Below are 57,671 nucleotides of genomic sequence, written 5' to 3' on the forward strand. Positions count from 1 at the left end.
GCCCTGGACGGCGCCCGCAAGCATTTCATTTTCGGCATCGACGCCCGCGGGCTCGTTCAGAAGCTCGACGCTGAGACCCTCATCCTTGAAATAGCCGAGCCCCTCGGCAAGCTTGGCCGGCAGGTAGATCTGCTTCTCGTAGCCGCCCACCATGATGGAAATCTTGCCGGCCGCCTGTGCAGCCGTCGTCGCAAACGACGCCGCAGTCATCGCGAGGGAAAGTGCCACCGAATATTTGAGAACGTTTGATGCACGCATGAAGTCCTCCTCTCCATTGATGTGCCTGTGCCGTTCGACGCAACACGGCACCGCTTCTTCTTGAAGCGGGAAAGACATGCACATCCAACCTTTCATTGAGCTGAAAGGAGCTCGCCCCGCCGTTCTGAAATTTGTGAACGGCGGTAGCCGCCGTCCTCATCACCGAAACACTGTGAAGCCGGATTACTTTGCAACGAGAAGCGTTGCCCGATCTTGGCAACTCCCGCAGCGCGACTATTTAAGATCTATCGCTTTCGCCAGGGGGACGATCCATGAGAAGCGCAGCCTTAGCCTCTATTCTGACAGCACTCATGATCGCCGGTCCGGCATCGGCAATCTCTCGCTACGAGTCGCTGAGCAAGACTTGCGCCGCCGTACAGCAGCTCATCGCCAGCGAGCGTGCTGTCATATTGCGCTATCCTGCAAAAGGCGGCGCCTCTCTCGTCCTGTATGATCGCTTTGTCTCCGGCAACGGGCAATGCAGCGTATCCGATTACGCGGCGCGCACCTACGTCCCCACCAGGGACAGTCCGCTATGCCCGGTCTACAACTGCAAGCCGTCCTCGGTTTTCAATCCACATTGACGCGAATCGTCTTTTCTGTGGTTTATTCCGCCGTCTTGGCAAAAGACCTAACAGAAAAAGACTTTTGGTTGAATTTTACCCATATTTCACACACATTTTGCGGGCAGCTTGAACGCATGCCGCTTACGCCATTATGTCGTAGGCAGAGCGGCGTCCACTGGAGCGCCCTATATTGCTAAGGAGATTGCGCAGTGAGTGCAAAAGTACCGAATCCGATTGATGCCTATGTCGGCTCCCGTGTGCGCACGCGGCGGCTTATGCTTGGCATGAGCCAGGAGCGGCTTGCCGAACAAATCGGCGTCACCTTTCAACAGGTGCAGAAATACGAAAAAGGCACTAACCGCATAGGAGCGAGCCGGCTGCAGGCCATAGCCGGCGTTCTGGCCATTCCGGTCGCGTTCTTCTTCCAGCAAGACAGCTCGCAGCCGCTGAATACGGACGGTTTGGGCATGATCAACGGCCTCGAAGACCTGTCGGAGTTTCTGACCTCCAAGGAGGGCCTGAGCCTCAACAAGGCCTTCATGAAGATCAACGATCCGGGCATACGCCAGTCCGTGCTAACCTTGGTCAAGTCTCTGGCAAACGCCTCCGAGCCGCATACAGGCCATGCGTCACGCGCAGGCGATGCACCGGTCGGCCTTCACAGCTGACACTCGGATCGCCGCATCGAATAAGAGGTCGAGGCACGCACCAAGTTCGGTGGGTGCCTCGATGTCCAATGACGGTTGCTGATCGCCCTCTTGGCGAATCGTTTGGCTGACATGCATGCCGGAAGGCATCCGCCCTAGCGGGGCGCGCTCATCTCTTACGCTTTAGGTTTTTGGCTTTGCAGATGTCATTATCGCAAAACCGCAGTACACTTTTGCGCGACTTGCTTTAACGCTCGTTCGAGTGCGGCTGCACGCCTGCCACGAAGATTTTGATGCATTGACGCAAATGCCGCAGCCGCGTTTCCCGATCGGGCCAGTCGTTCGGGTGGCCGGGCTTGGAGATCATCGCGCCGAAAATCATCGTCATCAGCATGCGTGCAGCGCTTGCGGTATCGGCAATCTCGATCAGGCCGCGCTGCTGTTGCTGGTTGAGCCAATCGGCGAGCATCTGCTGTGATTGTTTGGCACCATAGGTGTGCATCAGCGTCGCAACCTCCGGATATTGTCGGGATTCGCTCATGGCGAGATGAACGAAAGCCTCGCGCTCTCGCTCTTTGGCCTCATCGATGTCGATCATGAAGATCTGCTCGAGCGCCTCATCGAGCGGCAGGTTTTCATTGGCCTCGCGCGGCAGAGCCAGCATCGAGGCACGATGCTCGGCGATAATCGCCATGAATAGGTCGGTCTTGCCCGGAAACAGGCGATAAAGGGTCTGTTTCGAAATCTTGCAGCGGGCTGCCACCAGATCCATCGTCGTGCCGCCGTAACCAAGTTCGTAGAAAGTGACACGCGCCGCTTTGACGATCTCGGCTCGCCTTGCATCGTCGCTCGCGGTTTTGGGGCGGCCGCGCGGGCGGCGTGTTGCAGCCTGATCCTCTTTGCCTCCCCGCTCCTTTATCAGTGCCTCCACCTTAACCTCGACAAGCGAATGCGATTGACATTTCAACCAATACAAATATTTTCCGTACGACCTCGTACTGTAAATAAGGCAACAGGAAATAGCAACGTGCGAAAGCTTGCCTCTTCCACCTCTGCATCCGTATATCCCAAGGTATCCACCCGCCTTCTGTCCACCCGAACCGCGTTGATCGTCGCCGGTGCTGCCGCCACGATGCTACTCGCCGGCTGCAATGAACAGAAGGCCGCTCAGAACAATACACCAGCCGTGAAGACCGAGGTCAGCGCCATGGCGCTGCATCCGCAATCGGTCGCGATCACTGCCGAACTGCCCGGCCGCACCAGCGCCTATCTCGTCGCGGAAGTGCGGCCGCAGGTCGGCGGCATCATTCGCAACCGCAACTTCAAGGAAGGCAGTGAGGTCAAGGAGGGCGACGTCCTCTACGAAATCGATCCGGCCTCCTACCAGGCATCTTACGATAGCGCCGCCGCCGCCCTGCAGAAGGCGCAGGGCGCCGTGCCGAGCGCCCAATCGAAAGTGGATCGCTACAAGAGCCTCACCGCGCAGGACGCGGTCAGCAAGCAAAATCTGGATGATGCCATTTCCGCTTTGGCGCAAGCGAACGCCGACGTGGCTTCTGCGAGAGCGGCCCTGGAAACGGCACGCATCAATCTCGACTACACCAAGATGCGCGCGCCGATCGCCGGCCGTGTCGATGCATCGACCGTGACCGTCGGCGCCCTCGTCACCGCCGATCAGACGACGGCGCTGACCACGATCCGCAAGCTCGACCCCATCAATGTCGACGTCACGCAGTCGAGCACCAATCTGCTCGAGTTCCGCCGCGCCGTCGCCGACGGCCGGCTGAAGACCAGCGGCGACAACGTCTCCGTGCATCTGACGCTCGAAGACAGCAGCCAGTACAAGGAAACCGGCACGCTGCAATTTGCCGAATCCTCCGTCGCCGAAACCGTCGGCACCATCACCGTGCGCGCCGTTTTCCCCAATCCCGATCGCGTGCTGCTGCCCGGCATGTATGTGCGCGCCACCATTCAGGAAGGCATCGCCGAAAACAGTTTCCTCGTGCCCCAGCGTGCGGTTTTCCGCAACACGAAGGGCGAGCCGACCGCCATGTTCGTGAGTGCCGAAAACAAGGTCCAGCAGCGCGTCATCAAGGTGCGACGCAGCATCGGCAACAGCTGGCTTGTCAACGAAGGCATAAAGGATGGCGACCGCGTCATCGTCGAAGGCAGCCAGCGCGTTCGCGACGGCCAGGAAGTCACCGTATCGCCCGTCACCATCGACGACGCGACCGGCGAGGTGAAGCAGGCCGCAGCAGCCGAGGGTAAATCCACCGAGCAGGCCGAGCTGGAAAAGACCGATGGCAAGGCCGCCTCCGGCGCCCAGAAGTGAGGTTAGACGATGTCTCGTTTTTTCATCGACCGGCCGATCTTTGCCTGGGTCATCGCCATCGTCATCATGCTGGCGGGTGCGCTGTCCATTTTGACGCTGTCGATCTCGCAATATCCGCAGATCGCGCCGACCACGGTCAGCATCAGCGCCAATTATCCCGGCGCTGACGCCGCAACCGTCGAAAACTCGGTGACCAAGGTCATCGAGCAGGGCATGACCGGTATCGACAACCTCGACTACATGACGTCGACCTCGACCTCGACAGGCCAGGCCTCGATCTCGGTGACCTTCAACAACAAGGCCAACCCCGACGTCGCGCAGATGCAGGTGCAGAACAAGCTGCAGCTCGTCACCGCCCAGCTGCCGCAGACCGTCCAGTCCACCGGTATTGTCGTTTCCAAGTCGACGTCGAACTTCCTCATGGTCGTCGGCTTCGTCTCCACCGACAACAAGCTGAACTCCAACGACCTCGCCGACTATGTTGCCAGCACGCTCAACGATACGCTGAAGCGCATCGACGGCGTCGGCAACACCCAGATTTTCGGCGCAGGCTATGCCATGCGCATCTGGGTCAATCCTGACAAGCTGGCCAAATACCAGTTGATGGTGAGCGACGTCACCGCCGCGATCCAGGCGCAGAACTCGCAGGTCTCGGCCGGCCAGCTCGGCGCGCTGCCACAGCGCAAGGGGCAGCAGCTCAACGCCACCGTTACGGCCAAGAGCCGCCTGCAGACGCCGGAGCAGTTCGAAAACATCATCCTGAAGAGCCAGCCCGATGGCTCGCTGGTGCGCATCAACGATGTCGCGACCGTCGAACTCGGCGCGTCGTCCTACACGACGTCGAGCACCTATAACGGCCATCCTTCAGCAGGTCTCGCCGTGATGCTCGCCTCCGGCGCCAACGCCATCAGCACGGCCGAAGCGGTGAGATCGGTCATCGGCAATCTGAGCCAGACCCTGCCGCCGAATGTCGAGATCGTCTATCCCTACGACACGACGCCCTTCGTGAAGCTGTCGATCGAAGACGTAGTCAAGACGCTGTTCGAAGCCATCGTGCTCGTCTTCATCGTCATGTTCGTCTTCCTGCAGAACATTCGCGCGACCTTGATCCCGACGCTCGCCGTCCCCGTCGTCCTGCTCGGCACCTTCGGCGTGCTCTCCGTCTTCGGCTATTCGATCAATACGCTCACTATGTTCGGCATGGTGCTAGCGATCGGTCTGCTCGTCGACGACGCCATCGTTGTGGTCGAGAACGTCGAGCGCGTGATGGAGGAAGAGGGATTGTCGCCACGCGAGGCGACGATCAAGTCGATGCAGGAAATCACCGGCGCTCTGATCGGTATCGCCACCGTTCTATCAGCCGTCTTTATTCCAATGGCCTTCTTCTCCGGTTCGGTCGGCATCATCTACCGCCAGTTCTCGGTGACGATCGTCTCGGCGATGGTCCTGTCGGTCATCGTCGCATTGATCCTGACGCCGGCGCTTTGCGCCACTCTTCTCAAGAAGCCCAAACACGGCGCGAAGGAAAAGGGCGTCTTCGGCTGGTTCAACCGCAATTTCGAGCGGGGAACAAGGGGTTACCAGCGAAGCATTCATGGCATGATCCGCCTGAGCGCCGTCTTCCTCATCGTATTCGTGCTGATCGGCGTCGCCGTCGGTTATCTGTTCAACCGTCTCCCGAGCTCGTTCCTGCCGGACGAAGACCAGGGCATCCTGCTGACGGCGATCCAGCTTCCTCCGGGCGCCACGGAGTCGCGCACCTGGGCCGTGCTCAATCATGTGAAGGACTATTATCTCAATAACGAAAAGGACTATGTCGAAGGCGCATTCGCCGTGGCAGGCTTCGGCTTCAGCGGTCAGGGCCAGAACGTCGGTATCGTCTTCGTCAGATTGAAGGACTTCGACAAGCGTTCGACGCCGCAATCGAAGGCGCAGGCGATCGCCGGTCGCGCCATGGGCGCGTTCTCGAAGATCAAGGACGGCAGCGTCTTTGCGCTGGCGCCGCCGGCGATCCCCGGTTTCGGCAGCTCGAGCGGCTTCGATTTCTTCATCAAGGACATCAATGGCGCCGGCCATGCCGCGCTCATCCAGGCCCGCAACCAGCTGCTCGGCGCTGCGGCCAAGAGCCCGAAACTCTTCGGCACGCGTCCGAATGGTCAGGAAGATACGCCGCAATATTCTGTCAACATCGACCAGGAAAAAGCGAGTGCGCTCAACATCACCCTGTCGAACATCGACTCGACGCTGTCGACGGCCTGGGGCGGAACCTATGTCAACGACTTCATCGATCGCGGCCGCGTCAAGCCCGTCTACGTGCAGGCTGACAAGAACTTCCGCATGCAGCCGGAAGACTTCGGCCGCTGGTATGTGCGCAACTCCAGCGGCGACATGGTGCCGTTCTCGGCATTCTCGAGTGGCAACTGGACCTACGGTTCGCCGCGTCTGGAACGCTATAACGGCTCGTCGGCCGTCGAAATCCAGGGTGCCGCTGCACCAGGCGTTTCGTCGGGCGATGCCATGAACGAGATCGACAAGATCATGGCAACCCTGCCACCCGGCTTCAGCCATGAATGGACCAGCCTGTCGGCCCAGGAAAAGCTCTCCGGCAACCAGGCAAGCCAGCTCTATGCGATCTCGATCCTCGTCGTCTTCCTGGCGCTGGCCGCCCTCTACGAAAGCTGGTCGATCCCGCTTGCCGTGATGCTGTCGGTTCCGATCGGTATCTTCGGCGCGTTGCTGGCGGCCACCCTGTTCGGCCAGTCGAACGACGTCTACTTCAAGGTCGGTTTGCTGACGACCATCGGTTTGGCGGCCAAGAACGCCATCCTGATCGTCGAATTCGCCATCGAGCAGCAAAACCAGGGCAAGAACCTGGTCGATGCGACGCTGGAAGCGGCACGGCAGCGCTTGCGGCCGATCCTGATGACCTCGCTCGCCTTCATCCTCGGCGTTCTGCCGCTGGCGATCGCCAATGGTGCGGGATCGGGCAGCCAGAACTCGATCGGTATCGGCGTCATGGGCGGCATGATCTCGGCGACCGTGCTCGGCGTATTCTTCATCCCGCTGCTCTTCGTCTCGGTCCGCCGTGTCTTCAAAGGCAGGGTCAAATCGACGGCAACGACACCGCCCACCGACGCACCGACGACGGATGCCGCACATTAACGAACGAGACGCCCGCTTCCGCAGATTGGAGAGCGGGCGTCTCGACCTAGCTACAGGTCAAGCAAAGAGGCTCCTGCGACATCGCAGGAGCCTCTTTGTCATTGGTGTCATAGCTGACTTGAAAATGCTGTTGGCGGATAGCGCCCCACGCCGCCTTCGCGCCGCCGCTGCTCAGATCATGAAGCAGCGTGGCGGCATGCCTCTCGCAACCTTAAACGAGAGGCACGCCGGCTCGATATAAGAACCTGCCGCCCGAGTCCCGGACCTATGCCCCCGCACCTTTCGGCAAACAAGGTGTCGTTGCGATCGTGCCTACGGCTCGTTCAAGTGGATCAAGAAGCAGCAGGCGTTGCAGGCTGCGGCTTCGGCGACCACTTTGCGTGCAGCTTGGCGAGCATCAGATAGATGATCGGCGTGGTGTAGAGCGTCAGCACCTGCGAAACGACGAGGCCGCCGACGATGGTGATGCCCAGCGGGCGCCGCAGCTCGGAGCCAGGGCCGGTTGCCACGATCAGCGGAATGGCGCCCATCAGCGCCGCCAGCGTCGTCATCAGGATCGGACGGAAACGCTTGAGACAGGCCTGATAGATCGCTTCTTCCGAAGACAGGCCGAGAACGCGTTCGCCCTGCAGCGCGAAATCCACCATCATGATACCGTTCTTCTTGACGATGCCGATCAAGAGAATGATGCCAATGAAAGCGATGATGGTCAGCTCCGTGCCGCTGATGGCAAGCGCCAAGAGCGCGCCGAGACCGGCGGACGGCAACGTCGAAATGATCGTCAACGGATGCGCCAGGCTCTCATAGAGAATGCCGAGAACGATGTAGACCGTCAGCAATGCCGCCAGAAGCAGGAGCGGCTGGCTGCCGGACGACAGCCGGACACTCGCCGCATCGCCGGCGAAATCCGCATGCAGCGTATCGGGCAAATGCATCTCAAGCACCGCCTTCTCGATGGCTTGGTTCGCGACCTCCAAGGGCGTATTGAGCGCCAGATTGTAGGAAATGGTCACGGCCGGATATTGCCCCTGGTGATTGACCACCAGCGGCGCGAGCGTCCGATCGATGGAAGCGACGGCACTCAACGGCACCTGTTTCCCGCCGGTGGCCGGCACGTAGAGCTTGGAGATGTCATGCGGGTCGAGCGCATAGTTCGGATCCGCCTCTAGCACAACACGATACTGGTTGCGCTGCGTGTAGATCGTCGAGATCTGCCGCTGCGCGAAGGCGTTGTTCAGCGCGGCGTCGATGGATTGAATGCTGACGCCGAGCTGCGAGGCGAGACTGCGGTTGATATTGACGGTCGCCTGCAAGCCGTTTGGCTGCCTGTCGGTCGCGACATCGGTCAAGCCCGGAACAGCCTGCAATCGCTCCAATACCTTCGGCGCCCACTCCACCAGCTCGTCATAATTCGCACCCCAGACGGTGAACTGATACTGCGACTGCGACTGGCGCGCGCCGGCGCGAATATCGCCCGGCGAAAACAGGAACGTGCTGAGCCCGGGAACGGCCATCAGCTGCTTGCGAAGCCGGTCGATGATCTCGGCCGTCGGCGCCCGCTCCGATTCCGGCTTGAGCGAAATGAACAGCTGCCCTCGATTGATCGAGCTGGAAAAGCCGCCGCCGCCCACCGAGGAGCCGAGGCCCGACACCGCCGAGTCCTCGGCGACGATATCGGCGGCCTGCTGCTGCAATTTGACCATGGCCGGATAGGAGATATCGGTCGCGGCCTGCGTCCCGCCCTGGATGAAGCCGGTATCATCCTGCGGAATGAAACCCTTCGGCACCTTGACGTAGAGATAGGCCGACATGACCACGCAGGCGATGATCACCAAGACGGACATCAGGCGGTGATGCAGCACTGCTTTCAACGTCCGTCCGTAAAAGCCGATGATCGCGCTCATCGAGCCTTCGACCATGCGGCCGAACCGCCCGGGCTGGGCATGAATGTCGTGCGGCCGGAGGCGATGGCCGCAGATCATCGGCGTCAGCGTCAACGACACCAGCGTCGAAACGATGATGGTGAAGCCGAGTGTCAGCGAGAAAGTCTGGAAGAAGCGGCCGACGATACCTCCCATGAAAAATAGGGGAATGAAGGCGGCGAGCAGCGACAGGCTGATCGAAACGACCGTGAAGCCGATCTGCTTTGCGCCTTCGAGCGCCGCCCGCATCGGCTTCATGCCGGTTTCCAGATTGGCATAGATATTCTCGATCATGACGATGGCATCGTCGACGACGAAACCCACCGAAACGGCAAGCGCCATGAGAGAGAGATTGTCGATCGACAATCCGAAGAGCCACATCGCCGCCAGGGTTCCGGCGAGCGAAAGCGGCACGGTGACGCCTGCCGCGAAGGTCGGCGTTGCGCGCCGCAGGAAGACGAAGACCACCGCCATCACCAGGCAGATGGTGGCCAGCAGCGTCCATTGCATGTCGTTGACGCTGGCATGGATCGTCGTGGTGCGGTCGGAAAGGACATCAATCTTGACGCCGGCCGGGATGAGCCGCTGCAGCTCCGGAATCAACTGCTTGACGCCCTCGACCGTAGCGATGACGTTGGCATCCGCCTCCTTGGTGATGTTGAGCAGCACGGCGGGTTTGCCGCCATACCAGGCATCGGAGCGGCTATTGCGCACGCCCGGTTCGACGGTGGCTATATCGGACAGCCGGACGGCGGTGCCGTCACCGCTGCGTACAACGATCCTGCCATACGCTTCCGGCGTCCGCAGCTGTCCGTTGACGGCGATGGAGAAAGCTCCTCCAGCGCCGTCCATGGAGCCGGCAGGGCCGAGTACGTTGGCATTGACGATCGCGGTGCGAACGCTGTCGAGCGACATGCCCATGGCCGAGAGCCGATCGGGATTGAGCCTCACGCGTATCGCAGGCTGATCGGCGCCGCTGACCGTTACGCCACCGACGCCTTCCACCTGCGAGATACGCTGCACGACCACCGTATCGGCTGCATCATATATGGCGCTCGGCCCCACATTGTCCGATGTCAGCGCCAGAATCAGCACGGGCGCCGCGGCCGGATTGATCTTGCGGAAGGATGGTAGGGTCGGCAGATCGCCCGGCAGGTCGGTCGCCGATGCATTCAGCGCCGCCTGCACATCTTGCGCGGCGCCATCAACGCTGCGGGAGAGATCGAATTGCACCATGATGGTGCTTGAGCCGAGCGAGCTCACCGAGGTCAATTGCGTGACGCCGGCTATGGTGCCGAGATGCCGTTCCAGCGGAGCGGCGACACTCGCCGCCATGCTGGCGGGATCGGCGCCGGGACGGCTCGCCGAGACGACGATCGTCGGCAAGTCCACAGTCGGCAGGCTTGCCACCGGCAGGAAGCCATAGGCGACGATACCGAGAATCATCAGCCCGATCGCCAGAAGCGTCGTCCCGACAGGGCGTTTGACGAACGGCTCGGAGATGTTCATGTCTCGCCGCCCGCCAGTTCGTCCATTTCAGCGCTCGGCGTGCCGCTGGTGCGCCCGACGATCCGGGCGCGCAGGCGCTCGAAGGCCAGATAGATCACCGGCGTCGTATAGAGCGTCAGCAGCTGCGACAGCACGAGGCCGCCGATGATGGTGATGCCAAGAGGGATGCGCAGCTCGGCGCCTGTGCCCTGCGCCAGCGCCAGCGGCAGAGCGCCGAAAAGCGCCGCCAGCGTCGTCATCATGATCGGTCGGAAACGCAAGATCGAGGCCTTGAGAATGGCCTCGCGCGGCTCGAGGCCTTCCTTGCGCTCCGCCTCGAGCGCAAAGTCGATCATCATGATCGCGTTCTTCTTGACGATGCCCATCAGCAGCACGATGCCGATCAGGGCGATGACCGACAGATCCTGCCCGAACAGCATCAGCGCCAGCAGCGCGCCGACACCGGCCGAAGGCAGCGTCGAAAGGATCGTCACCGGGTGGACGGCGCTCTCGTAGAGCAGGCCGAGCACGATATAGATCGTCACGACGGCCGCCAGGATCAGCCAGGGCTCGCCGGCAAGCGAGGAGGCAAATTCTTCCGCGTCACCCGAATACTTGCGCTGGATGTTGTCGGGCATGCCGATATCCTGCTCGGCCGCCTTGATCTCGGCCACGGCTTCGCTGAGCGAAGCGCCTTTGGCAATATCGAAGCTGATCGTCACGGCCGGAAACTGCTCGTCATGGCTGATGACCAGCGGCGCCGTCGTGAAGGTCGCCGTCGTAAAGGCATTGAGCGGCACTTGCGTGTCGCTGGCGCCGGCGACGTAGAGCTTGTCAAGCGACTTCGGATCCGACTGATATTGGGGCGCAGCCTCCAGAATGACGCGATACTGGTTGGCCTGGCCGTAGATCGTCGCGATCTGGCGCTGGCCGAAAGCATCGTTCAGGGTGTCGCTGACGGCCTGCATCGATACGCCGAGCCGCGAGGCGGTTTCGCGATCGACATTCACAAAGATGCGGCCGCCTCCCATTTCCACCTCGGAGGCGACGTCCATAAGCTTCGGGCTTTCCTGCAGCCGCTGGGCCAGCTTCTGCGACCAGTCGACCACCGTGTTCGTATCCGTGCCCGTCAAAGTATATTGATAGGGCGCGCGGCTGGCCCTGGTGCTGATCGAGATGTCGCGCACGCTCTGAAAGGTGACATGGATGCCCGGCATACCCGCGACGTCATCGCGCATCCGCTCGATGATCTGATCGGCGGAAGCTGTGCGCTGGTTCCTCGGCTTTAGTATCAGGCTGAGATTGCCGGTGTTCAGCGTCAGATTGCTGGCGCTGGCACCGATGACGGAAACGACGCCATCGACATCCGGGTCCTTGCGCAGCCGATCGGTCACGGTCGCCTGTATCTGCTTCATGGTCTCGAAAGAGGTCGTCGGCTCGGCTTCGATCACAGCGGTGATCAGGCCGGTATCCTGCGCCGGCAGGAAGCCCTTCGGAATGACGACATAGAGCGCGATCGTCGCAGCCAGCGTCACCACGGTCACCACGAGCATGAGGCCGCTGCGATCCACGGCCCATACGAGGCTGCGCCGATAGCCTTCGATCATCCAATCGGTGAAACGATCGGCGCCGGCAAGCAAACCACCCGCACGCTCCTTGGGCTTGCGCAGGATGCGCGCGCACATCATCGGCGTCAGCGTCAGCGAAACCACGGCCGACACCACAACGGCGATGGTGAGCGTCAGCGCGAATTCGCGGAACATGCGGCCCACGATCCCGGTCATGAACAGCAGCGGAATGAACACCGCAACCAGCGAGACGGTCAGCGAAATGATGGTGAACCCGATCTCGCCGGCACCCTTCAGCGCCGCCTGCATCGGGTTTTCGCCCTCCTCGATATGGCGGGCGATGTTCTCGATCATCACGATGGCGTCGTCGACAACGAAGCCGGTGCCGATCGTCAGCGCCATCAGCGAGAGATTGTCGAGGCTGAAGCCGGCAAACCACATGACGCCGAAGGTCGCGATCAGCGACAAGGGCAGAGCGACACCGGCTATGAAGGTTGCCGTCATCGTCCGCAGAAAGAGCAGAACTACGAGGATGACGAGACCGATACTGATCACCAGCGTCCATTGCACGTCATGGATCGAGGCTCGGATGGTCTCGGTGCGGTCGTTGACGATATCGAGCGAGATGCCGGCCGGCATGGCCTGTTTCAGCTTCGGAAGCTGCTGCAGGACGTTTTCGACGGTCTGAATGACGTTGGCGCCCGGCTGGCGCATGATATCGATGATGACGGCGGGCTTTCCCTGATACCAGGCGCCGACGCGATTGTTCTCCAGCCCTTCGACGACATCAGCCACATCCTTCAACTGCACCGGGGCGTTGTTGCGATAGGCGACGATGACAGACTTGTAGACGTTCGGGTCTACGATCTGGTCGTTCGCGGCAAGCGTGAAGCTTTGCTGGGTGCCATCAAGCGCACCCTTGGCGCCGGCCACGCTGGCGCTGGTGATCGCCGTGCGGATATCCTCCAGAGCAAGGCCATAGGAGGCAAGGCGCGGCAGGTCCACCTGGACACGAATGGCAGGCTTGACGCCGCCCTGGATGCTGACATTGCCCACGCCGGACACTTCGCTGAGGCGCTGCGCCATCATCGTATCGGCGAAGTCGCTGAGCTCGCGGATCGAATAGCTGTCGGAGCGCAAGGCCAGCGTCACGATCGGCGTGTCGGCCGGGTTCACCTTCGAATAGGTCGGCGGATAGGGAAGCGTGCGCGGCAGCGTCGAGCCGGCCGCGTTGATCGCTGCCTGCACATCCTGCGCGGCGCCATCGATATCACGGCCGAGATCGAACTGCAGCGTGATCTGGCTGATACCGAAGGCACTTGACGACGTCATCGAGGTCAGTGACGGGATCTGACCGAGCGGCCGTTCCAGGGGAGCGGTCACCAGGGCCGCCATCGTATCGGGATCGGCGCCGGGAAGCTGCGTCGTCACCTGAATCGTCGGGAAATCCACCTGCGGCAGCGGCGCGACCGGCAGGAAGAGAAAGCCGAGAATACCGCCCAGGAGAACCGCGACCCCGAGAAGCGAGGTGGCGATGGGTCGGCCGATGAAGAGCGACGAGACGTTCATTGTTGCTGCGTCGGCGCTGCGGACGCGTTGTTCGGCGTGGTGCTGGCGCTGGTATTCGTATCCTGACCGGCGCCGCCGGCGTGCTGATCATCCCCGCTTTGACCATCCTGGCCGGCATTACCGCCATTACCACCCTTGCCGCCCTGACCGCCCTTGCCTCCCTGACCGTTGTGGCGATGATGCGGCTTCTCGCCGCCATTGGCGCCGGCATTACCTTGGCTGCTCTGTTGATCGTTCTGCGCAACCGGCTGCCCTTGATCATTGGCCGCCGGCACACTCGGTACCGCTTGATCGGAACTGGCCGAAATCTGCACTTTCGAACCGTCCTGAAGCCGCGCAAAGCCGGTCGTCACCACCTTGTCGCCCGGAGAAACGCCATCGGCGATCACGGCGAGCGTGTCGTCCTGCTGACGCACCTTCACCGGCTTCATCGCCACGGTCTGGCCTTCCTTGACGATATAGACGAACGTGCCGTTCGGCCCGCGCTGCACCGCCCCGCTCGGAATAACGGTAACGCCCTTCAGCGTCTCCACGAGCAGGCGGGCATTGATGAAGGCACCGGGCCACAGTGCCAGCTTCTCGTTCGGAAAGTTCGCCTTCAGCTTGACTGTGCCCGTCGTGGGATCGACCTGGTTGTCGACCACCGCCAGCGTGCCGTTGTCGATGACCGTCTGGCCATCATTCCCCATGGCCTGGACGGCGAGCGTACCGGCCGCACTTGCCGCGTTGACGCGAGCAAGCTGTTGCTGCGGAATGGAAAACAACACGGAGATCGGCCTGATCTGCGACAGCGTCACGATCCCTGTCGCATCCGACGAGCCGATGAGGTTGCCGACATCGACATTGCGGATACCGGTGCGCCCATCGATCGGCGCCTTGATCGTCGTATAGTCAAGCGTCGCCTGCGCGCTTTCTATAGCCGCCGCGTCGGCCTTAACCTGTGCCGTGTATTGCGCCACCAGCGAAGTCTGCGTATCGACCTGCTGCTGCGTACCCGAAGCGGTCTTCACCATGAGCTGATAGCGGTTGAGATCGCGCTGGGCCCCTGCGAGCAGAGCCTCGTCCTGCGCCTTCTTGGCAAGCGCCTGGTCGAGCTGCGCCTTGTAGACGGAATCGTCGATGCGGGCGATAACGTCGCCCTTCTTGATATCCTGGCCCTCGCCGAAATCGATCTCGACGATTCGTCCGCTGACCTGCGCGCGCACCGTCACCGTATTCAGGGCCTTCACCGAACCCACGCCATTGATATAGACGGGAACGTCGGCCGTCGTCACATCGGCCGCAAGCACTGGAACCGGGCCGCTGAATTGCGCCGCACCCCGCCGCCCTCCACCGCCGCCCTGACGCTGGCCGTTGCGGCGCTCGCCCTGGGCTTGTTGGGCAGGTGTCGAGGCGTTCTGATAGCCAAGCAGCCGCTCGGCGTTGGCAAGCCAGAGATCGCGAGTCGCATAGGCGCCGTAGCCCACCGCGCCAATCACCGCCAACGACATTACGACCCGAAACGCACGAGCCATCAACACACCTTCCTTCTAAGCCTTCGGTGATCTCTGACCCGCGGCTATCTTGTGCGCGACTCTAGCTTGCATCGTGTCGCTTAGGAATTTGGTATAGCCATTAAATTTTGTCCATTTTTGCGACGACTTAGCGAAATAAATTGTCACATTGGATAAAATCAGGGTTGTAGTCGCAAAGGCCTAGCGCTGGCGCAAGTTGCCATTGTCCTTGCGGATCAGAGTACACCCCAGCCGCGATAGCGGCCTCGGCCCGTCATCTCGCGCAAGCCAAGATCGCTGACCAGATTGAGCGCACCTCTTGGAGTGACGCCGACATGGCGGGCGATCATCTTCGTCGAAACGATCGGCCGCGACAGCACGATATCGATTACCTCGGGCAGGCTGCTGTTCGATCGCCGGTCCTTGAGACGCAACTCCATCTGCAGCTTGGCGAGCGAAAGACGATCAAGCTCCTTGAGGCCGGAATCGGCCGAAAGTACCATGGCCTCCAGAAATGCCGCCAGGCGCGTGTTGCGGTCCGAGGCCCGCCGTCGATCATGGCGGACGGCTTTCAGGCCGATGTTCAGACAGAAGAGATGCGAGGTGACTTTGCCGCGGCTGCGCAGATAGGCGCTGACCAGCAGGCCGCCGAGCCAATGCTGACGCCGCAGCGGCTCGAGCCGCTCCCAGGCGTCGAAAAGCACTGCCGCGCCCAGAACCGGCGGCAGCAGATCAGCCTCGCGAATGACGGCGCGCCAGCTCTCCAGGCGCTCGTCTTCATCCCAATCCTCGTCGCGCACCAGTGCGAGCGGATCGTCGATCGTCTCGGGTCTGCCGAGATCGGGAACACCGCCATTCAGGATCTTTTCGGATCGGGCGAGGATGGCGTCGATCTCGGCAAAGTCGACGCCGAAATCATCCTGATCCTCGTCTTCCTCTTGCGCGTCGGGCTCGGCGGACGCGGGGCGCCGCGGGACAATATCCTCGACTTCCCCGACATCGCCGCGCAAGGCGGCAAGGCCGGCCATTTCCAATCCCCAGGAAGGGTCCGCATTCCAGAGGCGCCGCCGGCTCCGCAGCACGGCGTGGGCGATGGTCAGCTCATGCGTCGGCGCGCGGGCATCCATGCGCGCATCGTGCAGTACCAGATCTTCCACATGCACCAGCTCGCCGCCAACCCAAAGCGCCCCCGCGGCATCGAAGAAATGCCCGCGCTCGCGAAAGCCGTCCGCCACGACATGCCGCAGAACACGCTCATCCAGCCGTGCCAACATGTCCTCAGCCTTGACGATGGCAGGCAGAAGCGTCGTCAGCGGAAGTGTGGTCAGATCGTATCGCATTGGAATCGCATCATTGAACCGATCTTACGGAACCTATCATCGCCACAAGCTGCAGGATACAAAGAGACCTCTGCGAACTGTGGACGACAATTCCTATTTTTAGCCTTGACCTTCCAGTAACAGGAAGGTTCATAACCTCATCCAACGCTCCTTTCGGGGCAATGGAGTCTGATATGGCATTGCACGACGAACACGATCACAGCCATCAAGGTCATGGTCACCACCATCATGACGGCCAGCCGCAGGAGACGGTGACGCGCGACCCGGTTTGCGGCATGATCGTTGATCCCGCCGGCAAGCCTTCGCTGGACTATCGAGGCCGCACTTTCCACTTCTGCAGCAATGGCTGCCGCACCAAGTTCGAGGCCGCGCCGGAGACCTACTTAACCGCCAAGGACCCCACCTGCGGCATGACGGTCGATCGCGCCACTGCGCGCCACTTAGCCAAGCACGAAGGCGAGACATTCTACTTCTGCTCCGCCGGCTGCAAGGCCAAATTCGAAGCGGATCCATCAGCCTATCTCAACGGCAATAGGCCGACACAGAAACCGGTACCGAAGGGTACGCTCTACACATGCCCGATGCATCCCGAAGTCGTCAGCGATCATCCCGGCGATTGCCCGAAATGCGGCATGGCACTGGAACCCATGGGCGTGCCCGCCGCCGACGAGGGCCCGAATCCTGAGCTGGTCAATTTCACGCGCCGGCTCTGGTTAAGCGCTGCCTTGTCGCTGCCCTTGCTTGTTATCAGCATGGGTCCGATGATCGGCCTGCCTATCCGCGGATGGCTCGGCGAACCCATCGCCACATGGCTCGAACTCGCGCTTGCGACACCAGTCGTGCTTTGGGCGGCCCTGCCCTTCTTCCGCCGCGCCTGGAGCTCGCTCGCCAATCGCAGCCCCAACATGTGGACGCTGATCGGCCTCGGCGTCGGCACCGCCTATCTCTACAGCATCATCGCCACACTCGCCCCCGGCCTCTTCCCGATGAGCTTCCGTGGCCATGGCGAGAGCGTACCCGCCTATTTCGAAGCGGCTTCGGTCATCGTCGCGCTGGTCTTCGTCGGCCAAGTGCTGGAACTGAAAGCCCGTGAACGCACTGGTTCGGCCATCCGTGCGCTTCTCGACCTTGCACCCAAGACGGCGCGGCGCATCGGCGCCGACGGCAGCGAAAACGACGTGCCCGTCGACGAGATCCAGGCCGGCGACCGGCTGCGCGTGCGCCCCGGCGAGCGCGTTCCGGTGGACGGCTCCGTCGTTGACGGACAATCCACTATCGATGAATCGATGATAACAGGCGAACCCCTGCCCGTCGAAAAGGACCGGGGTGATTCCCTGACCGGCGGCACGATCAACAAGAACGGCACGCTCATCATGCAGGCCGAAAAAGTCGGCGCCGACACCACGCTGTCGCGCATCGTCGAACTTGTCGCCAAGGCGCAGCGCTCGCGCGCGCCGATCCAGACGATGGTCGATCGCGTCTCCGCCATCTTCGTGCCCGCCGTCGTCGCAGCCGCCATCATCGCCTTTGCTGTTTGGGCCTTCATCGGGCCGGAACCGCGCCTGGCGCATGCGCTGCTCGCCGCCGTCGCCGTGCTGATCATCGCCTGCCCATGTGCGCTTGGACTGGCAACGCCCATGTCCATCATGATCGCCACGGGCCGGGGCGCGCAAGAGGGCGTGCTGGTGCGCGACGCCGAGGCGCTGGAGCGCTTCGCAAAGGTCGACACGCTGATCGTCGACAAGACAGGCACTTTGACCGAAGGCAAGCCGAATCTGACCGACATCGTCACCGCCAATGGCGTCGAGGAAGCCCGCCTTCTCTCACTCGTCGCCAGCCTCGAACGCGGCTCGGAGCATCCGCTCGCCGAAGCTATCGTTGCCGGCGCAGAGGAACGCGGAGCAAGCTTCGCCGACATCTCCGGCTTCTCGGCAATCACGGGCAAGGGCGTGGCGGGCCGCGCAGGTGAGATCGCAATCGCGCTCGGCAACGCGGCGATGATGGCCGACCTCGCCGTTTCGACCGAAGCCCTCGAGGCTGAGACCGAGCGCCTGCGCAGCGAAGGCAAGACCGTGATGTTCGTCGCCGTCGACGACAAGCTGGCAGGCCTCGTCGCCGTCGCCGACCGAATCAAGCCGACGACGGCAGCCGCGATCAAAGCGCTGCACGAGAGCGGCCTGAAGATCATCATGGCAACCGGCGACAACGGCAAGACCGCAGCTGCCGTCGCCAAACAGCTTGGCATCGATGAAGTGCGCGCCGATATGCTGCCGGAGAGCAAGAAGGCACTGATCGACGAGCTGCACGCCAAGGGTCGCATCGTTGCGATGGCCGGCGATGGCGTCAACGACGCTCCGGCACTTGCCTCCGCCGATGTCGGCATCGCCATGGGCACAGGCGCCGACGTCGCCATGGAAAGCGCCGGCATCACGCTGGTGAAAGGCGATCTCAACGGCATCGTGCGGGCGCGCCGCCTGTCGGAAGCGACCATCCGCAACATCAAGCAGAACCTCGCCTTCGCCTTCGGCTACAATGCGCTCGGCGTGCCGCTGGCAGCCGGCGTGCTCTACCCCGTCTTCGGTCTGCTTCTGTCGCCGATGATCGCGGCGGCTGCGATGAGCCTGTCTTCGGTCTCGGTCATCGGCAATGCGCTCCGGCTGCGGCTGGCGAGATAAGGAGATTTCTGATGAATATCGGCGAAGCATCCAGCCGCTCGGGCCTGCCGGCCAAGACGATCCGCTACTACGAAGATATCGGGCTGATCCGGCCCGATCGCGGCGACAACGGCTATCGCGATTATGGCCCTGACGACGTGCACAAGCTGCGCTTTCTGCATCGCTCGCGCAGCCTCGGCTTTTCGGTGGAGGAGTGCCGGCAATTACTGGCACTTTACGAGGACAAAAGCCGCGCCAGCGCCGACGTCAAGGACATCGCCGCCACGAAACTCACCGAGATCGACCGCAAGATCCGCGAACTCACGGAACTGCGCCGCACACTGGAGCATCTGGTACACGCCTGCCACGGCAACGAGCGGCCGGACTGTCCGATCCTGGAGGAATTGTCGGAGGGTTGAGAATTGGCGACGCGGCCATGCCCCTCACCCGCTCGCGGAAAGAGGGGGTCTTGATCCCATCTCCAGCAGCTTAACTCCATAGACTCTCTATTTCGCACAGTCGTCCCTTCTCCCCGCCTGCGGGGAGAAGGTTAGGATGAGAGGCATTCCCGCAGGAGGCCAGTGAACCAACCGCCCCCAAGAGGTACCTAACTCACCCGCTCCACAGCGATCGCCGTCGCCTCGCCACCGCCGATGCAGAGCGCTGCAACGCCGCGCCTCGCCCCTTGACGCTCAAGCGCATGCAGCAGGGTCACGATCAGCCGCGCGCCGGTGGCGCCGATCGGATGGCCAAGGGCGCAGGCACCGCCATTCACATTGAGCCGGTCGCGCGCAATGCCAAGCTCCTTGGCCGCGGCCATGGCAACGACGGCGAAGGCCTCGTTGATCTCGAAGAGATCGACATCGCCGATCTTCCAGCCCGTCTTGTCCAGCAGCTTGCGGATCGCCGGGATCGGCGCGGTGGTGTACCAGGCCGGCTCTTGGCTGTGCGTGGCATGGGCCTTGATCTCGGCGAGGATCGGCAACCCCTCTCGCTCGGCAACCGAGCGGCGCGTCAGGATGAGAGCCGCAGCACCATCGGCGTTTGCCGAGGCGCTGGCGGCCGTGATGGTGCCGTCCTTGCGGAAGGCGGGTTTCAGCGTCGGGATTTTTTCCGGCGAGACCTTCCGCGGATGCTCGTCCTTGGCAACAATGATTGAGCCACCCTTGGCAGCGACGGAAACCGGCGTGATCTCGGCTTCGAATGCGCCATTCTCACTTGCGGCGCGGGCGCGCGACAGGGTCTCGACCGAATAGGCATCCTGATCGTCGCGGCTGAACTGATAGGCTTCGACCGCCATCTCGCCAAAATCGCCCATGGAGCGGCCCTTCTCATAGGCATCTTCCAGCCCATCAAGCATCATATGGTCGAAGATGCGGTCATGGCCCATCCGGTAGCCTCCGCGCGCCTTGGCAAGCAGATAGGGCGCATTCGACATCGATTCCATGCCCCCGGCAACCGCGATGGTGGCGGAACCGGCGAGAAGCAGGTCGTGCGCCAGCATGGTCGCTTTCATGCCCGAACCGCAGACCTTGTTGATCGTCGTGGCGCCTACCGCATCCGGCAGACCGGCGCCACGCGCCGCTTGTCTCGCCGGCGCCTGGCCCTGCCCTGCCGGCAGCACGCAGCCGAACAGCACCTCATCCACCCTGTCAGCCGACAATCCGGCGCGCTCCAGCGCGGCGCGGATGACATGTGCCCCAAGCTCGGGCGCCTGCAAGGGCGATAGCTCTCCCTGGAAACGACCAAGGGGCGTACGGGTGGCCGAGACGATAACGATTGGATCGATAGCGGACATGACATCTCCTCAGAGTCTGCAAACGGCATTTTCAGCATCACCACTAGCACGTTAAATGATGATCGTCATCTAAATATGGCGGAAAGCAGGGCCTGATTGAATTTCTCACACTTGCTGCAGGCAAAGACGCAATTGCCTCGGCGCGAGACACAGCCTATGGATATCCAAATTTAGAGATGAGGATATTCAATGCCGCTTTACATCAAAGACGACGCCATCGACCGGCTGGCGCGACGCTACCAAGCATTGACGAAGGCGCCGACCAAAACCGAGGCCGTGAGGCTCGCATTGCAGAAGGCATTGGATGAAGAGTTGACCAAGCCCGCTCTTGCCGATGTCGCCGTCGCCTTCTGCCGCAATCTCAAGCAGAAGGCCATCGCGAAAGCCGGAAGCGACAGCGCGGAAGGGAACGCCTGATGTTTATCGATGCTTCGGTGCTATCGGCGATGATGACGGATGAGGAGGAAGCGCGCAGCTTCGCCAATCGCATGCAGCCGGCAACGGCGCGAATGACATCGCCGCTCGCAGCGGCGCATGCGGCAATCGAGATTGCGGCGATACTCGCTCTTTCGCCGACGGATGCAGGAGAAGCAGTGCGTATTTTCCTGCAGCTCATGAACATCCAGCTGCTTGCGGTGCCGCCGCGCGCCGCCTTTGTGGCCGCGGAGGCTTATGAACGTTATGGCCAAGGCGACCGCCCGGCCCGCCTCAGCCTCGACGACTGCATGACTTATGCCTGCGCTCGCTATTATCGCCAGCCGCTATTGTCGAAAAGCGACCGGTTCAACCAGACGGACATCGAGCTGGCTTAAGGCCACTCGATGCTTTCAAGACATTACGGGCAAAGTGACGACGGACCTGCCGCATACGTGTTCGAGCGAACGCCGACCGAGTTGGGAGCAGCTGCGCATTGCAGACGCGACATCGAGTCGCCGGCGCGGATCGGACCGGTTACGGACGGATCGGTATTGATCGTGCCGTCCGGAAGGATCGCATCCTTCGAATGATCGACATTGCCGACATCGGCCTGGAAAGCCTGGACGTTGACGCGCTTGGGATGATGCTTGTGCGCCTGCTCCGCCATGGCGGCGGCACTGGACATGCCGATGACGAGAGCGGAAATCGCAAGAGTTTTGAGCAGCATAAGACTGCCTCCTATAGGAGTTAAGGCCCCACACATATGGGAACTGACAAGTGAATTTACAGCGGCTTGCCTGTCAATATCGTTAAGAGTTTTAAGGTTTTGATGACGCTTTCACCTTGTGTCGCGACACCTCCGCACCCGCATCGTGCGGCAAGCTGACGAAGCGCAATGCGGAGACGGCTCCGATAAGGCCAACGACGAGGAAAGCCCAGCGGAAATCGACAAGCGAAAGCGTTTCCCCACCATGAATCGTGCGCGAGAGATTGAGCACGGCGGCGGCGACGGCAACGCCGAGCAGCAGCGACACCTGCTGCAGCATGCTCGACAATGTCGAGGCGGAACTGCGCTGCGCGGCATGGATATCGGCAAAGCCGAGCGTATTCAGCGCCGTGAAGTTCATAGAGCGTGAGAGGCCAGCAATGAATAGCAGGCAATATATCAGCAGATCCGGCGTCGACGGAGACAGAAACCCGCATCCGCCGATGCTTGCTGACGAAATCAGGCCATTAACGACGAGCACGCTGCGGAAGCCGAAGATCTTTAGCATCTGCGTCGTGATCGCCTTCATGCCGAGATTGCCGGCGAAGTAGAACAGCAGATAGGTGCCGGCATCGATCGCCGTGCGGCCGAAACCGACTTGGAAAAGCAGCGGGATCAGGAAGGGCGTGGCGTTGATCGCGACGCGGCTCGCCGTGCCGGCCGAAAGCGTCGACATAGCGAAGGTCTGCACCTTGAAAGCCGAGAGATCGAGCAAGGGCGCATCGACCTTCATGAAGTGCCGGGTGGCGATGACGGAGAAAATCACACCCCCGGCAATGAGCCCGATGCTAGGCGCCAATCCCGTTGTCCCCTGAACCACGAATTCCAGGCCGGCAAGCAGGAGGGTCAGCCCCGCTGCCGATTGCAGGAAGCCGATGAAATCGAGCCGCGCGACCTTCTCCTCGCGCTGATCCGGCACGAAGCGCAGGACGAGCCCAAGACCGATAATGCCGATCGGGATATTGATCAGGAAGTTCCAGTGCCAGTTGAGATAGGTGGTGATGAAACTGCCGAGCACCGGACCGATGACCGGGGCCGTCAGCGCCGGCCAGGTGATCATCGACATGGCATGCACCAGATCGGATTTGCGCGCGTTTTTCAGCACGATGATACGTCCCACAGGCGTCATCAGCGCGCTGCCGACACCCTGAACGGCGCGGGCAATGATGAATTCGGTGAGATTGCCTGAGAGACCGCAAAACAGCGAGGCCACGGTGAAGATGGTGATCGACGCCAGAAACACCCGCCGCGCGCCGTAGCGATCGCCCGCCCAGCCGGCAAGCGGCACGAAGGCGGCCATGGTGAGCAGATAGACGGTGATGCCGATGCTCATCGACACCGGCTCGACGCCAAAAGTCCGCGCCATTTGCGGTAGAGACGTGGTGACGATCGTGCCGTCCAGAATCTGCATGAAGAAGGAAACAGCGACGACGAAGGCGATGATGCGCGACTGCCGGCCGAAACTTGCTTCGGGAGGCTCTTCTGTGATCCGGGCAACGGTCATGACATGAAATTTCAGAGAATGGCGTTCAAAGGGAGCCGGACGCTCCCGGCAACAATCATACGATCATTGAATACGCCTATCGCTCTGGCTTGCAAAGCCGCAAACCCACGCCGGCACCATCAAAAATTGACAGGGTTACATAAGAACCGCGGTTCCCGGCGGGTTTGCTCCGGCCTTACCCTCGGCCCGCGGCGTTTTGCGGGCGTCAATCATCGGAGTAGCGCTGCTCCCGCCAGGGATCGCCATACATGTGATAACCGTTTTTCTCCCAGAAACCGGCCCGGTCGGCGCCGATGAGTTCGATGCGGCTCAGCCACTTGGCACTCTTCCAGAAATAGAGATGTGGCACGACGAGACGCATAGGGCCGCCATGCTCACGCGTCAGCGGCTGGCCTTCCCAGGCCGTGGCGAGGATCGCATCTTCGGCCGCAAAATCCGCAAGCGGAAGATTGGTGGTATAGCCGTCATAGCTCGTCAGCAGCACATGATGCGCCTCGGCCGTCGGCACGGCGAGATCGAGCAGATCGCGCGTCGAAATCCCTTCCCAGCGATTGTCGTAGCGCGACCACGTCGTCACGCAATGGATATCGCTGACGCGGGTGCTTTGCTCGATCGCCTGGAAAGCGGCCCAATCGAGGCTGAGCCGCTTTTCCACGAAGCCGAACACATCAAGCCGCCAGCTCGACAGCGAAACATGCGGCTGCACGCCGAGATCGAGCACCGGCCAGTTCTTCACGAGATGCTGTCCCGGCGGCAGCCGCTCGGTCTCCGGCCGGCTGACGCGTCCGGTCAGAAACTTACCCTCCGCGGCCCAGCGGCGCTTGGAGGTGGTGAGCTTGCTATCGGCGGGGATCTGATCGTCGCTCATGGGAACTCCCTCGGAAATGGCCGTCATTGGAGCCCCGGTGAGGCGCGGGTGTCAAGGAAATCAACCCAACTCAAAGAAGAAATGCGCTTGCCCGAAGCCCTTAGACTCTAACGTTGCATAGTGGTAATAGTAATGGCGCGTTTCAATCTTGGCGGTCAATTTTCCTTGCCTCGCGATGAATTTTTCTATGACGATGTAGCCGTTCATCGCATCCACGAGATCCGCTATTCGAAATTTGCGGCGATACGTGCAACCATATTGGTTTTCACAATAATGGCCCTCTTTGTCGGGCTATTGATTGTCACCCGTCATCAAAATTCCGACGCGCAAATTTGGCGACTTCGCATCAATGCAGTTGTGATTCTTGTCATATTTTGCGCGGCGACGATAAAACGCGTTCCGATCTATGTTCGCCGAAACTATGATGATCCGGTCATCATTATCGGCCCGGACGGCATTCAAGATACACGCGTCGCCACGGCTGTTATCCCTTGGACTAACATCGCAAATGCTGATCGCATATCGGCCGGCAAAATGTCCGGGTGCCTTACGCTTCACTTAATAGCGAATGACACGCCGCTCGCCGGGCCAGCGGTAAAAACCATGACCGATGCCTCGGGTATTCGAGAGACTGAAGTTCAGATCAAGGCAGACCTGTTCGACCGGCGCTATTCAGACATCTACAACATAGCGATGGCGTTCTATCGAGCACATCGTTTCGGCTGGTTATCTTCGCCTAGCGACGACGATTGGCCTGAATATCAATCTGAAACAGCTCCGCTTTTCCGGAAACGTCTACTTCCTGCCCACCCGCTTCCAGAAGCAGGCAATCCAATGCCGAAAGCGAAAGCCTGGCGACTTCGGCGTGGCCACGATGACAAACTATAAGGCTCACCCCACCGCGAGGGGAAAGTTTGGTGGCCCCATGAACGGAAACACGCCGCACCGAATGCGTGAAGCGTCCCCGCCGCGTCATGACATTGAGATCGGTGATTGTGCCGTCAATCAACGTCGCCGAGGTCGGCGCGTCGGCTGCAAAGGGCAGCGGCTCACTTGCCTGCGTCAGCCGTTCGGGCTCACGCCCCTCGATGAAGAGGGCCATGCCCTCGCCATCGAGAATGGATAGCGTGCGATCGATGCCCGGAAAGACCGAGAACGGTCCATCCGTGGCAACGGTCGCCATGCTGACGCGCCAGTCGAAGTCGGCAAGCCCGGCGCCATCGGGCGAAACGGCGATTTCCACCGTTTCCCCACCACCGTTTTTCCAGGGCATGCGCTTGTGGTCACTGGCGCGTAGCAGCTTCATCTCAGTTCCCCAGGATGGCCGGCAGGCGCAGGCCCTGCTTCTTGGCCCAATCAAGCGCAATGTCGTAGCCGGCATCGGCGTGACGCATGACGCCGGTTGCCGGGTCGTTCCAGAGAACGCGCTCCAGGCGCTTGGCGGCATCATCCGTGCCGTCGGCGCAGATGACCATGCCGGAGTGCTGGCTGAAGCCCATGCCGACGCCGCCGCCGTGATGCAGCGATACCCAGGTCGCGCCGGAGGCGGTGTTGAGCAGCGCGTTGAGCAGCGGCCAGTCGGAAACGGCATCCGAGCCGTCCTTCATGGCTTCGGTTTCGCGGTTCGGCGAAGCGACCGAGCCGGAGTCGAGATGGTCGCGGCCGATGACGACGGGAGCCTTCAGCTCGCCGTTCTTGACCATTTCGTTGAAGGCAAGGCCGAGGCGGTGGCGATCGCCGAGGCCGACCCAGCAAATGCGCGCCGGCAGACCCTGGAAGGCGATGCGCTCGCGCGCCATGTCCAGCCAGTTGTGCAGATGGGCGTTGCCAGGAGTGAGTTCCTTCACCTTGGCGTCGGTCTTGTAGATATCTTCCGGATCGCCCGAGAGAGCAGCCCAACGGAACGGGCCGATGCCGCGGCAGAAGAGCGGACGGATATAGGCCGGAACGAAGCCCGGGAAGGCGAAGGCATTTTCAAAGCCTTCGTCCTTGGCGACCTGGCGGATGTTGTTGCCGTAGTCGAGCGTCGGCACGCCGGCGTTCCAAAAGTCGACCATGGCTTCGACATGCACCTTCATCGAGGCGCGGGCCGCAGCTTCGACGGCTTTCGGATCGCTTTCGCGCTTGGCCCTGTGTTCGGCAACTGTCCAACCGGCCGGCAGATAGCCGTTCAGCGGGTCGTGTGCGGAGGTCTGATCGGTGACGATATCGGGGCGCGGACCGCCGGCCTTCATGCGCTTCACCAGCTCGGGGAAGATTTCGGCGGCATTGCCGAGCAGGCCTACGGACTTGGCTTCACCAGCCTTCGTCCACTTGTCGATCAGGGCAAGCGCTTCGTCGAGCGTCTTTGCCTTCTCGTCGACATAGCGGGTGCGCAGGCGGAAATCGATGCGGGTTTCGTCGGATTCGACGGCGAGGCAGCAGGCGCCCGCCATCACGGCTGCCAGCGGCTGTGCGCCGCCCATGCCGCCGAGACCGCCGGTCAGGATCCACTTGCCCTTGAGGTTGCCGTTGTAATGCTGACGACCGGCCTCGACGAAGGTCTCATAAGTGCCCTGCACGATGCCCTGCGTGCCGATATAGATCCACGAACCGGCCGTCATCTGGCCGTACATGGCAAGGCCCTTCTTATCCAGCTCGTTGAAGTGATCCCAGGTTGCCCAGTGCGGTACGAGGTTGGAGTTGGCGATCAGCACGCGCGGCGCGTCCTTGTGCGTGCGGAACACGGCGACCGGCTTGCCGGACTGCACCAGCAGCGTCTCGTCTTCGTTGAGCGTCTTCAGCGTCGCGGCGATGCGGTCGAAATCGTCCCAGGTGCGGGCCGCGCGGCCGATGCCGCCATAGACGACCAGCTCGTTCGGGTTTTCCGCAACGTCCGGGTCGAGGTTGTTCATCAGCATGCGCAGCGGCGCTTCGGTCATCCAGCTCTTGGCATTGAGCTCCGGACCGCGAGGTGCGCGAATTTCGCGGATATTATGGCGTGGGTTGGTCATGTCACATCTCCAAGGAGGGCAGGATGTCGGTTGAAATCGAGGCATTGAGCGCACCGGAGCCGATGAGCTCGCTGGCGGCCTTGAGGTCGTTTGCCATGTAGCGGTCTACCTCCAGCGAAGGTACGGCAGCGCGGATGGTAGCGATGGCAAGGGTCAGTTCCGGGCTGGTGATCAGCGGCGCGCGCAGTTCCACACCCTGGGCAGCCGTCAGCGCCTCGATGCCGATGATGCCGAAGAGGTTTTCGGTCATCTGCAGCAGGCGGCGCGCACCATGGCAGGCCATGGAGACATGATCTTCCTGGTTGGCCGAGGTCGGCGTCGAGTCGACGGAGGCCGGATGCGACATCTGCTTGTTTTCAGACATCAGCGCGGCCGAGGTCACTTCGGCAATCATCAGGCCGGAGTTTAGGCCCGGCTTCTTCGCCAGGAAGGCCGGCAGGCCGTAGCTGAGTGCGGGGTCGACCAGCAGTGCAATACGGCGCTGCGCGATCGCGCCGATCTCGCAAACGGCAATCGCGATCTGGTCGGCGGCGAAGGCAACCGGCTCGGCATGGAAATTACCGCCGGAAACGACGGAATTGTCCGACAGGACAAGCGGATTGTCGGTGACGGCGTTGGCTTCGATTTCGAGCGTGCGTCCAACCGAACGCAGGAGATCGAGGCAGGCGCCGTCCACCTGTGGCTGGCAGCGGATGCAATAGGGATCCTGTACGCGCTCATCGCCTTCGATATGGCTCTCACGGATCACGGAACCGGCAAGCAGACCGCGAAGGGCTGCAGCGGTATCGATCTGGCCCTTATGGCCGCGCAGTGTATGAATGTCGGGATGGAACGGGGCGGAAGAGCCCATGGCGGCATCGGTCGACATAGCGCCGGTGATGAGGGCTGCCTGAGCGGCACGATGGGCGCGGAAGAGGCCGGCAAGCGCAAGCCCGGTCGATACCTGTGTGCCGTTGATCAGCGCCAGCCCTTCCTTGGCGGCGAGCACGACCGGCTTCAGGCCGGCCTTTTCGAGCGCTGCTGCGCCGGAAAGCTGTTCGCCGGCATAAAAGGCTTCACCATGACCCATCATGACGGCGGTCATATGGGCGAGCGGTGCGAGATCGCCCGAGGCGCCGACCGAACCCTTTTCCGGAATGAGGGGTACGACACCCTTTTCAAGCATGCCCTCGATCAGCCGCACCAGTTCAAGCCGCACGCCGGAGGCGCCGCGGCCGAGCGAAACCAGCTTCAACGACATGATGAGGCGAACGACATTCTCCGGCAGCGGCTGGCCGATGCCGCAGCAATGCGAGAGAATGAGATTGCGCTGAAGCGTGGCGACATCGGCGCTGTCGATCTTGATGGATGCCAGTTTGCCGAAGCCGGTGTTGATGCCGTAAACAGGCGCATTGCCGGCTGCGATTTCAGCGATGCGGGCCGCCGCCTTGGCAATGCCGGCATCGAAGGAAGCATCGAGCCTCGCCGGCTCGCCGGTCCAGTAGATCGTCGCCAATTGCTGCAGCGACACGGAACCCGGATGGAGAACGATAGTCATCAGTTGAACCTTTTTCCCTTGAAGACATGGGCGTGAAGGGGATTGAAGCCGATGCGGTAGACAAGCTCCGCAAGGCTTTCGACATCCCATATGGCAAAATCGGCGGACTTTCCGGCTTCCAGCGTACCCGTCTCGGCCAGCAGGCCAAGGGCGCGCGCACCTTCGCGGGTGGCGCCGGCGATGCATTCCTCGACCGTCAGGCCGAAAAGCGTGGCAGCCATATTCATGGTCAGCAGCATCGAGGTCAGCGGCGAGGTGCCGGGATTGCAGTCGGTGGCAACGGCTATCGAAACGCCCGCTTCGCGGAGCGCCTTGACCGGCGGCTTCTGCTTCTCATTGATAGCATAGAACGCCCCCGGCAGCAGGACCGCAACGGTCCCGGCCGCAGCCATCGCCCTGACGCCGTCCTCGTCGAGATATTCGATATGATCGGCTGATAGCGCGCCATAGGAGGCGGCAAGCTTGGCGCCGCCGAGATTGGAGAGCTGTTCCGCATGCAGCTTCACCGGAATGCCGAGCGATTTGGCAAGATCGAAGACCCGGGCGATTTCCGCCGTCGAGAAGGCAATCCCTTCGCAGAAGCCGTCGACGGCATCGACGAGGCCTTCGGCATGTGCCTGCTTCAATCCGGGCAGGACGACATCGTCGATGTAATCGCCGTTGCGGCCCTTATAGTCTGCCGGGGTGGCATGGGCGGCCAGATAAGATGTGACGACGCGAACGGGGCGGACCGTCTCAAGCTTGCGAGCGGCCTGCAGCATCTTCAATTCGGATGGGATGTTGAGGCCGTAGCCCGACTTCACCTCGATGGTGGTGACGCCTTCGGCCAGCAGCGTGTCGAGGCGCGGCAGCGCAACGGCGACAAGCTCGTCGACCGACAGTGCGCGGGTCGCGTTCACGGACGAGACGATGCCGCCGCCGGCGCGGGCGATTTCTTCGTAGCTTGCACCCTCCAGCCGCATTTCGAATTCACGGGCTCGATTGCCGCCATAGACGATATGCGTGTGGCAATCGACGAGGCCGGGCGTAACCCAGCGGCCATCGAGATCGATGCTTTCAGCACCGGAAGTATCGGGAAGGTCGGCTTCATGGCCGGCAAAGACGATACGGCCGTCCTTCGTCAGGATGGCACCCTTCTCGATCACGCCGAGCCGGGCCTCGCCCTCTACCATGGTTGCAAGACGCGCATTGCGCCATACGCGGCTTGTCGCCCCGTTTTCCTTGCTATCTTCGGAAAAATTGTTCCCACCCATCAGCTTTACGCCTTTCCTCGTTGGCCCATAATGTATATACATATTAAAAAGCTGGCAAGAGGGATTTTGGACTCTCTGCTCAAAAGGAAAGGGTGAGACCATGACGACACTTCATGCACGCACGGCATTGCTTGGCGACGGATGGCACGAGAATGTGCGATTGACCCTTAAGGACGGCCGCATCGCCGACATCGCGATGGGCGTCGCGCCCGAAGCCGGCGACGACAGGCAGGATATGCTCGTGCCCGCGGTGCCGAACCTGCACAGCCACGCCTTCCAGCGCGCCATGGCCGGCCTTGCCGAAGTTCGAGGCCCGGCGAACGACAGCTTCTGGAGCTGGCGCACCGTCATGTACAAGTTCGCCCTGTCGATGACCCCCGACCATATCGAGGCGGTCGCCGCGCAGCTCTATATGGAGATGCTCGAGGCCGGCTTCTCGCGCGTCGGCGAATTTCATTATTTGCACCACGACAAGGACGGCAGTCCCTATGCCAATATCGCCGAACTGGCCGAGCGCATCGGCGCGGCCAGCGCCGAAACCGGCATTGCATTGACGCTCCTGCCCGTCTTCTACGCCCATTCCGGCTTCGGCGGTGCAGCGCCGATCGATGGCCAGCGCCGCTTCATCAACTCGCTCGAAAGCTTCGAGGCACTAATGGCCGGCTGCCGCACGGTGACGAGCCGCCTACCCGGCGCCGAGCTTGGCATTGCGCCGCACAGCCTGCGCGCCGTCACACCCGAAGAATTGGCAAAGCTGGTGCCGATGGCGGGCGACGGGCCGATCCATATCCACGTCGCCGAGCAGATGAAGGAAGTGGAAGATTGCATTGCCTGGTCAGGTGCGCGGCCGGTGCAATGGCTGCTCGATCATGCCCCCGTCGATAGCCGCTGGTGCCTGATCCACGCCACGCATATGACCGAGGATGAAACCCGGCGCATGGCAAGGAGCGGCGCGATTGCCGGCCTCTGCCCGATCACCGAAGCCAATCTCGGCGACGGCGTCTTCCCAGCGCCCCTCTTCCTCGAGGAAGGTGGTCGCTACGGCATCGGCTCGGACTCCAATATCCTGATTTCCGTGCCGGAAGAGCTGCGGCAGCTCGAATATTCGCAGCGTCTGGCGCTCCGCGCCCGCAATGTCATCGCTTCGACGGGCGGTTCGACCGCCCGCATGCTGTTCGACGGCGCACTAGCCGGCGGCGGTACGGCGCTGAAAGCCAAGGCTGGGCTTGCCGTCGGCAACCATGCCGACATTGTTTCGCTCGACACAAGCGCTGTGCCTTACCTCTCCGGCGACCGCATTCTTGACCATTGGACCTTTGCCGGCGGCGTCAAGGTCGACGGCGTCTGGGTTCTGGGCCGCAAGCAGGTCGAAGGCGGACGTCACCAGAAGAGAGAGGCAATCTCCGCGCGCTTCCTTAAGGCGATGGGCGAACTCATCGACTAAGAAACTGCTTTTCCTCCCGTCGATTGATCCTTAATGAAGTGCTTCGGGGGGAATCCATGTCTCACACGGAAAAGATGGGCAGCATGGCCACAGCCAAAGAGGCGACACTGCATCAGCGTATCCTGAGCGATATCGAGAACCAGATCGTCTCTGGCGCTTGGCCGCCGGGTCATCGCATTCCCTTCGAACTTGCTCTTGCGGAGCAGTATGACTGTTCGCGCATGACGGTGAACAAGGTGCTGACCCAGCTTGCCCGCGCCGGGCTGATCGAGCGGCGAAAGCGTTCGGGCAGCTTCGTCACACATCCGCAGGCGCAATCGGCGATACTGGAAATCCACGACATCAAGTCGGAAATCCTGTCGCTGAACCTGCCCTATTCGTACAAGCTCGTGAAACTGGCCGAGCGGCGTGGCCGCCCGGAAGACTCCCGCCGCCTGCAATTTGCCGGCCCGGTTACCGTGCTTGAAATCACCTGCATCCACTATGCCGGCTCGCGACCCTTCTGCCTGGAAGACCGCGTCATCAATCTCGATGCCGTACCGGACGCAGCCAATGCCGACTTCGCCACCCTGCCACCGGGTCCCTGGCTGATCAATCAGGTGCCCTGGAGCACCGCCGAACATCAAATCCGCGCCATATCCGCAGAGGGCGAAGCAGCTGCGAGCCTCGACGTCGCCAAAGGCACGGCCTGCCTCGTGGTCGAACGACGCACATGGAGTCCCTCAGGCCCGATAACCCACGTCCGCCTCACCTATCCCGGTGATCGCCATAGCCTTGTGGCGCGCTTTACGCCCGCAAGCTAAAGCAATTCCAGCAAAACCGCTGCGCACTTTTGCTGGAATTGCTTTAGGGACGCTGCGGAGACTCGGTCGGCGGCGGGATGAGACTCTCGGATTGACGTATAGGATGGCCGGGATTGACCAGCAGGATGCTGAGCGCAATCAGAACCAATGACAGAATCAAGAGGATTCCAATCAGAAGCGGACGAATCGCGGTCATTTCGTTCTCCAATCTCCCAGCCCAGCGCAACGCGCGATAGGGAATTCGAGATAACCAGCGCAGTCTAGCGATAAACGTTAAGTAATACCTAATGTTCCGGGAAATACCTGTCCTTTTCCAGGAATTTTTGGCCTCGCCAGCCGAGACGGCCATCTCACGCTTGTTTGAATGGCGAATGACGCAAGCGGCGCATAGGATCGCGGCGCAGATGGCCGCAGGCGCATTGCCCGGCACGCTGCCGACCAGCTCCAACCCTCGTATCAAGATCGACCGGCATATCGCTCGGCCGAAATCTTAAGGGAGACACTGCCCATGCATCGCAAACGTCTGATCGCGAGCGCGCTGACGCTCTCCGTCGCCATGCTTGCAGCGCTGCAAAGCGCTGATGCCGCCGAGCGCGTGAAAGTGCGCGGCACCGTGGAGAGCCTCGATGGCGATACGCTCAAGGTCAAGTCCCGCGACGGCAAGGACGTCACGGTCGCACTGAAATCCGGCTTGCAGGTCGGCGGTGTCGTTCAGGCTGCCGTCAGCGACATCAAGCCCGGTGACTTCGTCGGCATCGCCTCGCAACCAACCAACAGCGGCATCAACGGCGCCATAGAAGTCGTCATCTTCCCCGCCTCGATGAAAGGAACCGGCGAAGGCGACCGCCCCTGGGATTCGGCGCCGAACGGCTCGATGACCAATGCCACCGTCGCCAATGCCGTAACCTCGATCAACGGCCCGACATTGACGCTCACCTACAAGGGTGGCGAGCGCACGATCAACATCCCCAAGGGCACGCCAGTCGTAACCTTGGCCGCCGCCACGAAAAGCGACCTCAAGCCCGGCGCCGGCGTCTTCATCACCGGCGAGCGGAGCGGCGACTCGACGGTATCGGCCGACCGCGTCGCCGTCGGCCTCAACGGCACCATGCCGCCGATGTGATGGATCCTGCGGAGCGGTCGGTCCGTTACCTTGAACTTAGTCGCCGAAAGTAATACCTCTTTCTTAGAGATCATTACCGAGGCATACGATGAGTACCACCGTTACAGCAAAGGGACAGGTCACGATTCCGAAGGCCGTCCGCGACATGCTCGGAATAGGTCCTGGTAGCCAGGTCGATTTCCGCCGCATGCCTGACGGCAATATCGTCGTCGTCCCGGCGGATGCGCAGAAGCAGACCAGTCGATTCGCCAAATTCCGTGGTCATGCCGGAAAAGGAATGACCACCGACGAAATCATGGCTTTGACGCGCGGCGACGACTGAGGTGATCTTTGTCGATTCCAACATATTGCTGGACATCATCACGAACGACCCCGTGTGGTACGACTGGTCACTCGCGCAACTCGACGCCGCGAGCCTTCTCGGCCCATTGTGTATCAATGATGTCGTCTATGCCGAGATATCCGTGCGTTACGACAGGATCGAGGATCTCGACGAGATGCTTGCCGAGACCGGTCTACGCATCGAGCCGATGCCGCGGGAGGCGCTTTTCCTCGCCGCCAAGGTTTTCGCTCAATATAGGAAATCGGGTGGGACGCGTGGCGGCGTCCTGCCCGATTTCTTCATTGGCGCCCATGCGGCAGTCAGCGGCCTATCCCTCCTGACACGCGATACGAAGCGCTTCCGAACCTATTTCCGGTCCGTCACGCTCATCAGCCCGCAGGAAAGCTGAGGCGGACAGAGCAGAAAACCCTACTCCGCCGCCTGCGCATGCGGGCGTTGATCGATGACTTCGTCATCCTCCTCCGGCTTCGGCTGCTTCCAGGCGATCAGGCGGTAGAACATCGGGATGAAGAAGGTGGCGATGAAGGTCGCCGCCAGCATACCGCCGATGACGCCGGTGCCGATGGCGTGCCGGCTCGCCGAACCCGCACCGCTGCTGATGGCCAGCGGCACGACGCCGAGGATGAAGGCGAGCGAGGTCATCACGATCGGGCGGAAGCGCAGCCGCGCAGCCTCGAGCGCCGCTTCGGCCGCACCCATGCCTTCCTTGCGTTTCAGCACCGCGAACTCGACGATCAGGATGGCGTTCTTCGCCGCCAGGCCGATCAGCGTCACCATGCCGATCTGGAAATAGACGTCGTTGGTGAGCCCGCGCAGATAGGTGGCAAGCAGCGCACCGAACAGCGCGAAGGGGATCGCGGTGATGACGGCAAGCGGCAGGCTCCATTTTTCATACTGTGCGGCAAGGATCAGGAACACCATGATGACGCCGAAGATCATTGCCTGCGTGCCGGCGCCGCTGGTCTCCAGCTCCTGATAGGCAGAGCCCGTCCAGGCGATCTGGAAGCCCTCAGGCAGGGTCTCGGCCGCCACCTGCTGCATGGCCTTGATCGCATCGCCTGACGTATAGCCGGGCGCCGGGTTGCCGGTGATCTTGGCGGCATTGAAGGCATTGTAGCGTTCGAGCTGATCCGGCCCGATGGCGCGCGTCACCTTGATGAGCGCATCAAGCGGGATCATCTTGCCGCTGTCGGAACGCACGAAGACCTGGCGCAGATCGTCAGGCGATTCGCGGAACGGCGCTTCCGACTGCAGGTTGACCTGATAGTTGCGGCCGTACAGCGTGAAGTCGTTCACATAGAGGCTGCCGAAGGTCGCCTGCATGGCATCGAAGACCGAGTTGATCGGCACGCCGAGCGCCTTGGCCTTCTCGCGGTCGAGATCGGCGCGGAACTGCGGAACGTTGGTGTCGAGCGTCGTGCGGACGCCCGCAAGCTCCGGCCGCTTGGAGGCGGCCGCCACCAGCTTCTGCGCCTGATCGGAAAGCCCTGCCACGCCCTTGCCGCTGCGATCCTGCAGATAGACTTCGAAACCGCCAGTCGTCGAGAGACCCATGATCGGCGGCGGATTGAAGGCAAGCACCATGGCATCCTTGATGCCCATGTTGGCGCCGATGATCGGACCTGCGAGATTGCGGGCATCGAGCTCCGGCGTCTTGCGCTCGCTCCAGTCCTTCAGCGTCACGAAGGCGACACCGGCGCTGCTCTTCAGACCACCCGACAGAAGATCGAAGCCCGAAACCGCAAAGACGTTTTCGACGCCCGGCAGCTTTTTGGTATTGACCAGAGCCTCGTCCATGACGGCCTGCGTACGCGTGAGCGAGGCAGCCGGTGGGAGGATGGCGATCTGGAACAGCGAACCCTGGTCTTCATCCGGCACCAGCGATCCCGGCAGCGTGTAGAAGAGATAGCCGGTCACGCCGAGCAGGCCGGCAACCAGCACGCAGCCGACGATGACGCGCTTCAGGAAGAAGGCGACACCGGCTGCATAGCCCGCCGTCAACCGGTCGAAAGCACGGTTGAAAATGCGGAAAGGCAGGATCGGCTCATGATGGTCGGGCTTCAGGATCAGCGCGCAGAGTGCTGGCGTCAGCGTCAGCGCCACGATACCGGACAGAGTGACCGAGATCGCGATGGTGACGGCGAACTGCTTGTACATCTGGCCCGCCAGCCCGCCCATGAAGGAGACCGGGATGAACACGGCGCAAAGTACGAGCACGATGGCGATGACCGGGCCGGTCACTTCGCCCATCGCCTTGATGGCAGCCTTCTTCGGCGACAGCTTCTCCGTCGCCATCAGGCGCTCGACGTTTTCGAGCACGACGATGGCGTCGTCCACCACGATACCGATCGCCAGCACCAGGCCGAACAGCGTCAGAAGGTTGATCGAGAAGCCGAGCAGATACATGCCGGCGAAGGTGCCGACGATCGAGATCGGCACCGCGATGATCGGGATCAGCGTCGCCCGCCAGTTCTGCAGGAAGACGAAGACGACGATGACGACGAGAAGGATCGCCTCGATGAAGGTGTGCACCACCTCCTCGATGGAGACCTGGATAAACTTCGTCGTGTCGTAGGGAACCTCATAGGAAACCCCGTGCGGGAACGACTTCTGCAGCTCGTCGAGGCGCGACTTGAGCGCGGCCATCGTGTTCAAAGCATTGGCGCCCGGCTGCAGGTAGACGGCGATCGGAACCGCCGGCGTGCCGTTGAGACTGCTCTGTACCGAATAGCTCTTGGTGCCGAGTTCGATGCGCGCCACGTCCTTCAGCCGGAGCGTTGCGGCATTGGCCGTCGAGCGAAGGATGATTTCGCCGAAAGCGTCGACGTCGGGCAGGCGTCCCTGCGTCGTCACGGTATAGGTGAAGGCCTGCGGATTGTTGCTGGGCTGATCGCCGAAGCGGCCGGCGGCAAACTGGGAGTTCTGCTCCCGGATCGCAGTCGCGACGTCGCTCGGCGTCAGATTGTATTGCGCCAGCTTGTCCGGCCGCAGCCAGATGCGCATCGAGTAATCGACATCGCCAAGCAGGTTGACGTCGCCGATGCCTGGAATGCGCTTGAGGTCGTCGATGACGTTCAGAAGTGCATAGTTACCGACATAGGTACGGTCATAGCGGCTATCGGTCGAGTACATCGCCACGAAGCCGAGGATCGACGTCGAACGCTTGGTCACGACGACGCCCAATCGCGTCACGTCCTGCGGCAGCGTCGAGACGGCGCGCTGGACGCGGTTGTTGACGTTGATCGCAGCCTGGTCCGGATCCGTGCCGAGCGCGAAGGTCACAGTGATCTGCATCGCGCCGCTGTTGGAGTTCGTCGACTGCATGTAGAGCATGTTTTCGACGCCGTTGATCTGCTGCTCCAGCGGAGCGGCAACGGTCTGCGCTACCGTCTCGGCGCTGGCGCCAGGATAGGTTGCAGTCACGACCACCTGCGGCGGCGTCAGCTCGGGATATTGGGCGATCGGCAGGATACGCAGGCAGACAGCGCCCGCCAGCAGGATGACGATCGAGATCACCGCCGCGAAAACCGGGCGGTCGATAAAGAATCGGTTGCCTAACATCAGTTCTGCACCACCTTTTTCGCGTCCTTAGGCGTCGCGTCCGCCGTCGCCTGTACGGGTGCGCCGGGGCGTACCTTGATGATGCCTTCGGTGATCAGCTTGTCGCCGGCCCTGAGGCCGGAAAGCACCAGCCAGGTGTTACCGATCTTCTGGCCGAGCGTTACAGGATTGATGTGTGCCTTGCCTTCCTGGTCGATCGTATAGACGAACTGGCCCTGCGGGCTCTGCATCAAAGCCACTTCCGGAATGGTGATGGCGTTGTCGAGCGACACGCCCGTCACCCGCGCACGAACGAACTGGCCCGGCAGCAGCCGGCGCTGCGGATTGTCGACCACGGCACGAGCCTGCAAGGTTCCCGTCGATACGTCGATCGTGGAGGAGGTGAAATCGACCACACCGTCATGATCGTAGCCGGTGCCGTCGCCGAAGGAGATCTTGACGCCGAGATTGGGTGCTTCGCCCTTCGCCTTCTTCATGTCGATCAGCCGGCGAACTTCTGCCGCCTCGGCATCCGAGAAGGAGAAGTTGACGTAGACTGGGTCGAGCTGCGTGATGTTGGTCAGCAAACCGCTATCGCCCGTCGTGCCGATCAGGCTGCCTTCGGACACCTGCTCCAGGCTGGTAATGCCGCCGACCGGCGCGGTCACTTGCGTATAGTCGAGATTGAGCTGCGCCGTCTGCACCTGCGCCTGCGCGGCGGCGACCGAGGCTTCCGCCAGCTGGCGCGTCGAAATGGCGTCATCGCGAGCTTTCTGCGTCGCGGCGTTCTGCCCGAAGAGATTGATGTTGCGCTTTTCCTCGCGCTGCGCCTGCTCGAGCTGTGCCTGCGCCTGCTGGAGCTGCGCCTTGGCCTGGGCGAGCGCTGCCTGGTAGGATGCCGGGTCGATCAGGAACAGCACGTCGCCGGCCTTCACCTCGGCGCCTTCGACAAAGTTCCTTTTCAACAGGATACCGCCGACGCGAGCGCGCACATCGACTTGCCTAAAGGCGGAGATGCGCGCAGCATATTCGTAGGAGAGCGCCACGGTCTGAGGCTTGAGATCGATGGCCGTCACCTGCGGCGGCGGCATCTGGCCAGCCTGCTGCGCGAGGGAGGAAGATGCGCAGAAAAAGAGCAGTCCGACGGCAACTAGACCGTTGCGCAGAAGGGGGGATTTATACGTCGTCATGGAAAAATCACCGTGAGATTCGACATTTTTATTGCGCTGCAATATACAAACATACATGAATGATTGTAAACATCAAATCGACGTGACTTTCGTGGTCGATATCGGGAACCACATGTGGTCTTCGGATATTAGGATATAAAATCAAACATATAGAGTGAGACGACATGCCCCCTTCGTCTCGCGGAAACTTCAAGGAGGAACATGCGCAGAACCAAGGAAGACGCAGCCAAGACGAGAGAGGAAGTTTTGGCCGCGGCCGCTGACATTTTCTATGAAAACGGCGTCAGCGGCTCCAGCCTCGAAAAGATCGCCCAACGCGCCGGCGTAACGCGCGGCGCGATCTATTGGCATTTCAAGGACAAGGCCGAGGTCCTGACGGCCCTGCATAGCGAAATCCGTCTGCCGCAGGAAACCATCGTCGACTATGCGATCGAGCACGGCCATGACGATCCGCTCGGACTGATCGAGCAGGGCACAATCCAAGTTCTGCAGAATCTTGCCAAGGACGAACACCTGCAGCAGGTCTTCGCCATCATGATCCTCGGCTGCGAATTCACCAAGCATCGTTCCGATGCCGCCCAGAGAATCGTTACCGCCAACCAGCAAATGTTCGGCAAGCTGCAGCGACTGATCGAGATGTCCGACCAACAGAACACGCTTGCGCCGCTATGGACCCCCGATGCCGCCGCCCGCGCCATTCAGTGTTCCATGAATGGCCTGCTCGCCGAATGGCTCCGATCGAGCAAATCCTTCCCTTTGGTCGATATAGGAGAGAGGCTGATCCGCAGCTTGGTCGGCTCCATGCGGCTAAGGTGATCTAGCGGCTAACCGCCGGCGTGCCGCATGGCCTCGGCCAGCGAGATGTCCGACTTGATCTCCCGCGTCGACATTGACGTTACGGTGTGTCGCACGCCGGGAAGCCTGTTGAGCTCCTGCCGCAGCAGCCGGTCAAGCGCCGCCATGTCGGTGGCCAGAATATGCAGGAGATAATCGGCCTCGCCCGTCGTCGCGTGGCAGCGCCATATCAAGGGGTGGCGACGGACGGCGGTCTCGAAAGCATCGAACCGCTCGACGTCGATCGACACCTGTACGAAAGCCTCGAGGCCGAAGCCGAGCCGGGGCGGATCGAGAAGCGCCCTGTATCCCCGGATCACGCCTGCCTCCTCCAGCGCCTTCACCCGCTTCCAGCACGGCGTCTTGCTGAGCCCCACGAGATCGGCGAGCGCCGCAAACGAGATGCGGGCGTCAGCCTCCAGCGCGGCAATGATCTTGTGATCGAGCGCATCCAACTCCATCGTTCTCTCCATTTTGGCGACAGGAGCCGATCGTACTCCCATTCCGCGATTATGAATGACAAATAGGAACAATGTTCAAGGCAAATTGCTTATCCTTGAGAAAGGCAAACATGCTTGTCGGCCGGAGGCCGGAACAAAGGGAACGAAGATGCAGAAGCAAGACTACTACGCCCGCATCGAAGCGCCGGACATGCTCGACTACGGCGTCTATCTGCAATGCGATAAACTGCTCGCCTGTCAGAAGCCGTTGAACGGCATGGTCAACGGCGACGAACTGCAATTCCAGATCGTTCATCAGGTGGAAGAACTCTGGATGAAGCTGATGGCTTATTCGCTGGTCGATGTGATCGGCTTCATGGAGGAGCGCAACACGCATCGCGTCGTGACGCTGATGGGCCGCGTGCATCGGATCATGCGCATGATGACGGCCCAGCTCGATCTTCTGGAAACCATGTCGCCGAAGGAATATCAGCAAATCCGCCTGCAGCTCGGCAACGGCAGCGGCCAGGAGTCGCCCGGCTTCAAATTCCTGCTGCGCATGCCGCCCGACCTCTGGCACGCCTTCAAGGCAAATTATCTCGATGCGCCCGGTCTGACGATCGCCGATATCTATGATGGCAAGTACAATCACGGCGACAGCTATGTGGTCGCCGAAGCCCTGGTGGAATATGACGAGCTGTTCCAGAAATTCCGCGCCAACCACATGTATCTGATCCAGCGCTCCATCGGGCTCGGCTCGAAATCTCTGAAGGGACGACCGGTCGAGCTGCTGCAGGCCGGCGCACGCCACCGCTTCTTCCCCGACCTCTGGGATGTTCGCCACGAAATGACCGACCGCTGGGGTAGCCAATATGGCGTCGTCCGCGATTCCATTTCCAAGCATGACGCTGCCGAATAGGCGCTGACCGAAAGCAGCCTTCCGTTGCCTCGTGTGACGCAACGGAAGGCTTTCAATATATAACGCCAGGCCTGCCGTCGGCAGCCACGCGAAAAACGCGATGACAATTCATCACAATATCGGCCGTCCCGGCCGAACCTATCACCGCCGATAGGCTATCGACCCTCTCCCATACTCATTCAAGCAGCATCCTCGCCTTGATCACGCGCCGCGCATCGGGTCTCGCGGGCCTGCCATGTTTCCCCTTGCCAATCGACGGAGGCGATCGGCACCGGAGATCCGCGGCACGCGGCCATCCTCACTGCCAGAAATCGTATGAGAACGGCAATCGCGGCTCGGCAAAAAGCTAGAACTAAGAAATATAGCATATTGCATAAATTTGTTATCTGCCATATTTGTTTAGTAACCTCGCAGTTCGATCCTCCCGGAGCCCCTCATGACGCAATTTCAGGAAGCCACTGCGCGACAGCGCGCATGGAAGTTCGCCAGCCGTGATGAAGACGACCGCCCAAGCCTTCCTGAAGTCAATGCCACGGTGAAGGTGCCGCATGGCGGCAGCTGGATACGACGCCTGCTGGCGTTCATCGGACCGGGCTACATGATCTCCGTCGGCTACATGGATCCCGGCAATTGGGCGACGGACCTCGCCGGCGGCGCGCAGTTCGGCTACACGCTTCTCGCGGTCATCATGCTCTCCAATCTGATGGCGATCCTCCTGCAGGCGCTGTCGGCAAGGCTCGGCATCGTCACCGGGCGCGATCTCGCACAGGCCTGCCGCGATCATTATCCAAGGCCCGTGAATCTGGCTCTGTGGCTTGCCTGCGAGCTCGCCATCATCGCCTGCGACCTCGCCGAAGTCATCGGCACGGCAATCGCACTGCAGCTGCTTTTCGGAATTCCGCTGATCGGCGGCGCACTGATCACCGCGCTCGACACTTTCCTGCTGCTGCTTCTGATGAACAAGGGCTTCCGTTATCTCGAAGCCTTCGTGATTGCGCTGCTGATTGTCATCGCCACCTGTTTTGCCGTGCAGATCGCCGCGGCCGCACCGCCGATCGCGGCCATTCTCGACGGCTTCATCCCCTCGCCCGAAATCGTCGTCAACCACGAGATGCTTTACATCGCCATGGGCATCATCGGCGCGACCGTCATGCCGCATAATCTCTACCTGCATTCCTCGATCGTGCAGACCCGCGCCTACAAGCGCAACGACGAAGGCCGCCGCGACGCCATCAAATGGGCGACTGTCGATAGCACCGTCGCGCTGATGCTGGCACTCTTCGTCAATGCCGCGATCCTGATCGTCGCGGCCGCAGCCTTCCACAATAGCGGCCATGCCGACGTTGCCGAGATCGGCCAAGCCTTCGAGCTGCTCTCGCCGCTGCTCGGCCTCGGCATCGCCTCCACCCTCTTTGCGATCGCGCTCCTCGCCTCAGGCCTCAATTCGACCGTTACCGCGACGCTAGCCGGCCAAATTGTGATGGAAGGCTTCCTTCGCCTGCGGATTCCGCACTGGGCAAGGCGACTTTTGACGCGCGGTCTTGCAATTATTCCGGTTGTATTCGTGACTGCAATTTATGGTGAAAAAGGCACCGCCAACCTGCTCGTGCTCAGTCAGGTTATTCTGTCCATGCAATTGCCCTTCGCCGTTGTTCCATTGGTCCAATTCGTGACGAATCGCGACAAAATGGGAAGTTTCGTCGTCTCCAGAAGTATTGCCGTTCTCTCCTGGCTGGTGGCCGCCATCATACTGGTACTGAACTTCAAGCTGCTGTTCGACACCATCTTCAGTTGACGAATCATTTGCAACGCGCGAATCTGGGCCTGTGGACGATCACGGCAATTAACAGACTCGTAATACTTGCCTAGATTTTGCCATGATTTGCCCTAGTTTGGGCCCACCGCAATCTGCAGGGTTCCTCACTTCATGGCCGAAAGTCCATTGCGCATCCAATTTCCTGCAGAAGCGGCGATCCAGGCGCGGCCTCATCACGATTTTCATATTCCTTTTCTGCCGCGTTCCGCGCATCTGCGTCATCTGATCGCCATCGGGCTGGCCGGCACCGCATCCTTCGGCCTGCTCGCCGCCGTGCTCTATCCGCTGCTGGCGCGTCACGAGATCGAACAGGCGGTACCTATGCACACGGCCCAGCTGGCGCCGTCGCAACCGGCGATGCACAAGAGCACCCGACTGGCCGCGAAACAGCGTTTCGATGGCGCGCGCTTCGCGCAGGTGGCCGAAAAGCTTTCAAGCGGCGAAACCCGCATTTTCACCTATCACCGCACGACGCTGGTGTTTAAATCCGACGAGTCCGAAAGCGCGCGCGGCAGTGCCGGCCCCATCAATGCCTCCTATACCCGCGAACACGCAGAAGAGGTCGCGTTCTCAGCGCCGTCGCTATCGGATATCCGCCACGGCATCTATCCGCAGGCAACGCATTATGACGCCGTCCGTCGCTCGCGCTTCCCCGTTCGCGGCGTGCCGCTGAACGTCAGTGTCTCGAGGGCGACAACCGGCGAGCCCGGCCGCGAATTCCGCCGGCTCGTATCCATGCCGAAGGACAAGCAGGATCTTCAGGATATCCTGGCATCCGCTGGCCTCAGCAGCGACGCCGGCGACGAGCTGCAGCGCGCGCTCGAAACCGATACGGTTTCCCCGGGCGACAGTCTGGAACTGTTGCTGGAGAAGAAGAGCCCCGCCTCTCGCCCGAAGCTGATCATGGCTCGCCTGAGCGGCGACAAGACACCGGAGCGGGTCGTCGCACGCGACGATGCCGACAGCTTCGTGCCGATGGCCAACGACCGGTTGTTTTCCGCGCTCTATAGCGAAAGCCAGGCCGACGCCCCCTCCTCTTCGGAAGTGGCCGCCGTCGATCTGAAGGATGTCGATGACAGCAACGAAGCGACTATCAGCGCCAAGCTCGAAAAAGCCGGACTGACCAAGGAATGCGCCTCGCAGCTCGTCAAGCTGGCAAAGGCCAAGGATATTTCGCTCACCAGCATCGAGGACGCGCCCGACAGCGTCGACCTACTCTTCCGCAAGGCGGAGAATGGCCAGAGCGAGCTGATGTTCATCGAATTCCATGCCGATGGCGACACGCACCGCTTCTATCTGCATAAAAACGGCGGCGAAGGCGCCTCGGAATTCTACGACGAAGGCGGTCATTCGATCGCGAAATCGCTTGTGCATCGTCCCGTGCCGAACGGCACGCTCGGCGACGGCTTCGCCTGGCGCGTCCATCCCATTCTCGGGGTGAAGAAGTTCCACAACGGCGTCGATTTCCGCGCGCCGATGGGCAGCCCGATCCAGGCCGCAGGCGACGGCATCGTCGAGAAGATTTCCTGGGAAACCGGCTACGGCAAATATGTCCGCATTCGCCACGACGGCGGCTATGAAACCACCTATGCCCATATTTCCGCCACGCCGTCGGACCTGCGTGTTGGCCAGCGCGTCACCCAGGGTCAGACCATCGCCTATGTCGGCTCGACGGGCTATTCCACCGGCCCGCACCTCTACTACGAACTGCGCGTCAACGGTCGCTATGAAAATCCGCTGACGGCGCAATTGCCGGCCGGCACGAACCTGACGGGCAAGTCGCTCGACAGCCTGCGCTCGCAGGTGAACCACGTCGAGAACATCATGAGCTATCTCGATGTTCCGGCGGCGCGCAACGCTCCGCCGCCCCCCTTCGCCAGCTTTGGGCAAAGCCCGAACCTTGGCCCAAGTTTCGGCCCCAACCATTTCGGCGCACCCTCACGGTAAACTGGGCAGAAAACCAGACACACACTCTCTCGGATGTCCGATCCATGCGCGCGGCAATAGCGCCTCGCTGCCGAATGCGGTAACACTCTGCAGTACATGGCCATAGAGAAGACGTCGCCGCACGCTACGTGACGGGCAGACGAGATATTCATGCGGCGTCCGCAAGGAGCATAAGTTGGCAGGCAAGCCGTTGCCGGAACAGAAGGATACCGTGCCTAACGAAGGCAGACGCCCCCGTGCCGATGCGCGCCGCAACCGTGACAAGCTGATCGAGGTTGCTGCGCAAGCCTTTGCCAGCCACGGCACCGTCACCTCGCTCGAGGATATCGCCCGGCAGGCCGGTGTAGGGATCGGGACGCTCTATCGCCATTTCCCCAGCCGGGAGCATCTGGTCGAAGCCGTCTATCGCCACGAAGTCGAAGCGCTCTGCGATGCCGCCGGCGAGCTTTCGACGAAGCTCGCCCCCGACCAGGCCCTGGAGGAGTGGATGCATCGCTTCGTCGGATATATCGCCACCAAACGCGGCATGGCCGACAGTCTTCGCATCCTTCTCAACAGCAATTCCAAGCTCTTTGCCGATAGCTACGGCCGGGTGCCGGTGGCGCTCTCGGGCCTGATCGCGCAGGCGGTCGCCGCAGGCTCCATCCGCACCGATGTCGACAGCACCGATGTACTGCACGCGCTGTCGGGCACCTATTCCATGCCCAATTCGCCGGAATGGCACGATCGCGCCCGCCGCCTTGTGGGGCTGCTGATGGACGGGCTGCGCTGGGGAGCGCCGAAGACGGAATTGCGGTAAAGCCCTGACAATCGCCGGCCCGCTTCCTATATCCTTTTTCGAACGCAAATTGTTGGGCACCTCTGTCGCTGCGGTGGCTTTGCCCGACGCCTCACCCCAGGAGCCATCATGTCGGAAAAGCCAGTCAGGATCCCCGGTCCCGATCATCCCATCACGATCGAGGAGAAGCATGCGCATGTCACCGTTTCGGTCGCCGGCAAGACGATTGCCGACACGCATGAGGCGTTGGCTCTCAAGGAAGCATCCTACCCGGTCGTCATCTATGTCCCGCGCAAGGATATCGACATGTCGTTGCTGGAACGGACCAGTCACGAAACCTATTGTCCCTACAAGGGCGAGTGTTCTTACTACAGCATCCCCGTCGGCGGCGAGCGCTCGGTGAACGCCATCTGGACCTACGAGAACCCCTATCCTTCGGTCAGCCAGATCAAGGAATACATGGCCTTCTATCCCGATCGCGTCGATTCCATCGACATCGTTACCTAAAGCGCCAGACCACTTGAGGCGTCGAAGACGTAAACCTGCTCGGGGCTGACGGAAACATTCAACTGTTGGCCATAGCGCACCGGCGCTTCGCCATCGACCACGGCGGTTACCTGTTCGCCGGCAAGGTCGAACAGCACATGCGTCTGCGCGCCGGTCGGCTCTACCAGCAGTGTCTGGCCGGTGAGCGGCGAACCGCCGCTGGCAAGGCTCAGATGCTCCGGCCGCAGGCCGATCTTCACGCTCTGGCCAGCCTTCACCTTGCGTTCGCCGGCGATACGGATCGGCGTGCTGTCCTTCAGCCGCACGGCCGGCGAGCCATCAATCCCATCAACCACGCCATCGAGGAAGTTCATGGCCGGTGAGCCGATGAAACCGGCGACGAAGAGATTGGCCGGCTTGCGGTAAAGCTCGATCGGCGTTCCCTGCTGCTCGATCCTGCCCTGGTTCAGCACCACGATGCGATCGGCCAGCGTCATGGCCTCGATCTGGTCGTGGGTCACGTAGATCGAGGTGGTCTGCACCTTCTGATGCAGCGCCTTGATTTCGGAACGCATCTGTACGCGCAGCTTCGCATCGAGGTTGGAGAGCGGCTCGTCGAACAGGAAGACGGCCGGATTGCGCACGATGGCGCGGCCCATCGCGACGCGCTGGCGCTGACCGCCGGAAAGCTGCGCCGGTTTGCGGTCGAGCAGTTTTGTGAGATCGAGCATGCGCGCAGCTTCGTTGACCCGCTGCTCGATCACCTGCTTGGTTTCGCCCGAAAGCTTCAGGTTGAAGCCCATATTCTCGGCGACTGTCATATGCGGATAGAGGGCATAGGACTGGAAGACCATGGCGATGTTGCGCTCGCGCGGCGTCATGGCGTTGACCACCTGCCCGCCGATCGACACGTCACCATCGGTGATTTCCTCGAGCCCTGCGATCATCCGCAACAGCGTGGACTTGCCGCAGCCCGAGGGGCCGACAAGCGCGATGAACTCGCCGTCCTCGATCGAAAGCGAAATATCGTGGATGACAGTGAGCGCCCCGTAGGCCTTGTGGATGTTGTGCAGTTCGACGGATGCCATGTTGTTTGCTCCGATGAGGCTCAGGATTTCACTGCACCGGCGGTGAGGCCGGCGATGATGTGCTTCTGCGCCAGGAAGAAGACGATGATGGTGGGCAGGATGGTCAGCGTGATGAAGGCGAGCACCAGCTCCCATTCTGTGCCGAATTCGCCGCTATAGACCATCATGCCGAGCGGCCAGGGATAGATCGAATCCGAGTTCAGCATGATCAGCGGCAGGATGTAGCTGTTCCAGCTGCCGACGAAGGAAATGATGCTGACGGTCGCGATGATCGGCCGCGAGAGCGGCAGCGAGATATGCCAGAAGAAGCGGATATAGCCGCAACCGTCGACAAACGCCGCCTGGAACAATTCTTCCGGAAGGTTTCGAAAATAGTTTCTAAAGAGAAGAATGCTCATGCCGAGGCCGAAAGCCACCTGCGGCAGCACCACGCCCCAATAGGTGTTGAGCAGGCCGAGATCGCGGATGCGGATGAAGAGCGGCAGGATGGCGGTGGCGGCCGGGAACATTAGGCCGATCAGAAAATAGTTCAGCAGGAAGTTCGAGCCGAAGAATTTCACATGCGCGAAAGCGAAGGCGGCCATGGCCGAAACCGACAGCGTCAGGAACACGGTTAGCACGGCGATGATCAAAGAGTTCATCATCTGCCGCCAGTAGCGGTCGCCGAACAGGATGCCGGTATAGTTTTCGAAATGCCATTCGGCCGGCAGGCCGAACGGATTGGTCCGGAGATCGCCGAGCGTCTTGAAGCCGCCGAGCGCGGTCGTCATGAGCGGGATCAGCACGATGGCGGCAATGATGGTCAACGACACATAGAGATAGATCTTCGTGCCGGTGGTCAGTCGAACGGATGAGGCCATATCAGTCATTGCGCATAAATATCCGTTTGTAGCCGAAGGCGAGGGTGACGCAGATCACGAACAGCACAACGCCGACGGCGCTGCCGAGGCCGACCTGCATGCGGGTGACGCCGAAATTGTAGAGGAAGGTCACCATCGTCTGGGTCGAGTTGAACGGGCCGCCGCCGGTGAGCGGCATGATCATGTCAAAAAGCTGCAGCGATCCCACCACGGCGAAGAAGACGGAGAGACGCAATGTCGAGCCGAGCAGCGGCAGCGTCACGTAGCGAAACTTCTGCCAGCCGGTGGCACCATCGATCTCGGCGGCCTCCAGCACGCTCTTGTCCAGGGATTGCATGCCGGCGATGAACAGCATCATGTGAAAGCCGAAATATTTCCACACGATCACGCCGAGTACGGCGTACATCGCCAGATCCTTGTCGGCGAGTACGTAAGGGGTCGCGGTGCCGAGAAAATGCGCGAGCGCCGCAAACAGACCGTAGTCGCCATCATAGACGAAGCGCCAGATGAGGCCTGCGGCCACTTCGGCCAGCACATAAGGTAGGAAGAAAATCAGACGGAAGAGCACGACGCCGCGAATGCGGTTTGCCAGCATGGTCGCCAGCCAGATGGCAAGCGGCACCTGGATAGCGATCGACACAAGGATGATGAGCGCATTGTTCTTCAGCGACGTCAGGAAGGCATCGTTCTTGAACAGAACCTGGAAATTGCGCAGGCCGACAAACTCCGTCGGCAAGCCGTAGCCGCTCCAGCGATAGAGGCTGTACCAGGCGGCCTCCCCCATCGGCAGGATGACGAAGATGGTGAAAAGCAGAACGGCGGGCGGCAGAAATAGCAGGATAACCGGCATGCGGCCGCGCGCGGCCGGCGATTTTCGCTTCGCGACAGGCTTCGCTCTTGCGACGGAGGGCATGGCGGTCGTGGCGCTGACATCGGTCATGGGCGGTCTCGACGATTGCAATTCAAGGAGAAACCGGCGCCGGCACAAGGGAGCGGCCGGCGCCGGATGCCGCTAGAGCTGGTCCTGCTCGAAGGCGTCCTGGACCTGCTGCGCGCCATCCTTCGGCGGAATCTGGCCGGAGACGATGCCGACGGAAATGTCGTTGACGACACGGCCGACGGACGGACCGAGATCCTGGTCGAAGAAGTTCTGATGCCACGTCGAATGCGCCAGCTGATCGGCAGCTCCGCGCATCAGTGGTGACTTGATGCCATCCTGCGCGCCGTCAGCGACGGGAATGATCAAGCCGGCCTGCGCAATCGTGCGCTCGTTGTCGGCATTGGTAAGATAGGCCAGGAAATCGAGCGTTTCCGGCGGAGCCTTCTTCGTGACGGCCCAACCATTCAGGCCGCCGAGCGTATCGGTCGGAGCGCCCGCGCCGCCAGTTACGGCCGGGAAAGCGAAGCGGCCGATATTGTCGTCCGCCAGCCCCTTGCCGTCGCCCGAATTGACGCGCTGTGTGGCGACAGTCGTCTCGAAGCTAAGGATCATTGCTGCCTTACCGTCACCGAAGACGCCGAGCGTCTGCGGCCAGGTGGCACCGAGATAGCCTGGCTGGAAGGGCTCGAGCTTGCCGAGTTCCGCAAGCTGTTCGCCAGCCTTGATGATGGCTGGATCGTTGAAGCTCTTGCCCTTGCCGTTCTTGGCGTCGTTGAAGACCTGCTGACCGCCGTCGCGCATCACCAGATAGCTCCAGTAGAAATGGATCGGCCATTTTTCGCCGCCGCCGCCCGCGATCGGCACGATGCCGGCCGCCTTGATCTTCTTCACCGCGGCAAGATAGTCATCCCAGGTCTTGATGGCATCGGCGTCGACGCCGGCCTTGGCGAACAGGGCCTTGTTATAGAAGAAGGAAACAGTGCCCATCTGATAGGGCACGGCGCTGACCTTGCCGTCGAAAGTCAGGCCCTTGATTGCAGCCTGATTGTAGCTCTTCTTCCAGGCACCATCCTTTGCGTCCATTGCCTTGGTCAGATCCAGCAACGTGCCGGTCTGCTGCTGCTGCTTCAGCACGCCACCGCCCCAGCTATAGAACAAATCCGGGGCATCCTTGGACTGCAAAAGGGTCGGCAGCTTGGCCTTGAATGCCTCGTTGGCCAGGAACTGCATCTCGATCTTCGTGCCCGGATGCTTGGCCTCATACTGATCGGCGATCTTGCGCCAGACGGCGACATAGGCCGGATTGGCCTCAAGATGCAGCCATTTGACGACGGTGTCGGCGGCAGCGCTCGTCACGCCGGCCAAAACAGTCAGCCCCGTCGTGGCGGCAATAGCAGCAATGCGAAGGGCCCTGGCCCCACGTAGATGGATCATGATTTTCTCCTCCCAAGGGAACCAAGAGCCTCAATATTTTTTCCCTTATGCGGAATAATTCAACGGAGCTTTGCCGAAATGTCAACCGCCATCGCTAAATTTTTGGCAGATTGGCACCAAAATGGCTTGACATTAGGCAACCGCCATAGGTTATTTAATTCGCATTCCGATAAAAATACCAGGCCGCAGCCGAGCGGGTCCGTCATTCGGCACCAATCTCATGAAAACAGCAGATCCCGAGCTTATGCGGGCGATAAACCGCTTCAATGTGCTGGATACGATCCGGCGGGCGGGCTCTATCGCACGTATCGAAATCAGCGACCGCACCCAGCTTTCAACCACAACAGTTTCGGCGATCACGGCATCGCTGCTGGATGACGGGCTGATTCTGGCGCGCACCGAAGGCGATCTCCGCGAGGCGGCAACCCGCGGTCGGCCCCGCGTCATGCTGGAGCTCAATCCAGATGCCGCGCGCGTCGTCGGTGCGAAAATCGCCGCCAACCGCATGGTCTTCGTCGTGACAGACTTTTGCGGCGAGGTTCTTTCGACGCTGACGCTGGCGCTGCGCGTCGACCGGCAGCCGATCGGCGTGATCGCCGATCTGCTTGAGGATGGCGTGCGCCGCTGCGTCGTCGATGCCAATCTCGCTCTGGATGAGATCGATTCCGTCTGCCTCGGCTTGCCCGGCGTCGTCGAACATCGCACCGGCCATGTCCGCACCAGCCCGATTTTTCGTGAAACCGGCGTCGATTTCGCCAAGGAAATGTCGGAACGGCTGGGCGTGACCACCATCATCGAAAGCGATGCGCATGCCATCACGCTCGCCCATCACTGGTTCGGCAAGGCGAGAGACCTCGACGACATGGTGCTGGTGTCGCTTGAGCAGACGCTGGGACTTGGCGTGTTGCATGGCGGCCAGCTTTTTCGCGGCGCCGGCGGCCTCAGCCACAATCTCGGCGATCTCACGCTCGGCATCGGCCCGCAGGGCACGATCAGACTGGCGAGCCTTGCCGGCGAAAGCGCCATTCTCGGCGACCAGCCGAGCGGCCGTTTTGCCGAAGCTATCCGCCTCGGCCGGGGAATGGCCCATGCCAAGACGCTGATCGACGCTGAAGACAACGCGCTGATCGGCGCAGCAATCCGCGCCGGCGAAGCCTGCGGCATGGCACTCGCCAACATCGTCACGCTGTTTGCTCCGCCGCGCGTCATTCTGGTGGGATCGAGCCTGGCGCTCGGCCAACCCTTTCTCGACAGCCTGCGGGAGGCCTATTCGCTGGCCATCCCGCCGTCGATCAAAGGCGTGACCGAATTGGTTTTCGATCAGTCGACCGACGAGACCTGGGCGCAGGGCGCTGCGGTCGTCGCGCTGCGCGAACTTTACGAATCGCCCTGGGGAACGACGGGACCGGCACCGGCCCTCTGATCCCCACAGCAATTCCAGGAAAAGTGTGCAGCGGTTTTCCGTCCGGAATTGCGTCGAAACAATAGGATAGAGCGGCTCAGCGCTTACGTGAAACGCTGAGCCGCTCCAGGACAGCAAAGACAATTCATCTGGAGGAAATCTATGAACAAGGTCGGCATCGGCATTATCGGCTGCGGAAACATTTCCGGCGCCTATCTCACCGCCATGAAATCCTTTCCCATTCTCGACATCAAAGGCGTCGCCGACCTCAATCGCGAGCTTGCCGAGGCAAAAGCCGCCGAATTCGGTCTGAAGGCAGTCGATATCGCCGCCTTGCTGGCTGATCCCACAATCGAGATCATCGTCAACCTGACCATTCCCAAGGCGCATGTCGCCGTCGGACTTCAAGCGCTGGAAGCCGGCAAACATACCTATTCGGAAAAGCCGCTCGGCATCAATTTCGCCGAAGGCAAGACGCTTGCGGATGCCGCGGCCGCCAAGGGCCTGCGCATCGGCGCGGCACCCGATACCTTCCTCGGCGGAGGCCATCAGACGGCCCGCGCCATCATCGACGAGGGCGCCATCGGCATCCCGGTCGGCGGCACCGCCACCTTCATGTGCCCCGGCCATGAGCGCTGGCATCCGAATCCGGCTTTCTATTATGAAGTCGGCGGCGGCCCGATGCTCGACATGGGCCCTTATTACATCACCGATCTCGTCAACCTGCTCGGCCCCGTTTCCCAGGTCGCAGGCTTTGCTGTCACGCCGCGCAAGGAGCGCATCATCACCAGCGAGCCGCGCAACGGCGAGCACATCCCCGTGCATGTGCCGACCCACGTCGCCGGCGTCATGGCCTTTGCCAATGGCGCCGTCGTCCAGATCGGCATGAGCTTCGATGTCGCCGGCCACAAGCACGTGCCGCTCGAGGTCTACGGCACCGAAGGCACGCTGATCGTGCCCGATCCGAACCGTTTCGGCGGCCCGGTGGAGTTCCTGACGAAGGGCGGCGAATTCGCCGAGCGCGAAATCACCGCGCCTTATGCCGATGGCAATTACCGCTCGCTCGGCGTTGCCGACATGGCGCACGCCATCCGCTCGAACCGTCCGCACCGCGCCAATGGCAGCCTCGCGCTACATGTGCTCGAAGTCATGGAAGCCTTCCAGACGGCCTTCGACAGCGGGCGCACCGTCACCATCACGACGCAAACGGAGCGTCCGGCCCCTCTGTCCGAATCCCTGGTGGATGGACAGATCGGCCGCTAGAACGGTTCAGCTTTTCATGGAAACGCCGAACCGTTCCAGCTTTTTGTTTTCTCGCAATTCCGGACGGAAAACCGCTACGCACTTTTCCTGGAATTGCTCTAACCGCACAATTTTAGGAGGAATATCATGCGTGAAGCACTTATTGTCTGGGGCGGCTGGAGCGGCCACGAACCGCAGGAATGCGCCCATATCATCCGCGACATGCTGGAAGAGGACGGCTTCAAGGTTTACCTCGAAAACAGCACCGAAGCCTTCGCCGATCCCTCGATCCACGATCTCAGCCTGATCGTGCCGATCGTCACCATGTCGAAGATCGAGAAGGAAGAGGTCAAGAACCTTGCCGATGCGATCGAAAGCGGCGTCGGCATTGCCGGCTATCATGGCGGCGCAGGCGACAGTTTCCGTGAGAGCGTCGAATACCAGTTCATCGTCGGCGGCCAATGGGTTGCCCATCCCGGCAACATCATCGACTACAAGGTCAATATCACGCGCCCGGATGACCCGATCATGGAGGGGATCACCGACTTCCCCTACACATCGGAGCAATATTACATGCATGTCGATCCGTCGAACGAGGTGCTTGCGACCACGACCTTCACCGGCGACCATGCCTACTGGATCGACGGCGTCGTCATGCCCGTCGCGTGGAAGCGCAAATACGGCAAGGGCCGCGTCTTCTATTCCTCCCTTGGCCACCAGGCCAAGGAATTCGCCGTGCCGCAGATGAAAACCATCTTCCGCCGCGGCGCCAACTGGGCAGCCCGCTGAGGATCGAGACCTTGGTGGCCTGGCAAAGCTGCTTACATGGGAGATTGCAGGTTTCTGCGGGAAGAGCAGCGCAAGATGGAGCCGGCGCGCTGAGGCGTGAGGATAGGAAGTAACGATGGAGCTCGAAGAGGGTGCGATACCCCCTCCGTCACTTCGTGACATCTCCCCCACATGGGGGGAGATTGGTAACTTGCAGCACCGGCCTGCCTCAAATCGAAATTGAAGCCGTAGAAACCAAAGTGCACCGCACTATTAGAAGCGGCAACGAACTCCTAACGATCTCCCCCCTTGTGGGGGAGATGTCGCGACAGCGACAAAGGGGGGGTGCCAGCGCTTCCACCAATTGAAAAGCCTCAGGCGAATCTCATTCAGCTCTTCTTGAGCTTAAGCTTCGCCTTCCCCTCGTCCACCAGCCTTTGCGCGGCTTCGGCGACCGTGATCTTGCCGAAGGCAAGCTGGTCGGCGATGGGGCGCGCGACGTTCACGTCGAATTCCTGGGAGCCCATCGGCGCCGGCGGCGGATAATCGCCTACCTGGTCTTTCAGCAGTTGGACGTATTTAACCGTCAGCTGCTCCACCGCATTGAGCTGCGGCAGGATCGCCTCGCGCACGGTCGGCGACATCGGCACGCCACGCTCAACACCGAGGATCTTGCCGGCGTCGACGTCGTTGACAAAGAAATCGATGAATTTCGCGGCCGCCTCGCCGTTCTTGCTGGTGGCGCCCACGCTCCAGATCAGCGCCGGACGGTAATAATGGCCGGACGGGCCATCCTTCTTCTCGCGCGGCAGCATGGTGATGCCGAGCTTGCTCTTGACTACGAGTTGATAGCCCACGAGCTGGTTGGAATAGGCCATGCCCATCGCCGATTTGCCAAGCGCCAGGCAGTTGCTTTCAATGACGTTCTGATCGAGCGTCTGCACGTCGGGCGGCACGGTGCCGCCGCGTTTGCGCAGCTCTTCCCAATAGGAATACCATTCCTTGGCATCGTCGACGCCAAAGCCGAGATTGCCTTCCTTGGTAAAGAGGCTCTTGCCGCGCTGGCGCATCCAGGCATCGAGCACATAATTATAACGCGCACCATAGGGACCGCCCCAATAGGCACGCTTGCCGGCAGCCTTGGTCATCTCCACGGCTAGCTCGGCATATTCGGCCCAGGTCGTCGTCGGGCCGGGCGGGGTCAGACCAGTCTTCTGGAAGATTTCTTCGTCATAGAACATCGCGAAGGAGTTCAGCCCGAGGCCGACGCCATAGAGCTTGTCGTCGATCGTCGTCAGCTTCAGCACGTCCTTACCGAAGGCATTAACCTTGAGGGTCGCAGGCACGAATTGATCGAGCGGCATGCAGGCGCCGCGCTGGGAATAGTCCGAAATCGTGCTCGGCTCGAGCTGGAAGACATCCGCTATGTTCTGGCTCGCCATTCCCGTTGCGAGCTTGGCCCAATAGCCGTCGCCGCTGATGCTTTCGCCGACGACGGAGATATCCGGGTTCTTGCTGTGGAACAGCTCGGCAACCGCGACCGTGCGCTTGCCGCGATCGGGCGAACCCCACCACATGGCCCTGAGCTGCGTCGCATCGGCAAAGGCCGGCATCGCTCCGCCTGCGAAGGCGAGACCCGCCGCGGCGCCAGTGGCTCCAATCATGAATGAACGGCGATTCATGCGCATGAGATTCCTCCTTCTCTTGCGTTGTCATCCACGGCGATCTCCCGACGCCTCTGCGGATGAAGTGAGGTGAAGATATGCAACTTCATTGCACTGTGCAATAAAAAATCTTTCTATTGCAAATTTGCGTAATTTTGCATAGCTTTTGCGATATGAACGATATTCGCTCCAAACGCATCAGACAGGCCGATATTGCCGCCGCGGCCGGCGTCTCCGTTTCGACGGTGTCGCGGGTTCTCACCAATGAGCCCGGCATCAGCGAGACGATCCGCCAGCACATCTTCAAGGTCGCAGGCGATCTAGGCTACCCGCTGAAGACGGCGGCAGAGACGACGACCGGCGGCCTGGCATTGATCGCCAGCGACAGCGTCACCGGCGGCCTCAGCGTTTTCTATGAGGGCATTCTGGAAGGCCTGCGCGCTGGAGCCGCCGAGCGCGGCATGCGCTTCGATATCCGTCTCATCCGCGAGGCGAGGACAGAACCGGAGCTGGTGAAGGAATATTTGCAGGCAGCCGGCGCCGAGGGCCTGTTCCTCGTCGGCATAGACCCCTCGGAAGAGCTATGCCGGTGGCTGGAGGCGAGCGGTACGCCCGTCGTGCTCGTCAACGGCACCGACCCGAAGCTACGCTTCGACGGCGTTTCGCCCTCGAATTTCTTCGGCGCCTACAATGCGACCCGACGCCTGCTCGATGCCGGCCATCGCCGCATCCTGCATCTGACCGGCTCGCATCGCCAGACGATCCGCGAGCGCATCCGCGGCTTCGAGGCGGCGATCGCCTCCGTCGAGGGTGCGAAAGGCCGCATCGTGCCGATGAATTTTCGCGGCAGCTCCAGCCAGGAAGCCCATGATACGACCGCGGATATCCTCGCCGCAGGTGAAGGCTACACGGCCGCCTTCTGCATGAATGATTTCATCGCCGTCGGCGTGCTCGACGCGGTGATCGAAGCGGGCCTGCGTGTGCCCGAAGATTTCGCCATCGTCGGCTTCGACGACCTTCCCTGCGCCCTGATGACCAACCCCAGGCTGGCAACCATGCGCGTCGACCGCGCTGCCCTCGGCCGGGAAGCCATCGGCCTGATGATCGCGCGCTTCCGCGATCGCGATGCGCCGGCCCGCCAGATCTGCCACGGCGTTCCACCGATCGCCGGAGGCACGCTACCACCCGAACCTTGAGCCCAATCCCGCCGCGGAAACGATCGAGAAAGCCGAACCGATGATCTACGACCCCGCCAGCTCCAATCCGCTCGCCGGCAACCCGCTTGCCAACCTCGCCGACATGCGCCGTGCGCTGACCGACCTGTTCAATCCGCTTCTGCCCTATTTCTCACAAGGTAATGCTCGCGTCCGCATCGATGGCGCCGGCGCGCATTTCGACCGCGCCGCTGCCGATCTCGAAGGTTTCGCCCGCCCGCTCTGGGGCCTGGCACCCCTCGGCGCCGGCGGCGGCGGCTTTCACCACTGGGATCGCTATGCCGAGGGTCTTGCCAATGGCGTCGACCCGAAACATCCGGAATATTGGGGCACGGTCAACGGCCGCGATCAGCGCATGGTCGAACTGGCCGCACTCGGCTTTGCGCTCGCCTTGGTGCCCGAAAAGATCTGGGAGCCGCTCGACCAACGTGCGCGCGACAATCTGATTGCCTATCTCAAGCACGCCCGCACCTTCGACTATGCCGACAACAACTGGAAATTCTTCCGCATCTTCGTCGATATTGCTCTCGACAGGCTCGGCGCTTCCTTCGACCGCAGCCTGACCGAAAGCTATCTCAACGAGCTGGACGGCTTCTACATCGCCGATGGCTGGTATCGCGACGGCAATGTCCGGCGCATCGACCATTACATTCCCTTCGCCATGCATTTCTACGGGCTGATCTATTCCAAACTCGTCAACGACGACCGTGCCGGGCGCTACCGCGAGCGCGCCGCGCTTTTCGCTAGGGATTTTCGTCATTGGTTCGCGCCCGATGGCGCCACCATCCCCTTCGGCCGGAGCCTGACCTATCGTTTCGCCTGCGCCGGCTTCTGGTCGGCGCTCGCCTTTGCCGATGTCGAGGCGCTGCCCTGGGGCGAAGTCAAGGGACTGTGCCTCCGGCACCTGCGCTGGTGGGCCGACAAGCCGATCGCCAACCGCGACGGCACCCTGCCGATCGGCTTCGCCTACCCCAACCTGCTAATGTCGGAAAACTACAATTCCGCCGGCTCGCCCTATTGGGCCTTCAAGGCCTTCCTGCCGTTGGCGCTGCCCGAAACGCATCCATTCTGGGCGGCCGAAGAAAAGCCGCTTGAAAGTGAGCCGGCTATCGTCCCGCAGAAACATCCCGGCATGGTGATGATGCGCGGCAAGGCCGATGTCGTGGCGCTCTCCTCTGGCCAGGAAAACCAGCAGATGCGCTTCGGCGCCGAGAAATACTCGAAATTCGCCTATTCCGCCCGCTATGGCTTCAGCGTTGAAAGCGACGAGCGTATCTTTGCCGGCGGTGCTTTCGACAGCATGCTCGCCTTCAGCGACGAC

The 57,671-nt window shown here is 61.4% G+C and carries 47 protein-coding genes (1 of these 47 running past the window's edge); 24 read left to right on the forward strand and 23 right to left on the reverse strand.

The window, feature by feature from the left end:
• On the reverse strand, positions 1-258 hold a 258-nt coding region (locus QD409_RS20265), incomplete at its 3' end, for an ABC transporter substrate-binding protein (RefSeq protein WP_430763499.1).
• A 272-nt stretch (positions 259-530) separates the two neighbouring features.
• Between QD409_RS20265 and QD409_RS20270 the strand changes: the two genes are divergently transcribed.
• Entirely contained in the window at positions 531-842 is a 312-nt protein-coding gene (locus QD409_RS20270; RefSeq protein ID WP_092848317.1) for a hypothetical protein, read from the forward strand.
• A gap of 191 nt (positions 843-1,033) precedes the next feature.
• On the forward strand, positions 1,034-1,492 hold the full coding sequence (locus tag QD409_RS20275) for a helix-turn-helix domain-containing protein (protein WP_092848315.1): 459 nt from the start codon (positions 1,034-1,036) through the stop codon (positions 1,490-1,492).
• Positions 1,493-1,718: 226 nt separating this feature from the next.
• Here the strand turns inward: QD409_RS20275 and QD409_RS20280 are convergent, their stop codons facing one another.
• Positions 1,719-2,402: a TetR/AcrR family transcriptional regulator gene (locus QD409_RS20280; protein WP_092848312.1), complete on the reverse strand. Its 684-nt coding sequence runs from the start codon at positions 2,400-2,402 to the stop codon at positions 1,719-1,721.
• 96 nt (positions 2,403-2,498) lie between these two features.
• Here QD409_RS20280 and QD409_RS20285 point away from each other — a divergent pair, with 96 nt between their 5' ends.
• Positions 2,499-3,803 (forward strand): efflux RND transporter periplasmic adaptor subunit, encoded by a 1,305-nt coding sequence (locus tag QD409_RS20285; protein ID WP_425348531.1) that lies wholly within the window; start codon positions 2,499-2,501, stop codon positions 3,801-3,803.
• Between the two features lie 9 nt (positions 3,804-3,812).
• Positions 3,813-6,965, forward strand: coding sequence for an efflux RND transporter permease subunit (locus QD409_RS20290; protein WP_092848295.1), 3,153 nt, complete (start codon positions 3,813-3,815; stop codon positions 6,963-6,965).
• A 332-nt stretch (positions 6,966-7,297) separates the two neighbouring features.
• On the opposite strand, the gene QD409_RS20295 is transcribed toward QD409_RS20290, so the two are convergent.
• The 4 genes from QD409_RS20295 to QD409_RS20310 all read right to left on the reverse strand — a co-directional run bounded on the left by QD409_RS20295 (position 7,298) and on the right by QD409_RS20310 (position 16,345).
• The gene (locus QD409_RS20295) at positions 7,298-10,396 is read right to left on the reverse strand and encodes an efflux RND transporter permease subunit (RefSeq protein ID WP_430763500.1); all 3,099 of its coding nucleotides are present in this window, start codon (positions 10,394-10,396) and stop codon (positions 7,298-7,300) included.
• On the reverse strand, positions 10,393-13,512 hold the full coding sequence (locus tag QD409_RS20300; protein WP_430763501.1) for an efflux RND transporter permease subunit: 3,120 nt from the start codon (positions 13,510-13,512) through the stop codon (positions 10,393-10,395). The genes QD409_RS20295 and QD409_RS20300 overlap by 4 nt, the downstream gene beginning before the upstream one ends.
• The gene (locus QD409_RS20305) at positions 13,509-15,026 is read right to left on the reverse strand and encodes an efflux RND transporter periplasmic adaptor subunit (RefSeq protein WP_092848276.1); all 1,518 of its coding nucleotides are present in this window, start codon (positions 15,024-15,026) and stop codon (positions 13,509-13,511) included. Before QD409_RS20305 ends, QD409_RS20300 begins: the two co-directional genes overlap by 4 nt.
• A gap of 215 nt (positions 15,027-15,241) precedes the next feature.
• Positions 15,242-16,345, reverse strand: coding sequence for an RHE_PE00001 family protein (locus QD409_RS20310; protein ID WP_430763502.1), 1,104 nt, complete (start codon positions 16,343-16,345; stop codon positions 15,242-15,244).
• Positions 16,346-16,518: 173 nt separating this feature from the next.
• Between QD409_RS20310 and QD409_RS20315 the strand changes: the two genes are divergently transcribed.
• Both QD409_RS20315 and cueR read left to right on the forward strand, forming a co-directional pair.
• Positions 16,519-19,020: a heavy metal translocating P-type ATPase gene (locus tag QD409_RS20315; protein WP_430763503.1), complete on the forward strand. Its 2,502-nt coding sequence runs from the start codon at positions 16,519-16,521 to the stop codon at positions 19,018-19,020.
• 11 nt (positions 19,021-19,031) lie between these two features.
• Positions 19,032-19,418, forward strand: coding sequence for a Cu(I)-responsive transcriptional regulator (gene cueR / locus QD409_RS20320; protein ID WP_430763504.1), 387 nt, complete (start codon positions 19,032-19,034; stop codon positions 19,416-19,418).
• Between the two features lie 188 nt (positions 19,419-19,606).
• On the opposite strand, the gene QD409_RS20325 is transcribed toward cueR, so the two are convergent.
• Positions 19,607-20,797, reverse strand: coding sequence for an acetyl-CoA C-acyltransferase (locus QD409_RS20325; RefSeq protein ID WP_430763505.1), 1,191 nt, complete (start codon positions 20,795-20,797; stop codon positions 19,607-19,609).
• Between the two features lie 189 nt (positions 20,798-20,986).
• Here QD409_RS20325 and QD409_RS20330 point away from each other — a divergent pair, with 189 nt between their 5' ends.
• Together QD409_RS20330 and QD409_RS20335 are read left to right on the forward strand one after the other, a co-directional pair.
• On the forward strand, positions 20,987-21,214 hold the full coding sequence (locus QD409_RS20330) for a type II toxin-antitoxin system VapB family antitoxin (protein ID WP_430763506.1): 228 nt from the start codon (positions 20,987-20,989) through the stop codon (positions 21,212-21,214).
• The gene (locus QD409_RS20335) at positions 21,214-21,609 is read left to right on the forward strand and encodes a type II toxin-antitoxin system VapC family toxin (protein ID WP_430763507.1); all 396 of its coding nucleotides are present in this window, start codon (positions 21,214-21,216) and stop codon (positions 21,607-21,609) included. The genes QD409_RS20330 and QD409_RS20335 overlap by 1 nt, the downstream gene beginning before the upstream one ends.
• Before the next feature lie 23 nt (positions 21,610-21,632).
• Here QD409_RS20335 and QD409_RS20340 read toward each other — a convergent pair whose 3' ends face one another.
• The 7 genes from QD409_RS20340 to hutI all read right to left on the reverse strand — a co-directional run bounded on the left by QD409_RS20340 (position 21,633) and on the right by hutI (position 30,135).
• A complete protein-coding gene (locus QD409_RS20340; protein WP_430763508.1) occupies positions 21,633-21,941 on the reverse strand; it encodes a hypothetical protein in 309 nt (102 codons plus the stop codon).
• 91 nt (positions 21,942-22,032) lie between these two features.
• Complete coding sequence (locus QD409_RS20345) at positions 22,033-23,484, reverse strand: MFS transporter (protein WP_430763509.1); 1,452 nt, start codon at positions 23,482-23,484, stop codon at positions 22,033-22,035.
• Between the two features lie 205 nt (positions 23,485-23,689).
• Positions 23,690-24,352 carry a sulfite oxidase-like oxidoreductase gene (locus QD409_RS20350; RefSeq protein WP_092848244.1) on the reverse strand — a complete coding sequence of 221 codons (663 nt, stop codon included), beginning with the start codon at positions 24,350-24,352 and terminating at the stop codon, positions 23,690-23,692.
• A 736-nt stretch (positions 24,353-25,088) separates the two neighbouring features.
• On the reverse strand, positions 25,089-25,658 hold the full coding sequence (locus QD409_RS20355) for a HutD/Ves family protein (protein WP_430763510.1): 570 nt from the start codon (positions 25,656-25,658) through the stop codon (positions 25,089-25,091).
• Position 25,659: 1 nt separating this feature from the next.
• Positions 25,660-27,345 carry a urocanate hydratase gene (gene hutU / locus QD409_RS20360; protein ID WP_430763511.1) on the reverse strand — a complete coding sequence of 562 codons (1,686 nt, stop codon included), beginning with the start codon at positions 27,343-27,345 and terminating at the stop codon, positions 25,660-25,662.
• 1 nt (position 27,346) lies between these two features.
• On the reverse strand, positions 27,347-28,882 hold the full coding sequence (gene hutH / locus QD409_RS20365; RefSeq protein ID WP_092848229.1) for a histidine ammonia-lyase: 1,536 nt from the start codon (positions 28,880-28,882) through the stop codon (positions 27,347-27,349).
• A complete protein-coding gene (gene hutI / locus QD409_RS20370; RefSeq protein ID WP_092848226.1) occupies positions 28,882-30,135 on the reverse strand; it encodes an imidazolonepropionase in 1,254 nt (417 codons plus the stop codon). The genes hutH and hutI overlap by 1 nt, the downstream gene beginning before the upstream one ends.
• A gap of 100 nt (positions 30,136-30,235) precedes the next feature.
• On the opposite strand from hutI, the gene QD409_RS20375 reads away from it, so the two are divergent.
• On the forward strand, positions 30,236-31,579 hold the full coding sequence (locus tag QD409_RS20375) for a formimidoylglutamate deiminase (RefSeq protein ID WP_430763512.1): 1,344 nt from the start codon (positions 30,236-30,238) through the stop codon (positions 31,577-31,579).
• 83 nt (positions 31,580-31,662) lie between these two features.
• Entirely contained in the window at positions 31,663-32,382 is a 720-nt protein-coding gene (hutC, locus tag QD409_RS20380; protein ID WP_430763560.1) for a histidine utilization repressor, read from the forward strand.
• Between the two features lie 43 nt (positions 32,383-32,425).
• Here hutC and QD409_RS20385 read toward each other — a convergent pair whose 3' ends face one another.
• Positions 32,426-32,830 (reverse strand): hypothetical protein, encoded by a 405-nt coding sequence (locus tag QD409_RS20385; RefSeq protein ID WP_430763513.1) that lies wholly within the window; start codon positions 32,828-32,830, stop codon positions 32,426-32,428.
• 60 nt (positions 32,831-32,890) lie between these two features.
• On the opposite strand from QD409_RS20385, the gene QD409_RS20390 reads away from it, so the two are divergent.
• From QD409_RS20390 to QD409_RS20400, 3 genes are all read left to right on the forward strand, one after another.
• A complete protein-coding gene (locus QD409_RS20390; RefSeq protein WP_430763514.1) occupies positions 32,891-33,505 on the forward strand; it encodes a hypothetical protein in 615 nt (204 codons plus the stop codon).
• A gap of 88 nt (positions 33,506-33,593) precedes the next feature.
• On the forward strand, positions 33,594-33,827 hold the full coding sequence (locus tag QD409_RS20395) for an AbrB/MazE/SpoVT family DNA-binding domain-containing protein (RefSeq protein WP_430763515.1): 234 nt from the start codon (positions 33,594-33,596) through the stop codon (positions 33,825-33,827).
• Position 33,828: 1 nt separating this feature from the next.
• Positions 33,829-34,236, forward strand: coding sequence for a type II toxin-antitoxin system VapC family toxin (locus QD409_RS20400; protein ID WP_092848211.1), 408 nt, complete (start codon positions 33,829-33,831; stop codon positions 34,234-34,236).
• Positions 34,237-34,256: 20 nt separating this feature from the next.
• Here the strand turns inward: QD409_RS20400 and QD409_RS20405 are convergent, their stop codons facing one another.
• Together QD409_RS20405 and QD409_RS20410 are read right to left on the reverse strand one after the other, a co-directional pair.
• Entirely contained in the window at positions 34,257-37,409 is a 3,153-nt protein-coding gene (locus tag QD409_RS20405) for an efflux RND transporter permease subunit (RefSeq protein WP_430763516.1), read from the reverse strand.
• Positions 37,409-38,578 (reverse strand): efflux RND transporter periplasmic adaptor subunit, encoded by a 1,170-nt coding sequence (locus QD409_RS20410; RefSeq protein WP_430763517.1) that lies wholly within the window; start codon positions 38,576-38,578, stop codon positions 37,409-37,411. Before QD409_RS20410 ends, QD409_RS20405 begins: the two co-directional genes overlap by 1 nt.
• Before the next feature lie 201 nt (positions 38,579-38,779).
• Between QD409_RS20410 and QD409_RS20415 the strand changes: the two genes are divergently transcribed.
• Positions 38,780-39,394 carry a TetR family transcriptional regulator gene (locus tag QD409_RS20415; protein ID WP_092848206.1) on the forward strand — a complete coding sequence of 205 codons (615 nt, stop codon included), beginning with the start codon at positions 38,780-38,782 and terminating at the stop codon, positions 39,392-39,394.
• Positions 39,395-39,402: 8 nt separating this feature from the next.
• Here QD409_RS20415 and QD409_RS20420 read toward each other — a convergent pair whose 3' ends face one another.
• On the reverse strand, positions 39,403-39,873 hold the full coding sequence (locus QD409_RS20420; RefSeq protein ID WP_092848205.1) for an Lrp/AsnC family transcriptional regulator: 471 nt from the start codon (positions 39,871-39,873) through the stop codon (positions 39,403-39,405).
• A 148-nt stretch (positions 39,874-40,021) separates the two neighbouring features.
• On the opposite strand from QD409_RS20420, the gene QD409_RS20425 reads away from it, so the two are divergent.
• The 5 genes from QD409_RS20425 (at position 40,022) to QD409_RS20445 (ending at position 45,819) form a co-directional block, all read left to right on the forward strand.
• Positions 40,022-40,771, forward strand: a complete 750-nt coding sequence (locus QD409_RS20425; protein WP_430763518.1) for a tryptophan 2,3-dioxygenase family protein — start codon at positions 40,022-40,024, stop codon at positions 40,769-40,771.
• 436 nt (positions 40,772-41,207) lie between these two features.
• Positions 41,208-42,566 carry an Nramp family divalent metal transporter gene (locus QD409_RS20430; protein WP_430763519.1) on the forward strand — a complete coding sequence of 453 codons (1,359 nt, stop codon included), beginning with the start codon at positions 41,208-41,210 and terminating at the stop codon, positions 42,564-42,566.
• Positions 42,567-42,698: 132 nt separating this feature from the next.
• A complete protein-coding gene (locus QD409_RS20435; protein WP_430763520.1) occupies positions 42,699-44,534 on the forward strand; it encodes a M23 family metallopeptidase in 1,836 nt (611 codons plus the stop codon).
• A gap of 175 nt (positions 44,535-44,709) precedes the next feature.
• Positions 44,710-45,333 carry a TetR/AcrR family transcriptional regulator gene (locus QD409_RS20440; protein WP_092848198.1) on the forward strand — a complete coding sequence of 208 codons (624 nt, stop codon included), beginning with the start codon at positions 44,710-44,712 and terminating at the stop codon, positions 45,331-45,333.
• Between the two features lie 108 nt (positions 45,334-45,441).
• A complete protein-coding gene (locus QD409_RS20445) occupies positions 45,442-45,819 on the forward strand; it encodes a DUF427 domain-containing protein (RefSeq protein ID WP_430763521.1) in 378 nt (125 codons plus the stop codon).
• On the opposite strand, the gene QD409_RS20450 is transcribed toward QD409_RS20445, so the two are convergent.
• The 4 genes from QD409_RS20450 to QD409_RS20465 all read right to left on the reverse strand — a co-directional run bounded on the left by QD409_RS20450 (position 45,816) and on the right by QD409_RS20465 (position 50,060).
• Positions 45,816-46,886, reverse strand: coding sequence for an ABC transporter ATP-binding protein (locus tag QD409_RS20450; RefSeq protein WP_430763522.1), 1,071 nt, complete (start codon positions 46,884-46,886; stop codon positions 45,816-45,818). The genes QD409_RS20445 and QD409_RS20450 overlap by 4 nt on opposite strands.
• Before the next feature lie 20 nt (positions 46,887-46,906).
• Positions 46,907-47,755, reverse strand: a complete 849-nt coding sequence (locus tag QD409_RS20455; RefSeq protein WP_092848190.1) for a carbohydrate ABC transporter permease — start codon at positions 47,753-47,755, stop codon at positions 46,907-46,909.
• Complete coding sequence (locus QD409_RS20460; protein WP_092848187.1) at positions 47,748-48,686, reverse strand: carbohydrate ABC transporter permease; 939 nt, start codon at positions 48,684-48,686, stop codon at positions 47,748-47,750. Before QD409_RS20460 ends, QD409_RS20455 begins: the two co-directional genes overlap by 8 nt.
• 72 nt (positions 48,687-48,758) lie before the next feature.
• Entirely contained in the window at positions 48,759-50,060 is a 1,302-nt protein-coding gene (locus tag QD409_RS20465; protein ID WP_430763523.1) for an extracellular solute-binding protein, read from the reverse strand.
• 220 nt (positions 50,061-50,280) lie between these two features.
• Between QD409_RS20465 and QD409_RS20470 the strand changes: the two genes are divergently transcribed.
• The 3 genes from QD409_RS20470 to QD409_RS20480 all read left to right on the forward strand — a co-directional run bounded on the left by QD409_RS20470 (position 50,281) and on the right by QD409_RS20480 (position 53,493).
• A complete protein-coding gene (locus QD409_RS20470) occupies positions 50,281-51,483 on the forward strand; it encodes an ROK family protein (RefSeq protein ID WP_430763524.1) in 1,203 nt (400 codons plus the stop codon).
• Positions 51,484-51,624: 141 nt separating this feature from the next.
• Positions 51,625-52,725 (forward strand): Gfo/Idh/MocA family protein, encoded by a 1,101-nt coding sequence (locus QD409_RS20475; RefSeq protein ID WP_430763525.1) that lies wholly within the window; start codon positions 51,625-51,627, stop codon positions 52,723-52,725.
• Between the two features lie 126 nt (positions 52,726-52,851).
• Positions 52,852-53,493 carry a ThuA domain-containing protein gene (locus tag QD409_RS20480; RefSeq protein ID WP_430763526.1) on the forward strand — a complete coding sequence of 214 codons (642 nt, stop codon included), beginning with the start codon at positions 52,852-52,854 and terminating at the stop codon, positions 53,491-53,493.
• Positions 53,494-53,861: 368 nt separating this feature from the next.
• On the opposite strand, the gene QD409_RS20485 is transcribed toward QD409_RS20480, so the two are convergent.
• Positions 53,862-55,160, reverse strand: a complete 1,299-nt coding sequence (locus tag QD409_RS20485; protein ID WP_430763527.1) for an ABC transporter substrate-binding protein — start codon at positions 55,158-55,160, stop codon at positions 53,862-53,864.
• 149 nt (positions 55,161-55,309) lie between these two features.
• On the opposite strand from QD409_RS20485, the gene QD409_RS20490 reads away from it, so the two are divergent.
• Both QD409_RS20490 and QD409_RS20495 read left to right on the forward strand, forming a co-directional pair.
• Complete coding sequence (locus QD409_RS20490; RefSeq protein WP_430763528.1) at positions 55,310-56,332, forward strand: LacI family DNA-binding transcriptional regulator; 1,023 nt, start codon at positions 55,310-55,312, stop codon at positions 56,330-56,332.
• 40 nt (positions 56,333-56,372) lie between these two features.
• Positions 56,373-57,671, forward strand: partial view of a DUF2264 domain-containing protein gene (locus tag QD409_RS20495; RefSeq protein WP_430763561.1) — the 5' portion only. It continues 558 nt past the right edge of the window; 1,299 of the gene's 1,857 nt are visible here — the first part of the coding sequence; its start codon is at positions 56,373-56,375; the stop codon falls past the right edge of the window.

Source organism: Rhizobium sp. BR 315 (assembly GCF_050577975.1).
GTDB classification, from domain to species: Bacteria; Pseudomonadota; Alphaproteobacteria; order Rhizobiales; family Rhizobiaceae; genus Rhizobium; species Rhizobium miluonense.

Bases quoted from the DNA above. Each gene is read 5' to 3' on its own strand.
- QD409_RS20270 (WP_092848317.1), top strand. From the start codon at position 531: ATGAGAAGCGCAGCCTTAGCCTCTATTCTGACAGCACTCATGATCGCC.
- QD409_RS20290 (WP_092848295.1), top strand. From the start codon at position 3,813: ATGTCTCGTTTTTTCATCGACCGGCCGATCTTTGCCTGGGTCATCGCC.
- QD409_RS20295 (WP_430763500.1), bottom strand. From the start codon at position 10,396: ATGAACATCTCCGAGCCGTTCGTCAAACGCCCTGTCGGGACGACGCTT.
- QD409_RS20300 (WP_430763501.1), bottom strand. From the start codon at position 13,512: ATGAACGTCTCGTCGCTCTTCATCGGCCGACCCATCGCCACCTCGCTT.
- QD409_RS20305 (WP_092848276.1), bottom strand. From the start codon at position 15,026: ATGGCTCGTGCGTTTCGGGTCGTAATGTCGTTGGCGGTGATTGGCGCG.
- QD409_RS20310 (WP_430763502.1), bottom strand. From the start codon at position 16,345: ATGCGATACGATCTGACCACACTTCCGCTGACGACGCTTCTGCCTGCC.
- QD409_RS20315 (WP_430763503.1), top strand. From the start codon at position 16,519: ATGGCATTGCACGACGAACACGATCACAGCCATCAAGGTCATGGTCAC.
- cueR (WP_430763504.1), top strand. From the start codon at position 19,032: ATGAATATCGGCGAAGCATCCAGCCGCTCGGGCCTGCCGGCCAAGACG.
- QD409_RS20325 (WP_430763505.1), bottom strand. From the start codon at position 20,797: ATGTCCGCTATCGATCCAATCGTTATCGTCTCGGCCACCCGTACGCCC.
- QD409_RS20330 (WP_430763506.1), top strand. From the start codon at position 20,987: ATGCCGCTTTACATCAAAGACGACGCCATCGACCGGCTGGCGCGACGC.
- QD409_RS20335 (WP_430763507.1), top strand. From the start codon at position 21,214: ATGTTTATCGATGCTTCGGTGCTATCGGCGATGATGACGGATGAGGAG.
- QD409_RS20340 (WP_430763508.1), bottom strand. From the start codon at position 21,941: ATGCTGCTCAAAACTCTTGCGATTTCCGCTCTCGTCATCGGCATGTCC.
- QD409_RS20345 (WP_430763509.1), bottom strand. From the start codon at position 23,484: ATGACCGTTGCCCGGATCACAGAAGAGCCTCCCGAAGCAAGTTTCGGC.
- QD409_RS20350 (WP_092848244.1), bottom strand. From the start codon at position 24,352: ATGAGCGACGATCAGATCCCCGCCGATAGCAAGCTCACCACCTCCAAG.
- QD409_RS20355 (WP_430763510.1), bottom strand. From the start codon at position 25,658: ATGAAGCTGCTACGCGCCAGTGACCACAAGCGCATGCCCTGGAAAAAC.
- hutU (WP_430763511.1), bottom strand. From the start codon at position 27,345: ATGACCAACCCACGCCATAATATCCGCGAAATTCGCGCACCTCGCGGT.
- hutH (WP_092848229.1), bottom strand. From the start codon at position 28,882: ATGACTATCGTTCTCCATCCGGGTTCCGTGTCGCTGCAGCAATTGGCG.
- hutI (WP_092848226.1), bottom strand. From the start codon at position 30,135: ATGGGTGGGAACAATTTTTCCGAAGATAGCAAGGAAAACGGGGCGACA.
- QD409_RS20375 (WP_430763512.1), top strand. From the start codon at position 30,236: ATGACGACACTTCATGCACGCACGGCATTGCTTGGCGACGGATGGCAC.
- hutC (WP_430763560.1), top strand. From the start codon at position 31,663: ATGGCCACAGCCAAAGAGGCGACACTGCATCAGCGTATCCTGAGCGAT.
- QD409_RS20390 (WP_430763514.1), top strand. From the start codon at position 32,891: ATGCATCGCAAACGTCTGATCGCGAGCGCGCTGACGCTCTCCGTCGCC.
- QD409_RS20395 (WP_430763515.1), top strand. From the start codon at position 33,594: ATGAGTACCACCGTTACAGCAAAGGGACAGGTCACGATTCCGAAGGCC.
- QD409_RS20405 (WP_430763516.1), bottom strand. From the start codon at position 37,409: ATGTTAGGCAACCGATTCTTTATCGACCGCCCGGTTTTCGCGGCGGTG.
- QD409_RS20410 (WP_430763517.1), bottom strand. From the start codon at position 38,578: ATGACGACGTATAAATCCCCCCTTCTGCGCAACGGTCTAGTTGCCGTC.
- QD409_RS20415 (WP_092848206.1), top strand. From the start codon at position 38,780: ATGCGCAGAACCAAGGAAGACGCAGCCAAGACGAGAGAGGAAGTTTTG.
- QD409_RS20420 (WP_092848205.1), bottom strand. From the start codon at position 39,873: ATGGAGTTGGATGCGCTCGATCACAAGATCATTGCCGCGCTGGAGGCT.
- QD409_RS20425 (WP_430763518.1), top strand. From the start codon at position 40,022: ATGCAGAAGCAAGACTACTACGCCCGCATCGAAGCGCCGGACATGCTC.
- QD409_RS20430 (WP_430763519.1), top strand. From the start codon at position 41,208: ATGACGCAATTTCAGGAAGCCACTGCGCGACAGCGCGCATGGAAGTTC.
- QD409_RS20435 (WP_430763520.1), top strand. From the start codon at position 42,699: ATGGCCGAAAGTCCATTGCGCATCCAATTTCCTGCAGAAGCGGCGATC.
- QD409_RS20445 (WP_430763521.1), top strand. From the start codon at position 45,442: ATGTCGGAAAAGCCAGTCAGGATCCCCGGTCCCGATCATCCCATCACG.
- QD409_RS20450 (WP_430763522.1), bottom strand. From the start codon at position 46,886: ATGGCATCCGTCGAACTGCACAACATCCACAAGGCCTACGGGGCGCTC.
- QD409_RS20455 (WP_092848190.1), bottom strand. From the start codon at position 47,755: ATGACTGATATGGCCTCATCCGTTCGACTGACCACCGGCACGAAGATC.
- QD409_RS20460 (WP_092848187.1), bottom strand. From the start codon at position 48,686: ATGACCGATGTCAGCGCCACGACCGCCATGCCCTCCGTCGCAAGAGCG.
- QD409_RS20465 (WP_430763523.1), bottom strand. From the start codon at position 50,060: ATGATCCATCTACGTGGGGCCAGGGCCCTTCGCATTGCTGCTATTGCC.
- QD409_RS20470 (WP_430763524.1), top strand. From the start codon at position 50,281: ATGAAAACAGCAGATCCCGAGCTTATGCGGGCGATAAACCGCTTCAAT.
- QD409_RS20475 (WP_430763525.1), top strand. From the start codon at position 51,625: ATGAACAAGGTCGGCATCGGCATTATCGGCTGCGGAAACATTTCCGGC.
- QD409_RS20480 (WP_430763526.1), top strand. From the start codon at position 52,852: ATGCGTGAAGCACTTATTGTCTGGGGCGGCTGGAGCGGCCACGAACCG.
- QD409_RS20485 (WP_430763527.1), bottom strand. From the start codon at position 55,160: ATGCGCATGAATCGCCGTTCATTCATGATTGGAGCCACTGGCGCCGCG.
- QD409_RS20490 (WP_430763528.1), top strand. From the start codon at position 55,310: ATGAACGATATTCGCTCCAAACGCATCAGACAGGCCGATATTGCCGCC.